General features: G+C 61.2%; 56 protein-coding genes, 5 tRNA genes and 2 pseudogenes (2 of these 63 only partly in view). 47 read left to right on the forward strand and 16 right to left on the reverse strand.

Going from position 1 to position 56333, the window contains the following annotated elements:
* From ACAty_RS02780 to ACAty_RS02810, 9 genes and pseudogenes are all read left to right on the forward strand, one after another.
* Window positions 1-94, forward strand: partial view of a hypothetical protein gene (locus ACAty_RS02780; protein WP_238323810.1) — the end only. 1136 nt of this gene lie to the left of the window's left edge; the window shows 94 of its 1230 coding nt (coding positions 1137-1230); its start codon lies beyond the left edge, outside the window; its stop codon occupies window positions 92-94.
* A gap of 122 nt (window positions 95-216) precedes the next feature.
* A complete protein-coding gene (locus ACAty_RS02785) occupies window positions 217-1272 on the forward strand; it encodes an IS5-like element ISAtc5 family transposase (protein ID WP_004870689.1) in 1056 nt (351 codons plus the stop codon).
* Window positions 1272-1421, forward strand: coding sequence for a hypothetical protein (locus ACAty_RS15755; protein WP_153801797.1), 150 nt, complete (start codon window positions 1272-1274; stop codon window positions 1419-1421). Before ACAty_RS02785 ends, ACAty_RS15755 begins: the two co-directional genes overlap by 1 nt.
* A 346-nt stretch (window positions 1422-1767) precedes the next feature.
* Window positions 1768-2703 carry a glycosyltransferase family 2 protein gene (locus tag ACAty_RS02790; protein WP_051620729.1) on the forward strand — a complete coding sequence of 312 codons (936 nt, stop codon included), beginning with the start codon at window positions 1768-1770 and terminating at the stop codon, window positions 2701-2703.
* Window positions 2694-4433: a hypothetical protein gene (locus tag ACAty_RS15760; RefSeq protein WP_141738408.1), complete on the forward strand. Its 1740-nt coding sequence runs from the start codon at window positions 2694-2696 to the stop codon at window positions 4431-4433. Before ACAty_RS02790 ends, ACAty_RS15760 begins: the two co-directional genes overlap by 10 nt.
* A gap of 83 nt (window positions 4434-4516) precedes the next feature.
* A pseudogene (locus tag ACAty_RS02795) lies at window positions 4517-4699 on the forward strand (IS5 family transposase); the annotation flags it as partial.
* An 87-nt stretch (window positions 4700-4786) separates the two neighbouring features.
* Window positions 4787-5107: an IS66 family insertion sequence element accessory protein TnpA gene (gene tnpA, locus ACAty_RS02800; protein ID WP_004870692.1), complete on the forward strand. Its 321-nt coding sequence runs from the start codon at window positions 4787-4789 to the stop codon at window positions 5105-5107.
* A 1-nt stretch (window position 5108) separates the two neighbouring features.
* The gene (tnpB, locus tag ACAty_RS02805; protein ID WP_004870693.1) at window positions 5109-5474 is read left to right on the forward strand and encodes an IS66 family insertion sequence element accessory protein TnpB; all 366 of its coding nucleotides are present in this window, start codon (window positions 5109-5111) and stop codon (window positions 5472-5474) included.
* Window positions 5475-5489: 15 nt separating this feature from the next.
* Window positions 5490-5936: an IS66 family transposase gene (locus ACAty_RS02810; RefSeq protein WP_004870694.1), complete on the forward strand. Its 447-nt coding sequence runs from the start codon at window positions 5490-5492 to the stop codon at window positions 5934-5936.
* A 35-nt stretch (window positions 5937-5971) separates the two neighbouring features.
* Here ACAty_RS02810 and ACAty_RS02815 read toward each other — a convergent pair whose 3' ends face one another.
* The 4 genes from ACAty_RS02815 to tnpA (ACAty_RS02830) are packed head-to-tail and all read right to left on the reverse strand — an operon-like array spanning window position 5972 to window position 8523.
* Window positions 5972-6283 (reverse strand): hypothetical protein, encoded by a 312-nt coding sequence (locus ACAty_RS02815; protein WP_004870695.1) that lies wholly within the window; start codon window positions 6281-6283, stop codon window positions 5972-5974.
* Window positions 6273-7835, reverse strand: a complete 1563-nt coding sequence (gene tnpC, locus ACAty_RS02820) for an IS66 family transposase (protein WP_038471577.1) — start codon at window positions 7833-7835, stop codon at window positions 6273-6275. Before tnpC (ACAty_RS02820) ends, ACAty_RS02815 begins: the two co-directional genes overlap by 11 nt.
* A gap of 8 nt (window positions 7836-7843) precedes the next feature.
* Window positions 7844-8251, reverse strand: a complete 408-nt coding sequence (gene tnpB / locus ACAty_RS02825) for an IS66 family insertion sequence element accessory protein TnpB (RefSeq protein WP_148262189.1) — start codon at window positions 8249-8251, stop codon at window positions 7844-7846.
* The gene (gene tnpA / locus ACAty_RS02830) at window positions 8227-8523 is read right to left on the reverse strand and encodes an IS66 family insertion sequence element accessory protein TnpA (RefSeq protein WP_004867952.1); all 297 of its coding nucleotides are present in this window, start codon (window positions 8521-8523) and stop codon (window positions 8227-8229) included. The genes tnpB (ACAty_RS02825) and tnpA (ACAty_RS02830) overlap by 25 nt, the downstream gene beginning before the upstream one ends.
* Before the next feature lie 82 nt (window positions 8524-8605).
* Between tnpA (ACAty_RS02830) and tnpC (ACAty_RS15160) the strand changes: the two are divergent.
* Window positions 8606-9752, forward strand: a pseudogene (tnpC, locus tag ACAty_RS15160) (IS66 family transposase); the annotation flags it as partial.
* A 69-nt stretch (window positions 9753-9821) separates the two neighbouring features.
* On the opposite strand, the gene ACAty_RS14820 reads toward tnpC (ACAty_RS15160), so the two are convergent.
* Complete coding sequence (locus tag ACAty_RS14820) at window positions 9822-10130, reverse strand: ABC transporter substrate-binding protein (RefSeq protein ID WP_051620733.1); 309 nt, start codon at window positions 10128-10130, stop codon at window positions 9822-9824.
* 336 nt (window positions 10131-10466) lie between these two features.
* Here ACAty_RS14820 and ACAty_RS02845 point away from each other — a divergent pair, with 336 nt between their 5' ends.
* The 4 genes from ACAty_RS02845 to ACAty_RS02860 all read left to right on the forward strand — a co-directional run bounded on the left by ACAty_RS02845 (window position 10467) and on the right by ACAty_RS02860 (window position 16843).
* On the forward strand, window positions 10467-11009 hold the full coding sequence (locus tag ACAty_RS02845; protein ID WP_238323811.1) for a hypothetical protein: 543 nt from the start codon (window positions 10467-10469) through the stop codon (window positions 11007-11009).
* Between the two features lie 883 nt (window positions 11010-11892).
* Entirely contained in the window at window positions 11893-13155 is a 1263-nt protein-coding gene (locus ACAty_RS02850) for an IS256 family transposase (protein ID WP_004868469.1), read from the forward strand.
* A 277-nt stretch (window positions 13156-13432) separates the two neighbouring features.
* Window positions 13433-14140 carry a PilZ domain-containing protein gene (locus ACAty_RS02855; RefSeq protein WP_004870698.1) on the forward strand — a complete coding sequence of 236 codons (708 nt, stop codon included), beginning with the start codon at window positions 13433-13435 and terminating at the stop codon, window positions 14138-14140.
* Window positions 14141-14185: 45 nt separating this feature from the next.
* Window positions 14186-16843, forward strand: a complete 2658-nt coding sequence (locus ACAty_RS02860; RefSeq protein ID WP_004870699.1) for an EAL domain-containing protein — start codon at window positions 14186-14188, stop codon at window positions 16841-16843.
* A 244-nt stretch (window positions 16844-17087) separates the two neighbouring features.
* Here ACAty_RS02860 and ACAty_RS02865 read toward each other — a convergent pair.
* The 5 genes from ACAty_RS02865 to ACAty_RS02885 all read right to left on the reverse strand — a co-directional run bounded on the left by ACAty_RS02865 (window position 17088) and on the right by ACAty_RS02885 (window position 20404).
* Window positions 17088-17164, reverse strand: a tRNA-Pro gene (locus tag ACAty_RS02865).
* Window positions 17165-17198: 34 nt separating this feature from the next.
* Entirely contained in the window at window positions 17199-17555 is a 357-nt protein-coding gene (locus tag ACAty_RS02870) for a YtxH domain-containing protein (protein WP_004870700.1), read from the reverse strand.
* 17 nt (window positions 17556-17572) lie between these two features.
* A complete protein-coding gene (locus ACAty_RS02875) occupies window positions 17573-19207 on the reverse strand; it encodes an alpha-D-glucose phosphate-specific phosphoglucomutase (protein ID WP_004870701.1) in 1635 nt (544 codons plus the stop codon).
* Window positions 19208-19215: 8 nt separating this feature from the next.
* Entirely contained in the window at window positions 19216-19503 is a 288-nt protein-coding gene (locus ACAty_RS02880; RefSeq protein ID WP_004870702.1) for a hypothetical protein, read from the reverse strand.
* A gap of 10 nt (window positions 19504-19513) precedes the next feature.
* Window positions 19514-20404 (reverse strand): diiron oxygenase, encoded by an 891-nt coding sequence (locus ACAty_RS02885; RefSeq protein WP_004870703.1) that lies wholly within the window; start codon window positions 20402-20404, stop codon window positions 19514-19516.
* Between the two features lie 166 nt (window positions 20405-20570).
* On the opposite strand from ACAty_RS02885, the gene ffh reads away from it, so the two are divergent.
* From ffh to xerD, 8 genes are all read left to right on the forward strand, one after another.
* The gene (ffh, locus tag ACAty_RS02890; RefSeq protein WP_004870704.1) at window positions 20571-21947 is read left to right on the forward strand and encodes a signal recognition particle protein; all 1377 of its coding nucleotides are present in this window, start codon (window positions 20571-20573) and stop codon (window positions 21945-21947) included.
* Between the two features lie 97 nt (window positions 21948-22044).
* Window positions 22045-22302 carry a 30S ribosomal protein S16 gene (gene rpsP / locus ACAty_RS02895; RefSeq protein WP_004870705.1) on the forward strand — a complete coding sequence of 86 codons (258 nt, stop codon included), beginning with the start codon at window positions 22045-22047 and terminating at the stop codon, window positions 22300-22302.
* Window positions 22289-22798: a ribosome maturation factor RimM gene (gene rimM, locus ACAty_RS02900; protein WP_004870706.1), complete on the forward strand. Its 510-nt coding sequence runs from the start codon at window positions 22289-22291 to the stop codon at window positions 22796-22798. Before rpsP ends, rimM begins: the two co-directional genes overlap by 14 nt.
* Window positions 22798-23523, forward strand: coding sequence for a tRNA (guanosine(37)-N1)-methyltransferase TrmD (trmD, locus tag ACAty_RS02905; RefSeq protein ID WP_004870707.1), 726 nt, complete (start codon window positions 22798-22800; stop codon window positions 23521-23523). The genes rimM and trmD overlap by 1 nt, the downstream gene beginning before the upstream one ends.
* Window positions 23524-23560: 37 nt before the next feature.
* A complete protein-coding gene (gene rplS / locus ACAty_RS02910; RefSeq protein WP_004870708.1) occupies window positions 23561-23905 on the forward strand; it encodes a 50S ribosomal protein L19 in 345 nt (114 codons plus the stop codon).
* Window positions 23905-25137 carry a hypothetical protein gene (locus ACAty_RS02915; RefSeq protein ID WP_014002383.1) on the forward strand — a complete coding sequence of 411 codons (1233 nt, stop codon included), beginning with the start codon at window positions 23905-23907 and terminating at the stop codon, window positions 25135-25137. Before rplS ends, ACAty_RS02915 begins: the two co-directional genes overlap by 1 nt.
* The gene (locus tag ACAty_RS02920) at window positions 25095-25619 is read left to right on the forward strand and encodes a methylated-DNA--[protein]-cysteine S-methyltransferase (RefSeq protein WP_004870710.1); all 525 of its coding nucleotides are present in this window, start codon (window positions 25095-25097) and stop codon (window positions 25617-25619) included. The genes ACAty_RS02915 and ACAty_RS02920 overlap by 43 nt, the downstream gene beginning before the upstream one ends.
* Complete coding sequence (gene xerD, locus ACAty_RS02925; RefSeq protein ID WP_004870711.1) at window positions 25616-26542, forward strand: site-specific tyrosine recombinase XerD; 927 nt, start codon at window positions 25616-25618, stop codon at window positions 26540-26542. Before ACAty_RS02920 ends, xerD begins: the two co-directional genes overlap by 4 nt.
* Before the next feature lie 70 nt (window positions 26543-26612).
* Here the strand turns inward: xerD and ACAty_RS02930 are convergent, their stop codons facing one another.
* The 3 genes from ACAty_RS02930 to ACAty_RS02940 all read right to left on the reverse strand — a co-directional run bounded on the left by ACAty_RS02930 (window position 26613) and on the right by ACAty_RS02940 (window position 29837).
* Complete coding sequence (locus ACAty_RS02930) at window positions 26613-28118, reverse strand: Do family serine endopeptidase (RefSeq protein ID WP_004870712.1); 1506 nt, start codon at window positions 28116-28118, stop codon at window positions 26613-26615.
* A gap of 186 nt (window positions 28119-28304) precedes the next feature.
* On the reverse strand, window positions 28305-29174 hold the full coding sequence (trxA, locus tag ACAty_RS02935; RefSeq protein WP_004870713.1) for a thioredoxin: 870 nt from the start codon (window positions 29172-29174) through the stop codon (window positions 28305-28307).
* A gap of 108 nt (window positions 29175-29282) precedes the next feature.
* On the reverse strand, window positions 29283-29837 hold the full coding sequence (locus ACAty_RS02940; protein ID WP_004870714.1) for a hypothetical protein: 555 nt from the start codon (window positions 29835-29837) through the stop codon (window positions 29283-29285).
* A gap of 172 nt (window positions 29838-30009) precedes the next feature.
* On the opposite strand from ACAty_RS02940, the gene ACAty_RS02945 reads away from it, so the two are divergent.
* From ACAty_RS02945 to ACAty_RS14825, 9 genes are all read left to right on the forward strand, one after another.
* Window positions 30010-30759 carry a hypothetical protein gene (locus tag ACAty_RS02945; RefSeq protein ID WP_004870715.1) on the forward strand — a complete coding sequence of 250 codons (750 nt, stop codon included), beginning with the start codon at window positions 30010-30012 and terminating at the stop codon, window positions 30757-30759.
* Between the two features lie 120 nt (window positions 30760-30879).
* Complete coding sequence (gene glyA, locus ACAty_RS02950) at window positions 30880-32124, forward strand: serine hydroxymethyltransferase (RefSeq protein WP_004870716.1); 1245 nt, start codon at window positions 30880-30882, stop codon at window positions 32122-32124.
* Window positions 32125-32126: 2 nt separating this feature from the next.
* Window positions 32127-32618, forward strand: a complete 492-nt coding sequence (gene nrdR, locus ACAty_RS02955; protein WP_038472552.1) for a transcriptional regulator NrdR — start codon at window positions 32127-32129, stop codon at window positions 32616-32618.
* On the forward strand, window positions 32590-33738 hold the full coding sequence (gene ribD / locus ACAty_RS02960; RefSeq protein ID WP_226824129.1) for a bifunctional diaminohydroxyphosphoribosylaminopyrimidine deaminase/5-amino-6-(5-phosphoribosylamino)uracil reductase RibD: 1149 nt from the start codon (window positions 32590-32592) through the stop codon (window positions 33736-33738). Before nrdR ends, ribD begins: the two co-directional genes overlap by 29 nt.
* Entirely contained in the window at window positions 33711-34367 is a 657-nt protein-coding gene (locus ACAty_RS02965) for a riboflavin synthase (protein ID WP_038471582.1), read from the forward strand. Before ribD ends, ACAty_RS02965 begins: the two co-directional genes overlap by 28 nt.
* The gene (gene ribB / locus ACAty_RS02970) at window positions 34364-35497 is read left to right on the forward strand and encodes a 3,4-dihydroxy-2-butanone-4-phosphate synthase (protein WP_004870720.1); all 1134 of its coding nucleotides are present in this window, start codon (window positions 34364-34366) and stop codon (window positions 35495-35497) included. Before ACAty_RS02965 ends, ribB begins: the two co-directional genes overlap by 4 nt.
* On the forward strand, window positions 35490-35957 hold the full coding sequence (gene ribH / locus ACAty_RS02975; RefSeq protein ID WP_004870721.1) for a 6,7-dimethyl-8-ribityllumazine synthase: 468 nt from the start codon (window positions 35490-35492) through the stop codon (window positions 35955-35957). The genes ribB and ribH overlap by 8 nt, the downstream gene beginning before the upstream one ends.
* A 3-nt stretch (window positions 35958-35960) precedes the next feature.
* Window positions 35961-36425, forward strand: coding sequence for a transcription antitermination factor NusB (nusB, locus tag ACAty_RS02980; protein ID WP_187288648.1), 465 nt, complete (start codon window positions 35961-35963; stop codon window positions 36423-36425).
* A 107-nt stretch (window positions 36426-36532) separates the two neighbouring features.
* Entirely contained in the window at window positions 36533-37096 is a 564-nt protein-coding gene (locus ACAty_RS14825; protein WP_103415105.1) for a tetratricopeptide repeat protein, read from the forward strand.
* A 20-nt stretch (window positions 37097-37116) separates the two neighbouring features.
* Here the strand turns inward: ACAty_RS14825 and ACAty_RS02990 are convergent, their stop codons facing one another.
* The 3 genes from ACAty_RS02990 to ACAty_RS03000 form a co-directional block, all read right to left on the reverse strand.
* Entirely contained in the window at window positions 37117-37443 is a 327-nt protein-coding gene (locus ACAty_RS02990) for a LapA family protein (RefSeq protein WP_226830182.1), read from the reverse strand.
* Between the two features lie 20 nt (window positions 37444-37463).
* A complete protein-coding gene (gene ubiB / locus ACAty_RS02995) occupies window positions 37464-39149 on the reverse strand; it encodes a 2-polyprenylphenol 6-hydroxylase (RefSeq protein WP_014002389.1) in 1686 nt (561 codons plus the stop codon).
* Between the two features lie 94 nt (window positions 39150-39243).
* Complete coding sequence (locus tag ACAty_RS03000; RefSeq protein ID WP_014002390.1) at window positions 39244-39894, reverse strand: OmpA family protein; 651 nt, start codon at window positions 39892-39894, stop codon at window positions 39244-39246.
* A 297-nt stretch (window positions 39895-40191) separates the two neighbouring features.
* On the opposite strand from ACAty_RS03000, the gene ACAty_RS03005 reads away from it, so the two are divergent.
* The 16 genes from ACAty_RS03005 to fusA form a co-directional block, all read left to right on the forward strand.
* Window positions 40192-40276, forward strand: a tRNA-Tyr gene (locus ACAty_RS03005).
* A 31-nt stretch (window positions 40277-40307) separates the two neighbouring features.
* Window positions 40308-40381 (forward strand) — tRNA-Gly (locus tag ACAty_RS03010).
* A gap of 7 nt (window positions 40382-40388) precedes the next feature.
* A tRNA-Thr gene (locus tag ACAty_RS03015) sits at window positions 40389-40464 on the forward strand.
* Between the two features lie 41 nt (window positions 40465-40505).
* Entirely contained in the window at window positions 40506-41696 is a 1191-nt protein-coding gene (gene tuf, locus ACAty_RS03020; protein WP_004867925.1) for an elongation factor Tu, read from the forward strand.
* 59 nt (window positions 41697-41755) lie between these two features.
* Window positions 41756-41831, forward strand: a tRNA-Trp gene (locus ACAty_RS03025).
* Between the two features lie 20 nt (window positions 41832-41851).
* The gene (gene secE, locus ACAty_RS03030; protein WP_004867923.1) at window positions 41852-42202 is read left to right on the forward strand and encodes a preprotein translocase subunit SecE; all 351 of its coding nucleotides are present in this window, start codon (window positions 41852-41854) and stop codon (window positions 42200-42202) included.
* Between the two features lie 5 nt (window positions 42203-42207).
* The gene (gene nusG / locus ACAty_RS03035) at window positions 42208-42735 is read left to right on the forward strand and encodes a transcription termination/antitermination protein NusG (RefSeq protein WP_004867921.1); all 528 of its coding nucleotides are present in this window, start codon (window positions 42208-42210) and stop codon (window positions 42733-42735) included.
* A gap of 51 nt (window positions 42736-42786) precedes the next feature.
* Window positions 42787-43215 carry a 50S ribosomal protein L11 gene (rplK, locus tag ACAty_RS03040; RefSeq protein ID WP_004867919.1) on the forward strand — a complete coding sequence of 143 codons (429 nt, stop codon included), beginning with the start codon at window positions 42787-42789 and terminating at the stop codon, window positions 43213-43215.
* A gap of 3 nt (window positions 43216-43218) precedes the next feature.
* A complete protein-coding gene (gene rplA, locus ACAty_RS03045; RefSeq protein WP_004867913.1) occupies window positions 43219-43908 on the forward strand; it encodes a 50S ribosomal protein L1 in 690 nt (229 codons plus the stop codon).
* 143 nt (window positions 43909-44051) lie between these two features.
* Entirely contained in the window at window positions 44052-44573 is a 522-nt protein-coding gene (gene rplJ, locus ACAty_RS03050; RefSeq protein WP_004867909.1) for a 50S ribosomal protein L10, read from the forward strand.
* Window positions 44574-44603: 30 nt separating this feature from the next.
* On the forward strand, window positions 44604-44993 hold the full coding sequence (gene rplL / locus ACAty_RS03055) for a 50S ribosomal protein L7/L12 (protein WP_004867905.1): 390 nt from the start codon (window positions 44604-44606) through the stop codon (window positions 44991-44993).
* 115 nt (window positions 44994-45108) lie between these two features.
* Complete coding sequence (gene rpoB / locus ACAty_RS03060; RefSeq protein ID WP_004867903.1) at window positions 45109-49197, forward strand: DNA-directed RNA polymerase subunit beta; 4089 nt, start codon at window positions 45109-45111, stop codon at window positions 49195-49197.
* A 29-nt stretch (window positions 49198-49226) separates the two neighbouring features.
* Window positions 49227-53375 (forward strand): DNA-directed RNA polymerase subunit beta', encoded by a 4149-nt coding sequence (gene rpoC, locus ACAty_RS03065; RefSeq protein ID WP_004867901.1) that lies wholly within the window; start codon window positions 49227-49229, stop codon window positions 53373-53375.
* Window positions 53376-53481: 106 nt separating this feature from the next.
* Window positions 53482-53853, forward strand: a complete 372-nt coding sequence (gene rpsL / locus ACAty_RS03070) for a 30S ribosomal protein S12 (RefSeq protein ID WP_004867899.1) — start codon at window positions 53482-53484, stop codon at window positions 53851-53853.
* Window positions 53854-53895: 42 nt separating this feature from the next.
* Window positions 53896-54366, forward strand: coding sequence for a 30S ribosomal protein S7 (rpsG, locus tag ACAty_RS03075; RefSeq protein ID WP_004867897.1), 471 nt, complete (start codon window positions 53896-53898; stop codon window positions 54364-54366).
* Window positions 54367-54398: 32 nt separating this feature from the next.
* Window positions 54399-56333, forward strand: the 5' portion of a protein-coding gene (gene fusA / locus ACAty_RS03080; protein ID WP_014002393.1) for an elongation factor G. 165 nt of this gene lie beyond the right edge of the window; 1935 of the gene's 2100 nt are visible here — the first part of the coding sequence; it begins with the start codon at window positions 54399-54401; its stop codon lies off the right edge, out of view.

Genomic DNA, 56333 nt, shown 5'->3' on the forward strand with positions numbered 1-56333 from the left:
CACCGTGCCCGAGCCCGCACAGATCTGGCAAGGCATCAATCCCCACTACCGAGACCTCATCCAGGAACGGGATAGGCAATTGGATGGCATATGACCGCTGTAAGGAAGCCGAATTCCGGCGCAGGGCCTCTGCCATAAGCCCGTCCGGTGCATTTAGGACGGTGATGAAAAAGTCGATGGTATAATGGGCAAAATGGCGCAGCGGGAGTTGGGAAGATGCGTGGAGCCAAGGTAGAGACCCAAGGGTTGTTCAGCTACGTTTCCCCGGAGCAACGGGTGCCCCAGGATCATCCGCTGAGAGCGATCCGGGCTATCGTGGATCGCTCCCTGGCGGAGATGGATAGCCACTTCAGCACGATGTACTCGACCTACGGTCGCCCCTCCATTCCCCCGGAGTTTCTCCTGCGGGCACTACTGCTGCAGGTGTTTTACAGCATCCGCTCGGAACGGCAGCTAATGGAGCAACTCAACTACAACCTGCTGTTCCGTTGGTTTGTCGGTTTGGGAATGGACGACGAGGTCTGGGTGCCCACGGTCTTCACCAAGAATCGGGATCGATTGCTGGATCACGGGACGGTGCGGGAATTCTTCCGCTCCGTACTGGAACAGGCCCGCGGCCAGAATCTGCTTTCCGAAGAGCATTTCTCCGTCGATGGCACCCTGCTGGAAGCTTGGGCTTCGCAGAAGTCCTTCCAGCCGAAAGATCCTGAGGACCGTAAGGGCGATGGCTCCGATTTCCGCGGCCAGTCGCGCAGTAACGAGACGCACGCATCGGTGACCGACCCCGATGCCCGGCTCTACAAAAAGGCGCCCGGCGAAGCTTCCCGCTTGGCCTATCTTGGGCATGTGCTCATGGACAATCGCCACGGACTCATTGCCGCCGAGCAGGTCACCACCGCCGACGGTACGGCGGAAGTCGAAGCAGCCGTCCAACTCGTGGACGATCTGGGCGGGAATCAGCGCATCACCCTCGGTGCCGACAAGGGCTATGACCGCCACGGCTTCGTCCAGAATCTCCGGGATCGGAATGTGACCCCGCATGTAGCGCGCAAGCGCAAAGGCTCGGCCATCGACGGGCGCACCACCCGCCACGCCGGTTACGCGATGAGCATCCACGTCCGGCGCCGGATCGAGTCCATCTTCGGTTGGATGAAGACGGTGGGAGGGATGCGGAAAACCCGATTCCGTGGCTTGGAACGGGTCGGTCTGCACTTTTCCTTGGTCACTGTCGCCTACAACCTGGTCCGCATGGCGCGACTGGGAGTGGCTTGATGGGATTCGTGCGTCCGGAATCCGTTCAAGGGCTACCCAAATCTGAGAAAAACAACAAAACAGCTGCGCCCGCGCCTGTTTCCCGGGGTCTTTTGACCGAATATCCCGATCAAAAGAGATTTTTCAATATTTTTTCAGCGACCTTTTAGGGCTACCCCCGAAGGTGTCGCGGTCGCGCTGATGGCGATTGCGGCAGAGCTTATGCGCCTGTAATATGATCGGGAGAAGTGGTTGGTTAAGACTGGAAGCGGTCGTTCGGATAGGTTGGAGCATATTCATGCTTGACGGGACGGGCTTGGAGGGACAGATCCATCGTTTGGTCTCGTGTGGGGGGATGGCATGAAGAGCGCCGTTAATACAATTGGTTATGGTTGAATTGGGAAATGGTGCATGGGACACAATGATGCATTCCGTCTGGTGTTTATCACTGTGGATACCAATGTGAGGCCGGTGATACCATCCGAACATTCATAAAAATCCGATCAAAGGCTGGAAGTGGCTGCAGACCATCCCGAGGTATCCCTGGTCGTACCCTGTCATAATGAATCAGGCAATGTCTCGGCTCTCTATGAGCGCGTCCTGGCCGTCATGGAGCAAACGGGGAAATCCTGGGAGCTGGTATGCGTTAACGACGGCAGTAGAGACGATACCTTGGATCGCCTCCTTGCTCTGCACAGCCAGGATACTCGGGTGGTGGTCATCGACCTATCCCGGAATTTTGGCAAAGAAGCCGCCTTAACCGCTGGACTAGATCATGCCCGGGGAGACTGCGCTATTCCACTTGATGCCGACCTCCAGGATCCACCAGAACTCATCCATGAGCTTCTCGAAAAGTGGCAAGAGGGCTACGACGTCGTCAACGCCGTGCGCCTATCGCGAAAGGGAGAGTCGTGGCTCAAGCGCGCAAGCGCCCACGCCTTCTACCGGTTCATCAATCGAATGAGCGACATACCGATACCCGAAGACACGGGAGATTTTCGGCTGCTTTCCCGCCCGGTGTTGGAAGCATTATCGCAACTCCCAGAGCGTCGCCGCTTCATGAAAGGACTGTTTGCCTGGGTCGGCTTCCGAACGACAGCCGTGTACTACCACAGAGAGCCCCGCCTGTCCGGAACCACCACCTGGAACTACTGGAAGCTGTGGAACTTTGCTGTGGAGGGGATCACATCCTTCAGCAAGGTGCCTCTGCAGCTTGCTGCACATATGGGTTTGATCGTGTCGGGTCTGGCATTCCTCTACGCGGTCTATCTCATCATCGGAACCCTGGTGTATGGAAACCCGGTCAAGGGCTATCCATCTATGATGGTAACGGTTCTATTCCTAGGTGGAGTGCAGCTGCTGGCACTAGGGGTAATGGGGGAGTATCTGGGCCGCATATACGAGGAAAGCAAGCTTCGTCCATTATATATAGTAAGGAGCATATGGGACTGAAAACTAAAACGCCATCCACGGGACGATACTTTATAAAGCGTTTGGCGCACTTCTCAGTGCTTACAGTGCTTACTCTACTTGCTCTTGTTACCAGCCTAGGGTCAGCTTTTCAGAATATACCGCTAGATTCAGACACGGCGGAAATGGCAATAATTGCCAATGGCGTTACTTCTCACGGGCTGTCTTGGCTCGCTCATTGGCAGTTTCCTCCAGATAACCAGATATTAAGCCTTCTGCCATTTGCTGTACCGTACTACTTGTTATTTGGCACATCACTTACAACCATCATACTACAAGGATGGTTAATTGTTGTCGCGAACGCATTAATGACCGCGCTTATTGTGCGAAATATTACAAAATCAACATCTTGGGGATCCGCTTCTTTTATTCTAGCATTAACAGCAAATCCACAACTATTGGGATCACCAGGTTTTTTGGCATTTCCAATCACTCATAACATTGTTTGGTTTTTTGGACTGCTTGGCTCCTATGGACTAATTAGATATATGAGTAGGCAGTCAGATAGTCTATCATTGGTTGTTATAGCTGTTTTTATAGGCACAGTCTCTGATCCATGGTTTACCGCAGCATTCACAATTCCTGCTTTTATAATTTCTTGGAAGTCGATGCAATGGTTCCGTATAGAACCGAGCCTACGCTCACTTATGATATCGGCAATTTTAATTCCTTTTGTTATTGGCGAAGCTGTCAGTACTATCCTTCATCACTTAGGCGTATTCTTGCCAAATGGAGATCTTGTTGCTCCCCCGGCCTTACTTGTAAGACATTTAATAATCCTCGGAAAAAGCCTATTATTAATGTTCTCTTTTACCCCTATCCCTAACGGTTTCCTTTATATACTTTGGATAATATATGTATTTGCAATGATAGTAGCGTTTATATTACTTAAATCAATACCTGTCGGAGATGATATAGAACGACTTTCTCTGCGTTTTTTTGTGTTATCGATATTAGTAATTATAATAGCGTTTATTTTTACAGGCTTTGCACAAGATATAGGAGCAGCCAGATTTCTCGTCAATGTGTATTATTCGGTAATTGTTATAATCTCAATACTTGTGCATAGATTATGGTCGAACATCATCAGTTGGAAAAGAGCGATCATTATCTTGCCGAGTATAGTTCTATTGTGTTACATCGTACTTACTGCCCACCTAATTGTAGATAATGGCATTTGTTACAATGTAAGTGCACGTGAGAAAAATGTTTATGCTCTCGAAAATTTTTTAGAAAGAAAAGGTCTATATTATGGATTCGGTCCTTATTTTCAAAACGTCAATACAATGTTACTAAATGTTGTCTCTGGCGGTCGCATTGTCGCTGTTCCGGTCTCCTGCGATATGGGATATGCTACTCCATTTTTTGGCGGCGGCGGAAACAGGCTTTGGCTATCTCAAAGTAAAGAGTTTTATCAAAGCGAATTTTTTGTTTTTGACAGCAAAGACATACGCTATAAAAGATGTGCAGAAAAAAACTTCGGAAATTATAACAAAATTTATCATCTCAACGACTGGACTATATTAGAATACCATAAAAACTTAGCGCCAACTTTATTGGAGAACGTAGAACGTAAGAACAAAAAATGGGTAGAATATAATATAAATAGAAACATGATCGGAATTATAAAAGTCTGCGATAAACTTAGAATGAATAATTGTTGGATAAAAAGCGCATATAGTTGGTCGTTAGCGCATGGTATCGGAAATTGAGGGTAAGGTAGGGAACCTCTGAATTAGCCTTCTGATACAATGGGCTGACCGAGTAGCGACGAGATACCACCATGCCCGGACAGATGACCCTTGCCGAAGAGCCCAGCCTGTCGCGGCGCCGCAGGCAGACCAAGCGAGAACGCTTTCTGGCCCAGATGGATACCGTGGTTCGCTGGGCCAGGCTTGTGGCCTTGATCGAGCCACACTACCCCAAGGGGGGCAGTGGCCGTGAGCCCATGCCCTTGGAGCGGATGCTGCGGATCCACTGTAAGCGCTCGCTATGCGGCGTTCTGTTTTTTGGTTAGACCTTTGGCCAAGCTACTGGCTCCAAGGAGTTGTCATGGGGCAGGATCATGGATCAAGGAAACGAGGCGCGTCTGCGCAGAGTAGCGCACTGGCAGGCAAAGGTGGACGAACAGGAGAACAGCGGTCTGTCGGTCCGGGAGTTTTGTGCTGAGCGGGGATTGGCTCCCTCACAGTTCTATTACTGGCGGCGGCGCTTGAGTGCGGTGGGGGTAGAGGGTCTCCCAGGCGAGGTGGATCCCGAAGTGGGTAAGACGCCAGCCTTCGTGGAACTGGACTTGGGAAGGCCAACCGCCGCACAGAAGGCTCTGCCTTTGGAGATTCGGCTGGATTTGGGAGGGGGCTGCACCCTGTCCATTCGCCGAGGCTGAGATGTTCTTCCCAGAGGGCCGGATCCGGGTCTTTCTCTGCCGGGTTCCGGTGGATATGCGCAAATCCTTCGACGGGCTCTCGGCTTTGGTGCGAAATACCCTGGCCCAGGACCCGTTGTCGGGGCATTGCTTCGTCTTCGTCAACCACCGGGCGACCCAGATCCGGGTGCTCTACTGGGACCGGACCGGCTACAGTCTTTGGGCCAAGCGCCTGGAACGCGGGCGATTTTGGGATTGGCGTAAGCCGCCGGCCTCGGAGATGGATTGGACCCATTTGAAGCTCTTGCTGGAAGGCATCGAGGTCGGGCGACAGCGGCGCCGATACCATCGCCAAGCCTCGGAAAAGCTTGCCGAAATATCGATATAATGCTATGATTCTGCAATGGAAACGGCAGAAATACCGATCCCCAAAACCTACCCCGAAGCCCTCGCTGCCTGGCAGCTGCAGCGAGCACTCAATGCCGCCATCCAGGAAGAACTCCAAGGGCTGCAGCAGCAACTGGACTGGCTCCGCCGCCAAGTTTTCGGCCAGAAAAGCGAGCGCCGGGTTCCTCCGCCTCCTGTGGAGCAGTTGAGCCTCGGCCAGGATTTTTCGGCTGATGAAGCGCCACAAGCTCCCCTGCGCAGCGTCGCCGCCCATACCCGCAGAGCCTCCAGGCACCCCGAAGATCGCGCCGAGAGCCTGCCCTTCTTCGACGAAGGCCGGGTACCGATAGAAACCATCCTCCTTCCGGCTCCCGAGGCCGAGGGCCTCGATCCGGGCTCCTACGAGGTCATCGACACCAAGGTCAGCTACCGTCTCGCCCAACGCCCCGGCAGCTATGTGTAACCGTCCAAACTAGACCGCTATTGTCCCAAGCGAGGTTATCTGAGTCGTTTTTTATCGGCGGTCGGCTGTTGGGGTTGGGTGGGTCTGGCGTCCTTTACCGGTGAGAGCAGATGGGGTGGGACATTCCAGCTCTGGCGGTTGTCGGTGACCACGGTGACGGTCTTGCGGTTATACTTGACCACCGTGCCCATCAAGCGTCCCCCCTGGTGGGCAAAGCTGACGCGCTGACCGGGATGGAAGCGCATCATCTCCAGGTGCGCCTGCATCGACTCGAGCATTTTCAGGCGCGCCACCACGCGCTGGTTGAGTTCCAGCAGTTCCTCGAAGCTCAGGCCGTCAATGTCCATGGGCATGGTCGAGATCCGAGCGCAGCGGGTTGTTGGCAAAGCGGTCTTTCCAGACCCGTGGGGTCAGTGCTTCCACATCTCGGGCCGGGTGCAGGGCGACCCGTTGCAGGACATCCACCAGGTAGGTGTAGGGATCGACGTGATGTAGTCGGCAGGTGGTCAGCAGGCTCTGGATGATGCCAACGTGCCTTGCCCCCACCTCGCTCCAGCAGAACAGCCAGTTCTTGCGCCCCATCGGGATGACCCGCAGGGCCCGCTCCAGATGATTGGTATCGATGGGCACCTCGGGATCGTTCAGGTAGACCTTGAGCTGAGCCTGGTGATTCTCGGCATAGACCAAGGCCTTGGCCAAAGGATCGCTGTTGAGCAGATCCATGCGTTGGCGTTGCTGGTGACACCAGCCGAAGAAGGCCTCGGCGATCGGGCCGGCATGGCGGCTGCGGTAGTCGCGCTTCGGTTCGCCTTCGAGTCCCTGTTCTCGAATCTGCTGTTCGACCCGGTACAGTGCGCCGATCCGGGTGAGGGCCTCCTGCGCCGCCGGGTCCTGGTCCTTGGCCCGCTCAAAGTAGCGCCGGGTGTGTGCCCAACACTGGGCCCGAGTCACCTGTGGTCGGGATTTGGCATAGCGGTCGTAGGCCGCATAACCATCACTGAGCAGCACGCCGGCAAAGCCCGCGAGCTGTTGCTCCACGTGGGCGCTGCCACGGCTCGTCGACCAGGTAAAGCACAACTCGTCGTCCTCTCCATGGATCGGCCAGTACCAGGTGGCCTGCAGCTGACCCGGCTTCTTGCGCCCCGCCTTGATCGGCGTCTCGTCCATCGCCAGCACACGGCTCTGCAGGATGTGCCGCCACTGAGCATCGTAGATGGGGCGCAGGAGCTCAATGGCCCGTTGGGTGTAGTTCGTCAGCGTACTGCGACTCAGGGTGATACCGGCGTCCTGGAGTCGCTGGTGTTGACGATAGAGCGGGAGGTGGTAGCAGAATTTGTCCACCAGGATGCCGGCCAGCAGGCTGACATCGGCGAGGCTACCCGCGAACACCGCGGCAGGGGCCGGCACTTCCCGCAGGCTGGAGGAGGCCTTGTGCCGCCATACCGGGCGGCGGTACTCGAGCACCACGTAGCTGCCGGGACGCTGGGCCAGACGGCGGGTGATCTGGTAATCGATCACCTCGTACTGATCGGCATCGGGGCCATGGAACTCGGGCGCGGAGAGTTCGATCACCTCGACGGGGACATCGGGGCCGAAGCGCAGACCGGCATCGGTCACATCGTCGGCGTTGCGCTGCTTTGGCTTGCGCCGCCGATAGCTGATCTCTTCGGTGGGCGTAGGATCGGCCGCCGGTGGGGCATCGCCCAGCAGAGTGCTGAGATCGAGCTGATTGGGATGTTCGAGGATCCGCTTCTCGGACTTGCGCCCGAACAGCTGCCGCTTGAACCAGTCGAGTTGCTGTTTGAGCGAGGCGATTTCGGCGCGAAGGGCCTGGATGACCGCGGTCGGATCTCCCCCAGGGGAGAAGGTATTTTTTGCTGTGCAGTCCGACAGTTGCATGCACGGCATTATACCTTTTCGGGTCTCCCGAGGCTACGGTTTCCGCCCTTTTTGAAGCGTTTGAAGCGGCGCAGCGAGGACAGATCGATGCCTTCGATGATCAGCTTCAGCTCCGTCCAGCTCAGCACCCGCCTGTCACCGCCCAGGCCATCGACGTGAAAGCGGCCCGCCTCCAGGCGCTTGCTCCACAGGCAGTAACCGCCCGGCTCGAAGTACAGCACCTTGAGTTGCGTGCGCCTGCGGTTGATGAACACGAACAATTGGCCGCTGGCCGGATCCTCGGCTAACTTCTGTCGCACCAGGGCGCTGAGCCCATCGAAGGACTTGCGCAGGTCCGCAGGCGGCGTATACAGCCATACCCGGAGGACGGCCGACCCGGGGACCAGCATGGTCAGCCTTGGCGTAGCCGCAGACACACCCCATTGCCCAGATCGAGCTCGATGTGCCAGCCACGCGCTGGCTCAGAGACCTCGGGTGCCAGCTCGAGCCAATCGTTCAATGAGCCGCCTCGGGCACTGGCGGGATCCTCGGCTAAGCCTGCACTATCGGCCCGCAGCTTGCGCTTCCAATAACCAAAGGTCGCCACGGCTACACCGGCTTGGGCACAGAATGCTCTTTGCGTCAGGCCGCTGACCCCTTGTTCGTCGATCAGTCGTTGCCAGTCGGCCCTGCTGTACCGCTGCTTCATATCGCGCTCCTGTATGTCAATGCAGGAACAGGTTATGGCGCGCAGGTCAGGCCGGGAAGTACGGTGCGGTTTGAACGGTTACAGCTATGTGGTCCTCAAGTACGTGCGGCCGGTGATCAAGCTCCGGGAAACAGAAACGCTCCATACGGCCCCGGCGCCCGTGGGCGTGCTCGAGGGGAGCCGGGCCGACGTCAGCTTGCTGGCCGGGGTCCTGGTGGACAAATTCCTGTATCACTTGCCCCTGTACCGGCAACACCAGCGGATGGTGGCCCAAGGCCTGCGGGTCAGCCGCTCCTGGCTCACCGATCTCGTGCAGCAGTCCATCCTACTCCTCTCCCCCATCTATACGGCCCAGTTCGAGAGCATCCGGCAGTCCCGCGTGCTGACCATGGACGAAACCCCCATCAAGGCCGGACGGTCTGGTAAGGGCACGATGCACCAAGGCTACTTTTGGCCGGTCCTGGGAGAGTGCCAGGAGATCTGCTTCCCCTATACCAAAACCCGGGGGACGATCCACATCCGCGAACTCCTGGGCCCCCTGGAGCCCGGCACGGTACTCCTGAGCGATGGCTATGCCGCCTACACCCGGTTCCAGAGGGAGACCGAGGGCCTAATCCACGCCCAGTGCTGGAGCCATGGCCGTAGAGAGTTCGTCCAGGCCGAAGCCCACGAACCCGAGCGGGTGGCCGACGCCCTGGAGCAGATCCGCACCTTCTACCGCATCGAAGAGGAAATCCGGGAGAAAAACCTGACGGGCGAGGCCAAGCGCGAGTACCGCTATCTCCATACTCGCCCCGTGTGGCCCAGTTCTTTGCCTGGGTGGAAGAGCAACTGCTCGATACGGCGCTGCTCCCCAGCAATCCCTTCACCAAGGCCTAGCCTATGTCCACAGTCGCAAGGGCTCACTCCAGGTCTTCCTGGAGGATCCGGAAGTGCCCATAGACACCAACGAGGTCGAAAAACAGATCCGGCCCATTGCTGTGGGAAGGCGAAATTGGATGTTCTGCTGGACCGAACTGGGGGCCGAGCATCTCGGCATCATCCAGAGTCTATTGAGCATCTGCCGACTCCAGGGAATCGATCCCTACGATTACCTTGTGGACGTCCTCCAGCGGGCCGGAACCCATCCCGCCAAAGACGTAGCCCAACTCACCCCTCGATTGTGGAAAGAACAATTCGCCGAGAACCCTCTGCGTTCGGATTTGTACCGCATCCGCGGCCAGCACTGAAGAACGCCGCGTAGCGATCGCTTACCGCATCTTCGCGACAAGCCGAGGGAACCCGCTGCTTAGCGACAATTATCTTGTCCTGGGCGTGACAAGGTAATTGACGCCGAGCAACCCGCCTTTCGCGAACTCCGCCGCGTACTTGTCGCGTTTGAGTGAGAGATCGCTGACGCCATCGGCGACTGCGTTGACGATTTGCCAGCTGTGATTCGGGTCGCGCATCAGCACGTAATCGATGGTGTGGCGCTTACCGCCCTCCGTCTGCAAGCGCGTCAGGACAGCGGCAGTCGTGGGGCCCAGCGATTGTACTCCAGTGATGCGAATTGCAGCTTTTCCGTTGTTGAAATGGCGCGTGTAGATTGTCGCGGTGTATTGGGTCAAAAGCTACTGAAAAGCCTGCTTCTGGAGCGGCTCCAGTTTGGTGTAATCGGGGCCGAGGGTGAGCCTGGCAATTTCGCGCACATCAAAATCCGTGCGGACGATGCGGCCCTAGTAGGGCAGGCGTTGTTGCCAGGACTGGGTGGATGGCTGGTGCAGGCTGTGGAGTAGGTTCTGGTCTTGGATGCTTTGCACCGACCGGACATCGCGCCACCGAGAGCGAGTCTGACGGTGAGAGCCCATGTGACTCACGGTTCTGGGGAACTTTCGCGACGGGACTTCGGTCTTTTTTAGCGCTGAAAACAGGCAAGCGAGGAGGCTACTATGGAGAATCTTTTGGTGAAAAGGAAAAAGCTCGTGCTGTCGCTCTCCGCCGCGCTGGTGGGGGTTGCATGCTTGGCCTATGGACCGCTTTCCCATGCGGCGGTGGGCGGGTCGGCGCAGCCGCAAGTGATCGTGCACACCTATCGGATCCCCAACGGTGTCGTTCGCGTCGAGAGTGTGACGTGGGGCACGCCCAATCCCGTCTCCGAGCAGGTCGTGCGCCTCACTCCCGCCCAGGCGCAGGCCCTCGCGTCCCAGAGCTTGCGGCAGGTGGCGGAACTGCAGGCGCAACCGCAGTGGCAAATGCGCTGGATGCAGCAGATGATGGAGACGGCCTTTGCTGAGCCCTTTGCCATGGTTACGCCACCGCCCATGACGGTGGGTTGGTCCCTTCTCAGTGTTCCCGTTGCTGCGGCCCCAGATATTCCACAGCGGGTGCAGCCGAATGTTGGCCCGCACAGCGCGCCACCCATTTCCGATGTGCCCGAACACCAGATGGTGCATTGTCGCTGGGCCCAGTCTGCACCCGTATCCCCTGCAAGCAAAACCCGTATCTGACGGGTCATGTCGCGGACCGCGAGGGCGGCCTCGCGGTCCGACGGCGTTTTCCCTATGTCCCAACGCTAACCTTTTGCCAGAAAAGGGCGATGTTTATTACGGTCTCCTCTGCCCGGCAGCAACGGCGACGTGGGTAGTCGGTGGCTGCTTGCTCCGTATGTCGAGCTCCACCTCTCCAACGCTTGCATGCAAATTGTCGGGCTTGCTTGATCATGACCAGAAATGTCTCCCAAAGCAAAAGTTATGGGGTCATTGGGAAATGGCTAATGGCAATTATTAATCTATCAAGTCGATGCCCTCACTGGAAAAGCGTTTTCCGGCAGCGCGGCGGCTGTTATGCCCGTTTTTAAATAGCTTCCCGATCGAGTGTTGGACGAACACAAGCGCAGAAACGCGGCGCGAGCGATAGCGATGTTGGCAGGGGGGCGGCAGAGCAGTTGCCTATTCGATCCGGGGAATCCGAGGGGTTTTTTCACGATTTTCGGTGCGTCAATGGGCGGGTGTCCCGCGAGCAGCGACCGATTATTGGAATGGTCTGCCACGCCCAACGCTGCTGGCCTGCAGGTGACTTCCCACCGCCAATGACCGATACGCCTGTATTACCTGTCTCACGACCATTTGACATTGATGCATAGGCCAAGACCAGAAGGTGTCCCATGGAAGGATCAACTTAGCCTAGCGCGCGTCCGGGCCGGGAGGTCGGCGATTCGACTTTTGTGCCACCGCTACGGTTTCGTTTTGTTTACACCAAGGTGTATGTACCGGCTACAGAGCTATGCTCGAATCTGGTGTACGGGAGGTCTACAACTAGCTTGAGGAGGGTGGCGCACTGTTGCTAGAAAAGGGTTTCTGGATCCGATTCGCAACGAATGAGGAGTGCGCCATGCAAGAGAGTACTGGTTTCGACGGAGGAATGGGAGAGTTGGGCCTGAACATCGAGGGCTTATTGCGGCGGTCCGCGCGCCAGCTGATCCAACAGGCCATCGAGGGCGAGGTGCAGGTGCTGCTGGAGGAGTATGCCGCGGTACGCATGGTCGATGGTCGCCGGGCCGTCGTGCGGAATGGATATCTGCCGGAGCGGGAGATCCTGACAGCGGTCGGCCCCGTGCCTGTACAGGTCCCCAAGGTGCGAGACCGCTCCGGTTCGGGCGTGGTCTTCCGTTCTTCCCTGGTACCGCCCTACGTGCGCAAGTCGCGGACCGTGGCCGCAGCGCTCCCCTGGTTGTACCTGCACGGGGTATCGTCGGGACGGATGCACGAGGCGCTGTCTGTTCTCCTGGGCGAGGAGGCCAAGGGGCTTTCTCCGGCCGTGCTGGGACGCTTGAAAGTCGAATGGGCGCAAGAGCATGCCCAATGGCAGCGCCGGTCTCTACAGGGAAAACGCTACGCCTATTGGTGGGCCGACGGGGTCTATACCCAGCTGCGGGCGGAGGACGATCCCCGGATGTGTCTCTTGGTCATTATTGGCGTGACGGCCGAGGGCAAGAAGGAGGTCGTGGCGGTCACCGACGGTTTACGGGAGTCCAAAGCCTCCTGGCTAGAGATCCTGCGGGACTTGCGCGACCGCGGGCTGCAGGAGGCGCCACTACTGGCCATAGGAGATGGGGCGATGGGTTTCTGGGCCGCCCTGGACGAGATTTACCCACAAACCCGTCATCAGCGCTGTTGGGTGCACAAGACGGCCAACATCCTCAACGAGCTACCGAAGCGCCTTCAGGGGAAAGCCAAGGCCGCCCTGCAGGCGATCTGGATGGCCGACACCCGTGAAGCTGCGGAGAAAGCCTGGCAAGCCTTCGTGCGGGACTACCAGGCCAAATATCCCAGAGCGGTCGCAAAGCTCGAGAAGGACCGGGACGTGCTGCTGACCTTCTTCGACTTCCCGGCAGAGCACTGGCGGCATATCCGCAGCAGCAACGCCATCGAATCGACCTTCGCCACCGTACGGCAACGCAGCAGCCGCACTAAAAACTGTGTCTCTCGAGCCACTTTCCTTGGCCTGAGCTACAAGCTCATCCAGCAGGCAGAGAGACACTGGCGCGGGATTCAGCATCCGGAAAGACTGCGCGAGCTCTTTGCCGGGGTGACATTTGTCGATGGGATGCCTGCCAACGAAACCCGGCTGGATCCTCAACAGGACGCCGCCTGAATCGTGTTAGCAAATGCTCATACACCAATCTTGACCATAGCTCTGTACCGGCTGCCCATGTGTCCATCCGACTATGGTGTATAAGATTTATCGCACGTTCTGACGTTACTATTATGAAATGCGACTTGCTCTCTGCTAGACTAAAGCATATGGTTATCCTACCTAATCGATCGGTTCTTGGTCCTAGACCTTTCTGCACAGGGGTATATCAGGCAAACGAATGAGTTTGACTCAGGATGATTCAAATCTCGGCATGCTACTACCGTTCCGCTCGGAGATGGACCTGGCCTCGTATCTTCAGCTGTTGATGCCCGAGTTCCAGCCCGCCGTCGGATTTGCCGAGAGTCGGATATGCGATGGGCGAAGAGGCGCCGCCGTCATCCTCTCGACCGACCCCAACGATGGCGGTCACCCCTACGTTTTCGAGGGCTGCGATGCGACCTCACAGAATCTTTTGTTCACGCCGGCACGCCCCAATTTTCTGGGGGACGAGCTCTACCGGCGCGCCTTGCTCGTCATAGAACAGGATGGCCGCATCAGCATGGGACTGTCGAGCTTTCTGTACCGTCACCAGGGACAGACCCACTTCAGCCCACCCGGCTTGGTCTACCAGCGCAACACGCGCAAGGACAAAAGAATCCTCATCGAAGGAGATATCCTGATTCGGCGTCGGGATGGGCGAACCGTTCTGGCTAGACTAAACGACTTTAGCCCCTCGGGAGCCAGTTTCTACACGGATGAGCCTTTCGCTGTGGGAGAGACCTTCCTGGCCGAGTTTGAGGTTCTGGATTGCGGTATCTGTGAGACCGTAGTAACGACCGCACGGCGTGAGGATTCACCCCTTGGCGTTCCATATCGCCACCTCGTCGGCGTCAAGATGCAGCTCACGGCTGCTCAACGCAAGAAGGCGGAACAACTGTATCTGTGCAAGAAAGCCGAGTCCATGAAACGGGTCGTCGATTCTGCGACGTCTCGTCATGGTTAGCTGCCGCCCAGATATACACAAGCACATTAGCAAGAGAGCTTCCCCGTGACATCTGGCGCCAACGAATCCACCAGTAGCCCGCCCGATTTTCTCGGGCTGCAGAGTTCGGATTTTCAGCTTATCGAACGCTACCTGGGCTGCCTGGAAGCGGATGCGCCCGCGTTAGCCCGCGCCTTTTACGACTATTTGCTCGCGTACCCTGTCACTGCTGCCGTTTTCCGGGACTTCTCCCGCATTCGCCTGGATGCCCTGCTCCAGAAGCAGGCAGAGCACATCCGCGGGCTTTTGGTCAGTCACCTGGACGAGTCCTGGCAGGAGACCATGCGCGGAATCGGGGCCCTGCACTACTATCGTGGCATAGAGCCCGCCTGGGTCGCCGGCGCCTATATCCTCTACTGGCGCCACTGGCAACAGGTGCTACAGAAGCAAGTCCCGGTAAAGGAGAGGGATCCTCTACGGGATGCCCTGTTCCGCCTGCTGATCGGCGATCTCATGCTTCAGCTCGACGGCTATGCCCGGGCCTCCCGTGAGAACGATGCCGAGCGACTGGCCTTGTTCGATGTCCTGCTGGGTGTTCTCGCTACTCCCCGCGGTGGGAAGTCCCCACGGCCAGAGGGGTTGTTGCAGCAGATTTGCGAGGCTTTACCGCACAAAAGTAGCAACGTGCGCCTGGCCGGTTATGTGGTAGGCGAAGCCGTTGGCGAGGTATTGATTCCAGAATGCTTGGCCGGGCTCCCATTGCCGACACTGCAGATTCCAAAGGTTGCCGGAGATCCCTGCTGGGAGGCATGGGAGAGCGGACGGACGATCATTTTTCCCGCGGACGATCCGCAGGCGCCGGAGTGGATTCGAGCTCTGCGCGATCGTGTTGGGGAAATCGGCTGCTTTCCGTTCAGGGCCGAAGACCTGCGCGGCGTAGGTCTGATTGGCGTGGGCGAGAAGGGCTATTTCCAGCGTGTGGGATCGGCTTATTTCGATGCCTTCAGCCACTTGGGGAAAATGGTACTCTCCCTGCGTAATCAGGCCTTGCGCGACCCCCTTACCACCCTGCCCAACCGTGCCCTTTTCCTGGATCGTTTGGATATTGCCCGTAACCAGGCACTGCGGCATGAGCGGCTATTGGGAGTAGCGCTCCTCGATCTCGATGGATTCAAGCAAGTAAACGATCGTTTGGGCCATGGCGCCGGCGATCAGTTGCTGCAAGCCTTGGTGCAACGGCTGCAGGCGCAGCTGCGGGCTGGGGATACCCTTGCGCGCATGGGTGGCGACGAGTTTGGCCTGCTGCTGCCGGGTCTGGAACGCGTCGACGATCTCGAAGTCGTCTGCGAGCGCCTGCTGGCCGCCATTCGGGAACCCATTAAAATTCAGGGTGAAGCCGTCCACATTTCCGGAAGCCTCGGTGTCACCCTCTTTCCTCTGGACGACGGCGATGCCGACACGCTCATCCGACACGCCGATATGGCGCTCTATGCCGCCAAGGAGGCGGGAAGAGACCGGTGCAAACTGCACACCCTGGCCATGGACGAGTCCGTACAGGCAGAAGCAGGGAAGCGCATCTTGGTGGAGCAGGCTTTGCGGGAGGATCGCTTGGTCCTGCACTATCAACCTATTGTGGCCAGCGTCGCTGGAGTGGTGGGCGTGGAGGCCCTCCTGCGCTTGCGCCACCCCGAAAAAGGGCTGCTTACGCCGGCAGCATTTTTCTCCTCCCTGGACAACCCCCTCCTGGCGCGTCCCATTGGCCGCTTCGTTCTGGATAGCGCGTTGCGGCAGGCAGCTATCTGGCAGAGGGAGGGCTTGGCCCTGCGCATAGCCGTGAATATCAGTGCCCGCCACCTGCTCGATGCCCGTTTCCTGGAAGATTTGCAGGAAGCCTTGGCCAATCACGCGAGCGTGCCGCCGGAACAGTTGGAGATCGAGATCACCGAATCGGCGCCCTTGCTCGATCTTGCGGAAACCCAAAAACTCCTGAACGCGTGCCAGGCCCTTGGGGTACGCGTCGCCCTCGACGACTTCGGTACCGGCAATGCCTCCCTGACCTACCTGCAGCAGCTTCCTGCCCATTCCATCAAGATCGACCAGGGTTTCGTGCGCGATATGCTCGATGATCCCAAGGATCTTGCCATTGTCGCAGCGGTGATCACCGCGAGCCGGATGTTGGGCCTGGAGACGATCGCCGAGGGAGTGGAAAGGGCGGAGCTCGCGGCCCTGCTGGCCAAGATGGGTTGCAGCCACCTGCAAGGATACCTCTTCGCCAAGCCGCTCCCGGCGGAAGCCATCCCCGCCTGGGTTGCCGGTTTTCGGGCCATTCCCCTCAGCAGGGACGCCTTACCTACCATGGATGTCCTGCCGCCGATCTTGGAGGGGCATATCCTGCGCGTGCAGGAGTTCCTCCGTGCCCTGCGCCAGGAACGTCCACTCCCCGCCCACGTCATAGAAGCGAATGCCGAGGAGTATTGCCACATCGGGCGATGGCTGAGGGGAGAGGGCGCGCTCCTCTTTGGCGAATCACCGGATTTCGTGGGTCTCCTTGCCCGCCACGAACGCATCCATCGGTTCGCCCGCGCGGCCAAGTCCCTTTTCGATGCTGGGGACGTGGAGAAGGCCATGCATCAAGGAGAACTCCTGGATCTGGAGAATCGCTCGCTGATGCGCGAGTTATTGGTCCTGATAAAGCAACGGGAATACGATTTCACGGAAGACTGAGGTCCTCCGTGGGAGAGGTGGTCCCCCATTCTGGACAGCCTGCTGGATCGATCAAGCTCTGGGCAATTCTCTGGCGGGTCTGTCTGCCTGTTTCGCTGGTACGGTCATGATCCGTGGTGGGTCACGCCCCCGACTGCCTAGTCGCTGAACATGGCTTATGTCCTGCCCGTGTCCGAGGGGAACTCGTAGAGCTTGACGGGTATAGTTCAGGCGCTGTCGCCGTCATCTGTGTGATGGGTTTTATTGGTCGGGGAGACAGGATTCGAACCTGCGACATCCTGCTCCCAAAGCAGGCGCGCTACCAGGCTGCGCCACTCCCCGATGTCCGCAAGCATAGCGGCCAGGGGTTGGTGGGTCAATCCAGGCGGGCGAGCTTGCGGCGCAGACGGTCCAGTTCGTTGCGCGCCATGGCTATGCCATCGTTGAGGCGCGCGCGCTCCTTTTCGGATAGTTCCTTGCCCTTCTCCACCAGCTCCTCGCTGTAGATGGCGATGGTATCCAGCAACTCTTCCACACGGGCGTTCATGCGCTCGCGCGAGGCGGCCATGCGATCCCAGGCGCGGTTGGCCTGCCGGCGCAATTGCTCACGGGTACGCTCGCCCGCCTGCGGGGCAAAGAGCAGGGCGACGGCGGCTCCCGCGAGCGCTCCGGCAAAGAGGGCCGTCCCCAGTGCGCCGTATCCCAGACCGCGATCTTCCTCGTCGTATTCCATGGTGGTTCCTCCGTGGTTCAGGTGATGACCGTAGGCTGTGTACGACCCGATAGCGCCTCCAGACGGCAAAGCTCCCGTCCCAGCCGGATGAGATCCTGCAGCACGCGCTGCGGATTCTGCAGCTGTCGCTGGACATCCGCTACCGGCGTCTCATGGTAGATGCGCAGGGTGGCTCCCGAGGTTCCCGTTCCCGACAGGCGGAAGATCAGACGGGAACCATCGTCGAACAGGATGCGTATCCCCTGATGCAAGCTGTGGCTGCCATCCACAGGATCAGTATAGGCGAAATCGTCGGCCAGACGAACCTCCCGGCCGGCGAGCTTCTGGCCGGAGAGCACGGGTAGCTGGTGGGTGACCGCTGCCATCAGGTCGGCGCCCACCTCCGCCGGCAGATCCTCGTAGTCGTGTCGGGTGTAGTAATGGCGGCCATGGTCACGCCAGTGCTGGGTAAGGATCTCTGCCACGCCTTGGCCGCGGGCAGCGAGGATGGAGAGCCAGGCCAGCACTGCCCACAGCCCGTCCTTTTCGCGTACGTGATTGGAGCCGGTGCCGAAGCTTTCCTCGCCGCAGAAGGTGATGGCGCCGGCGTCCAGCAGGTTGCCGAAAAACTTCCAGCCCGTCGGCGTTTCGTAGTGGGGAATACCCAGGCGCTGGGCGACGGCATCCACCGCCTGACTGGTGGGCATGGAGCGGGCGACACCGCTCAAGCCCTGGCGATAGGCGGGGATGCAGGTCGCCCCCGCGGCCAGGACGGCCAGGGAGTCGCTGGGAGTGACAAAGATGCCGCGGCCAAGGATCATGTTCCGATCGCCATCGCCATCCGAAGCCGCGCCAAAATCCAGCTCCTCGCCCGTGAGCAGGGCATCAGCCAGTTCCTTGGCATAGACCAGATTGGGGTCGGGGTGCGCACCGCCGAAATCCGGCAGCGGCTCGCCGTGCACGACCGTCCCCGCCGGTGCTCCCAGACGCCTTTCCAGAATCTCGTGGGCGTAGGGTCCGGTGATGGCGTGCAGGGCATCGAAGCGCATGCGGAAAGGGCCGCGCAGCAGGCGCGAGAGTGCGTCGAAGTCAAAGAGGCTCTCCATGAGCTCGGCATAATTCTGGACGGGGTCGATGACCTCCACCACCATCTCACCACAGTGGCTGCTGCCCAGGCTGCCGAGATCCACTTCCGGGACCCCCGTGACGATGTAGTAGCGATCGATACGCTTGCTGCGTGCCCAGATGGCCTCGGTCACCGACTCCGGTGCCGGACCGCCGTTGCTGACATTGTACTTGATGCCAAAGTCGTGATCCGGCCCGCCCGGATTGTGGGAAGCCGACAGTATGATGCCGCCGTGGGCCAGGTTGCGACGGATCAGTGCCGACACCGCCGGGGTGGAGAGCAGACCATCCCTTCCCACCAGCACCCGGCCCCAGCCATTGGCCGCCGCCATGCGCAGGATGATCTGAATGGCCTCGCGATTGTAGTAGCGGCCATCGCCACCCAGGACCAGGGTCTTGCCCTGGCGATCGGGCAGCACATCGAAAATGGCCTGAACGAAGTTTTCCAGGTAGTGCGCCTGCTGAAAAACGGTCACCTTCTTGCGCAGGCCAGAGGTGCCCGGACGCTGATCCGGAAAAGGCGTGGTCGGGACGGTGGCGATGGGCACGGTGCGCCTCAGTTATCCAAAGGGATGTCGAGAATGGTGGTCTGCCGGGTGGCATCGGTGCGCACCCACAGCGTGTATCCGCCGATCTGCCAGGTGGTGACGATGGTGGCGCCGCTATCGATGGCCTGACGGCTGGCTGCGGCGAGGTCCTCGTCCATGCTCTCCTCCCAGTCGCCGGTGGCATGGCGGCGGAGGATCTCCTGAGGGTCCACGTTGCCGGCCTCCAGAATGGCCCAGGCATCGGGGGAGGCAAGGATCTGGCCCATGGGAAAAAGCAGGGTCTTGGAAGCACTCATTTGGAAAGACTCATAGGGAAAAGCCTTGGCTGCGGAGAAAATCTCGACTGGGGGCCGCGCATTCGTCCATGAGCCGTCGCCGATGGGGATTGTGGCGCACGCGGCGGGCAAGCAGCACTGGCTCGGCGAGACCTGCGGCAGCGTAGACATTGGCGGAGGGGAAAAAGCAGGTGTGCAGGAATTGGTGGATCACCCGCCGCAGCAGCGGACTCAGGAGACGCTTTTGCCAGGCGCTTAGACGTCGACTGCGCTCCTGGATCGTGGCGCGGGCGAAGGCCATGTGCCGGGCCTCCTCGCGCATGTGGATCTGGGTGATGGCGAGTACCGCTGCAGGCAGTTCCTTGTCCGCAAAAATCCGCCGGTTGAGGCGGTCGGGGATGTTTTCCCCCACCAGGATGGTGGCCCAGAAAGCCGCCGACCCCTCGGGAGCGAAGCGCGCGAAGGCACTCGCCAGGCGCGGCCGGTCCCGGGCGCTGGACATGAAGGGAATCTGTGCACGCCTTTGCAGTTCCAGAAACATCAAGCTGTGGCCGATCTCCTCACGCATCTCGTGGAGCTGATAGCGGTAGGCGGCGGGGTCGCGATACATCTCTGCCAGACGATTGCGTCCAAGACGCTCGATGAACAGCGCCTCGAGCCACAGGCCCAGTTCACAGAAAGCCACGAATTCTGCTTGCGAGAGTCGGATACGTTCCTCGACGCTCAGGGCATCGAACTCCGGCAAGCCATAAAGGGAAAGGAGCGACTCGGGGAGCCAGGGCGCATCGAAGCGCAGGCTGTCCCAGGCAACGGCCGAAACCGGATCACGATAGTGGCTGCTGTGCGCGTTCAGACGCAAAAGCAAGGCCTCGTGGTGGTGGCGAATGACAGCAGACGACGGTAGCGACTCTGGACGGTTCATGATCGCATTCTGCCACGTTGCAAGGGGGTCTCCAAGGGCGCTCTCCGGCGTTACGCGGGCCATGGACAAAGCGGGGCGGGCCAGCGCCGGTGAAGTGCATACCCGTCTCCGCGGGTTTTGCGCCCCGGCCCCGGCTGGCGCACAATATGGGGTATCAGGGGGTTCCATGTTCGACAATCTCACCCAGAAGCTCAGCCAAAGCTTTCGCAACCTGCGTGGTCAGGGGCGGCTCAGCGAGGACAACATCCGCGATGCCCTGCGCGACGTGCGCATGGCCTTGCTCGAGGCCGACGTAGCCCTGCCGGTGGTCAAGGACTTCATTCAGGCGGTGCGCGAGCGGGCGCTGGGTGAGGAGGTCACCCGCAGCCTCACGCCGGGGCAGGTCTTCATCAAGATCGTCCACGATGAACTGGTGGCGCTCATGGGTGCCACCAACGATCGCTTGGATCTGCAGGTACGGCCACCGGCCGTCATCCTCCTGGCCGGTCTGCAAGGTTCGGGCAAGACCACTACGGCGGCAAAACTTGCCCTGTGGCTGACGGAGCGGGAGAAGAAAAGGGTCTTGTTGGTCAGCACGGACGTCTACCGTCCGGCGGCCATGGACCAGCTGCGCAATCTGGGCCGCGACATCGGCGTCGAGGTCTTTCCCAGTGACCCCAGCCAGGCTCCGCTCACGATCGCGCGGGACGCCCTGGCCGAGGCGCAGCGCAAGGTCATGGACGTGCTCATCGTCGACACCGCCGGTCGTCTCCATGTGGACGAGGAGATGATGCGCGAGGCCAAGGATCTCGCCGCCGTCGTCCAGCCGGCGGAGCTCCTTTTCGTGGTGGATGCCATGACGGGACAGGACGCCGTCAACACCGCCAAGGCCTTCGACGCCGCCTTGCCGTTGACGGGGGTCATCCTCACCAAGGCGGACGGAGACGCGCGCGGCGGTGCGGCCCTATCCATCCGCGCCGTCACCGGTAAGCCCATCAAGTTCATCGGTGTGGGCGAAAAGGTGCGCAAGGGTCTGGAGCCTTTCCATCCCGATCGCATGGCGTCCCGCATTCTCGGCATGGGCGATATCGTCAGCCTGGTGGAGCAGGTGCAGCAGGACGTCGACCAGGAGCAGGCCCAGCGCATGACGGAAAAGCTGCGCAAGGGCAAGGGCTTCGACCTGGAGGATTTTCGGGAGCAGCTGCGTCAACTGGAGCGCATGGGTGGCATGGCCAGTCTGATGGACAAGCTTCCGGGCATGGGTGAACTGTCGGCCGAGGCGCAGAGCGCCCTCGCCGACCAGAAACCCATGCGCCGGCTGGAGGCCATCATCAACTCCATGACGCCGCAGGAGCGCCGTCACCCCGAGATCATCAAGGCCTCGCGCCGCCGCCGCATTGCCGCCGGCTCCGGCACCACGGTGACCGAGGTCAACCGTCTCCTCAAGCAGTTCGAGATGATGCAGAAGATGTTCAAGAAGATGGGTAAAGGCGGCAAGGGCTTGGGGCGTCTTCTGGGTATGAATCCCCGGAACCTTTTGAAAGGTGGTCTGCCCTTTTCTTGAGGGGGCGTCTGAAGTCTTTCAATGGCCGACATTTTTGGTTACGATACGCGCCTTTCCCGGCACGCATGCGTGCCTGTAGGGTGTTCAAGGAGAATCTATGGTAGTCATTCGTATGGCAAGGGGCGGCGCCAAGAAGCGGCCTTTCTACCACATCGTGGTGGCCGACAGCCGCTCCCGCCGGGATGGGCGCTTCATCGAGCGCTTGGGTTTCTACAATCCCATCGCCAACCCGTCGGAGCTGCGCATCGACAAGGAACGAGCAGCGTATTGGTTGGCCCAGGGTGCCCAGCCCTCGGATACCGTGGCGCGCTTCCTCAAGCAGGAAGGCGTGAGCAGGGCAGGTGCCACAGCCTGAAGATGCCTGGACCGTCCTCGGACGGATCTCGGGGGTGTACGGCGTCCGCGGTTGGGTCAAGGTCTTCTCCTTCACCCAAAGTCGCGAAGGTATCCTCGACTATCCACTCTGGCATCTGGGAAGTGCGCGCAGGCCCGTCCGGGTGCTGGAGGGCCGCCTTCAGGCCGGTGGCGTAGTCGCTCATCTGGAAGGGATCGATGACCGCGATACGGCCGCGGCTTTGGTCGGACAGGATATAACGGTGCCGGTGTCGGCCCTGCCGGCCCTGCCCGACGGGGAGTTTTACTGGTTTCAGTTGCAGGGCCTTGCGGTGGTCAATCTGGACGATGAACGATTGGGCACCGTGGCCGGACTTCTGGAGACCGGCGCCAACGATGTGCTGGTGGTGCACGATGCGCAAGGGACGGAAATCCTCATCCCCTGGGATGCACACGCAGCCGCCGGAGTCGACTTGGAACAGGGCCGGATTACCGTGGATTGGCAGCGGGACTGGTGATGCGCTTTGATGTCATCAGCATCTTTCCACAGCTCATCGAGCAGTACCTGCAAGAGGGCGTGGTCGGTCGCGGTCTGGCTCAGGGACATTTCCGCCTGGGGCTGTGGAATCCTAGGGATTTCAGCACCCTGGCTCATCGTCGGGTAGACGATCGCCCCTTCGGTGGGGGGCCGGGCATGGTGATGATGGCGCCTCCCCTGTTGGCGGCCATTGCTGCCGCCCGGGAAGCCAACCCTGGAGCGCCGGTGATTTACCTGTCGCCCCAGGGAAAAGTATTGAACCAGGGCGCGCTGCAGCGCTTTGCGGGCTGCGATGGCTTGATCTTGCTGGCCGGACGTTACGAGGGCATAGACGAGCGGGTCATGTCGGCGGTGGATGAAGAGTGGTCCATCGGCGATTACGTGCTCGCCGGTGGGGAACTCCCAGCCCTGGTGCTCATGGAGGGGGTGGCGCGACTCTTGCCTGGAGTCCTCGGGCATCCGGATTCCGCCGGGGAAGACAGCTTCGCGCACAGTGGCCTGCTGGACTGCCCTCACTACACGCGGCCGGAGCGAGTCGGTACGCAGGAGGTACCCGCCGTGTTGTTGTCCGGGGACCATCGCCGTATCGCCCGCTGGCGTCTGCGGCAGGCGCTGCGGCGCAGTTTGGAGCGCCGCCCGGATCTAATGCAGGCCCGGGGGCTGAGCGCCGAGGAACGCGCCCTGTTGGAGCAAGAGGAAAACTGAAACAAGCTGGTGGGTCGGGTTTTTTGAGGAGTGGGTCATGAACGTCATCGATGCAATCAACCAGGAAGAAATGGGTGCGGATTTGCCGGCTTTTGGTGCCGGTGACACCGTTGCCGTACACGTCAAGGTCAAGGAAGGCGACCGCGAACGCGTTCAGATATTCGAGGGTATCTGCATTGCCCGGCGCAACCGCGGCCTGCATTCGGCCTTCACGGTGCGCAAGATCTCCAACGGCGAGGGTGTGGAGCGGGTTTTCCCTGCCCAGTCGCCGGCGTTGGTCAAGGTAGAGGTGAAGCGGCGCGGCGATGTTCGCCGTGCCAAGCTCTACTACCTGCGCAACCTGTCGGGTAAGGCCGCTCGGATCAAGGAAAAGCTGGGCTGATGTCGAGCCCGGAACCGGAGCCCAGCTCGGGGTTCCGGACCTGGTCCTGCGCTTCGCCGGCGGAGCAGGATGCCTGCTGGGCTGATCCCACGGCGGCCGGCACCCTTCGCCGCGCGTTATGGCACACGATTCTCGGGCGTTGGCAGGAGAGTTTGGGCGATGCGGCGGCTCTGGAGGGTCTCATCGAGCAGCTCAACTGGCTGCAGGTGGCCTCCTCCATGCCTGGATCCTGGGTATTTCCCTGGCTGACTCGCTGGCTGAATCCGGCCGCGACGGTACCTGCTCGCGCGGAGCAGATCATCGCTCAGCACCACGCCGATCCCGCCCTGCCCCTGGATATGGAAGGGGAAGAACTGGGGCGCCGACTTGCCGCGCGTGAACCCGGGCCGCTGTTATCCCTTTTGCTGAGTATGGCTGAGGACGAGCGGGCGCGGGAGCTGGTCGTGGCGGGTATCGGCCTGACCGTGGCCGCCGACGCTGAAGGGTGTGGACTGCGCTGCCGTCTGGCAGCAGCGTGGGCGGTACAGGCACCCACCCTGGACGCCGCCGATTTTGCCGCTTCCGCCTGGCTTCTGGTGCGTAGCCACTGGTCTTTGCCGGCCTCCTGCACGGTAGTGGTCCCCGAGAGCCTTTCTCCGGGCAAGCAGGCCGAGGAGAAGCCCCTGCTGGTGAGCCTGCGTGAGCGCGATCTCCCAGCCTACATGCAGCACCTGCGGGCCATGGGCGACCAGCCTCTGGCCGCCCTGCGCCAGCTCTTCCTGAGCACTGGCCTTGCCATCCTCGAGTGCGCGGAGGATGCCCGGCGGCGCGACCTTGTCCGACTCTATCTGTGGATGGGGAGCAGTCTGCAACTGCCCCACCGCAGTCGCCACCAAAGCCGGCGGCTGCTGTTCAGTGTTGCCGCCGCACTCTTTCGTCAGGCGGGCTGGCAGAGCATCCATACGGCACCCAGTGTTCAGGAACTACAGAGTTACGGTGAGGCGGTGCGGGCTGGGAGGGCCGCTGTGCCCACCCATCCCTGGCAAAGCAGCATCGCAGCGACTCTGGACGGGCAGCCAGAACACGCGGCAGACTGGTGGCGTGCAGCGGCTCTGCAGTATGCTGGGGATACGGCGGAAGAGCGGCCGCATTTTTTCGCCCTTTGGCACACGGCCAAAACGGCGGATAGCTTGGGGGGAGGTCCTTTGGCGTGGATACATCCGCTGGTGTTCCAGGCGCTGAACCGAGTCTGATCTGCCGGTATTGGCAGCCCGAGTGGGGCGGAATCGAGGCCCAGTTCCGCGATGGCAACCTGATCCGATTGGCCTTTGCTGAGGCACCTGCAGCCGTGTTCCCAGGGATGCCGCCCACGGCACCTTTCCCGGCACCCCTTCAAGCGCTTTTGCAGAGCTACTTTTCCGGCATGGCCATGGCGACGGAGGACGCCCTGCGCGTCGTCCCTATCCGCCTTCACGGTACTCCCTTTCAAGAGCGCGTCTGGGCCGCCCTGACGGAGATCCCCCACGGCCAGACCCGCAGCTACGGGCAGCTGGCGCGCGCCTTGGGCAGCGCGCCTCGAGCCGTGGGCCAAGCCTGCAAGGCTAACCCCATTGCCATCCTGGTCCCCTGTCATCGTGTGCTTGCCGCTGCGGGGCTGGGCGGTTATGCGGGCGCCCGCGACGGTCCGGCCCTGGCCCGCAAGGCGGCCCTGCTGCATCTGGAGGGCGCCATTTGATTGCTACTGCGACGCCCGGGAGAGCGGCGCGAGATCCCGTAGACGAGGATTTAGCGCGCTTTCTCGATCACCTTTGGCTGGAGGGCAATCTGGCTGCCAACAGCCTCGAGGCCTACAGTCGCGATCTGCGCCTACTGGCCACGTATCTGGCGGCCTCCCAGCGGCGTCTGCGCGATGCCGATGCCGCCGATCTGTCCCTCTTTCTTGCCCAGCGCCTGCAGGGAGGCGCGGCTCTGCGTAGCGTTGCCCGGCAACTTTCCAGCCTGCGACGCTTCTACGCCTTTGCGCAGCGGGAAGGCTGGCGCGGTGACGACCCCAGCGCGTCGTTGCAGCATCTGCACATCGGTCGGCACCTGCCCGCCGTACCCAGCGAAGGGGAGGTGGATGCCCTGCTTGCGGCACCCGATCGCCGTACCGTACTCGGTCTTCGCGATGCGGCCATGTTGGAGACCCTCTACGCCACCGGTTTGCGGGTGTCGGAACTGGTGGGCCTGCTCTGCTCACAGCTGGATCTCGAGGCTGGCGTCGTCCTGACCCTAGGTAAAGGCAGCAAAGAGCGGCTGATTCCCGTGGGCGAGGTGGCTCTGGAGACCCTCCACCGCTACCTGCGGGAGGCCCGCGGTGCCTTGCTCGGGCACAAACAAAGTCCTGCCCTTTTCCTGACGGTCCGTGGCGAAGCCATGAGCCGCCAGAGGTTCTGGCAGACCATCAAGGCCCATGCGACGAAGGCAGGGATTCGCAGCGCCTTCTCGCCGCACAGCCTGCGTCACGCTTTTGCCACCCACCTCCTGGATCACGGCGCCGATCTGCGCAGTGTCCAGCTCATGCTCGGTCACGCGCAACTGAACACCACAGAAATCTACACCCACATTGCGCAGGCGCGTCTGCAAAACCTGCACCGACAGCATCACCCCCGCGGCTGACGCCGTGCGGTCAGTTTACCCGGCCCACCGCCTGCCGTAGGCGCGCAGAGAGGCTGGACCCGGGCGCCCCTCAGTGCCTGGGCAGGGTCACCACCACATAGATGCTGGAAGGTCCTTGGCGCACCAGAACCGGGATGGGGGTATCCGCCGGCAGATGGCGAACGATATCCGCCAATTGCTGGGGTGAGGTGATATCCTGCTGGGCGATCTGCTGGAGGATCATGCCGGGGCGAATGCCCGCCTCGGCAGCGGCACCCTCGCCCACATCCGCGATCACCACGCCATGGTGGATCTTCAGGCGGTCCATGAGCGCGGTGTCCAGTGCCTGCACGTCCACGCCCAGCCGCGGAATCTTCAGGGCAGTGGGCTTGGCCGCCTTGGTGCTAGTGGTTTCACGGGTTTTTTCCGGTTTCGGCAGAGCGCCGACGGTCACCTGGAGGGTTTCGGGCTTGCCATCGCGGAGAATACCGAGCGGAGCGGTGCTGCCCGGTTTGCTGGATCCTACCAGCAGTGGTAGCTGCCCCACGTTGTAGACGGGCTTGCCAGCGAAGGTAACGATCACGTCACCCGGGCGCAGACCAGCGTGGGCGGCGGGTCCATCGGGCAGGACCGAGGCGACCAGGGCGCCCACCGGTTCCTTGAGGTGGAGGGCTTCGGCCATCTGCGGCGTCACGCTCTGCACTTCGACTCCCAGGTAGCCAAACTCGATGGGTTTGTGTTCCTTCAGATCACGCACCACCTGCATGACGGTATTGATGGGGATGGAAAAGGACAGCCCCATGTAACCGCCGCTATTGGTGTAGATCTGGTCGTTGATGCCGATGACTTGCCCGGCCATGTTGAACAGCGGGCCGCCGGAATTCCCCGGATTGATGGGCACGTCGCTCTGGATGAACGGTATGTACTCGTCATCGGGCAAGGGGCGGTTGGTCGCGCTCACGACACCCTGGGTCACGGTGTTGAAAAAGCCGAAGGGGGCACCGACGGCCAGCAGCCATTGCCCCACCTTCAGGTCATCGGAATTGCCCAGAGGGGCGGTGGGTAGGTCTTGGGCGTCGATCTTCAGCAGGGCGGTGTCGTAGCGCACCGAAAGTCCCACCAGCTTGGCCGGGTAGGCGTGGTGATTGGTTAAGGTGACGACGATGTGCTGTGCGCCGCGGACGACGTGGGCGGCGGTGACGATGTAGCCATCGGCGCTCAGAATGAAGCCGGAGCCCAGGGACCGGATCTTCTCTTGCGGGCTCGCGCCGTGTCCCCCTTGGGATCCGCCGAAGTGTTTGAAGAAGCGATAGAAAGGAGAGTCCGGTGGGAACGGGTTATGTTCCTCGGGAATGGCCTTGCTGCTGGTGCTGCTGATGTTGACCACCGTCGGCCCATAGCGGTCGATGATCGGGGTGAAATCCGGGAGATTCACCAGCGGTCGCGCGGGTCCTGCCTGCGCGGGAACGGACAGTGCGGCAGCCGTGGCCGTGGGCGTCGCCTCCGCGCAACCACTGAGACCCAGGGTCAGTGTGAGCAGGGCAGATCCCATGGCCTTGGGCAGGGAACGGTGGTTTTGCGGGGCGTGTCGGCTCACGGATGGAATCTCCTTGAAATTGGCCTTAGCAGTTGGCCTCGTGGTTGGACCTGGGTATCAGGCCATGGGGTGGTGTCCTGCGCAGGGCTCGCGACGGGCGACGCCTGCCGGTGCGCTGCGGGCGATCCCGGACAGCGGAGCGCGTTCTGGCGGGCAACCGGGATCACGAAAGCTGCAGCCTTTCATTCAGTATAAGGTTCTGGCCAGGCGAGAGCGATACTTTTCCACCACGGGATGGCGTCCGCCCAGAATGGTAAAGATCTGCAGCATGGTCCGCCGTCCAAGATCGTCGCCATAGTGACGATGCGCGCGCACCAACTCCAGCAGCTCATCCATGGCCGGTTCTTCCTGTCCCTGCAGAAGCAGCCGCAGCGCGTGCAGGTAGAGCGCCTCGGCACGGTCATCGCCCTTCGCCTCACGCAGGCGTCGCTCTAGTTCCGCCGTCGGCGGCGCGCTCTGGATGGTTTGGGAGAATTCCTGCAGGGCTTTCAGGGCCTGCACCTCATCTTCCAGCTGAAAGGCTGGGCTCATGGCAGCGATGTCCGCGGCGACCTCGTCCCAACGTCCCTGGGCACTGTGTAGCCGGGCCAGGGCCAGGCGTGCTGCATCGTTTCGCGGATTGGTCGCGAGCGCTTCCTCGAGGAGTTTCGCTGCCTCATCGTCACGGCCGGCCTCCAGGGCCGCCAGCGCCGCCCGGCGCAGGTCATCGCCCGGAGGAGGGACGATTCCTTCCAGGAATTTGCGCACCGCCGACTCGGGCAGAGCGCCGGTGAATTCATCGACGACCTTGCCGTCGCGGAAAGCCTTGACGGCCGGAATGCCGCGTACCTGATAGCGCCGCGACAGTTCCGGATTCTCGTCGGAGTTGACCTTGGCGAGGAGGAATGCTCCCGCCATTTCTTCCGCCAGTTTCTCGAGGACCGGTCCAAGGGCGCGGCAGGGTCCGCACCAGGGTGCCCAGAAGTCCACGACTACCGGCCGCTGCTGCGATTCTGCCAGGACCGCAGCAGCAAAGTTATCCTCACGAACATCGATGACCGAAACCTGCGTCGTCATATGCACTCCCTGAAAACTCTGTCGCACTGCTAGACTGAACCGGTCATGGTAGGATCTTCGTCGCCGATTCTCAATGCCAGGGGCAGAGTGCGCGCCCGGGGGACACCGTCACTGCGGTCGCAGTTTTGCCAGCTCATCGAGAATGCCTTGCAACAGCTGGCGGGCGCTGGTGCTCATGCCGCGTGCCAGTCGCGTAAAGTCCTCCTGCCCTCGGGAAAGTGGTCCCAGAGCGGCGCCGATGCGGGCCATGTCGCCCCCGGCGCGTTCCATTTGGCTCGCCATCTGACCTAACCAGACCAGGGCCTGGGTATCGCCCTGACGCGCGGCGTATATCACGCTGGCGATACCTGGGGCGGCGAGGCTGGGATCGGCGCCCTGGTCCAAGGGGGGAAGGCTGTGGGCGTCCTGAAGCCCGCTGAGGACGCTCTCGGTGATGACCCGGTCTTCTTCGTCCAGGCCCTCCAGTAGGGCGACGTCGCGTTGACCCGAGAGAATGCGGCGCAGGACCTGCACCAGTTCGTTCCAACCGTTGTTGGCCGCCGTCTGCAGGTGCGGCTCCAGGGTTTTCCGTTCGACGGGGTTTTGGCAGGCGGCCACCACCATGTGGATCAGGCGGGCGTGGGCGCGGCGGATCTGTTCGCGACGCTCGGGCAGGTTCGGCATTCGTTCTCCGCGGGGCTTGGACATCCTCGGCGCCATGACCGAACCGTACAGCACGGTACGAGTGGCCCGACATGGCGCGGAGCAGCTTTGAGTTTGTAGCCCGGCTTCTCTAGAATGTCAAAGATTCGTCCGCTCGGAGGGTGGCGCGGTGGGGTGGCAGTGGGTGAGCAGAATGGCATCCTGGGTGGAGGGGGGTGCCGCCATCGTGGCGGCGCGTCCCCGTGCCTGGGCGCTCTTTGCCCTGTCCGCCCTGGCCCTGGCGGCCATTCCCTTTCCCAGTTGGCTGATGGATGCCGTGGCCCCCATCGGTCTACTCTTTGGACTGCGCCTTGCCGGCCGCTGTGAAGGGGAGGAGTACAGCGCAGCACAACTGCGCCACGCCTTGGAGGTGGCGGTACTCTGGGGCATGCTCCTGGCGGTTTTTGGGATGCTCTTCAGCTTTGGACAAGACACGGTCATGCTCGCTGCCCTACTCGCGGGCGTCGACGGGCATTGGCAGATGCCGGTCTCTGGCGGCTTGCTGGACTGGTGGTTCGGTCTTGGTGAGCGCCTCTCGGATCTGGCCTTGATGCCGTATTTCTGGTTCTCCCCGGCCTTCTTCGGTGTGGCCCTGGCGCTGCACAAAGGACATGGCTGGATCGAATCGGAGGTAGAGACCACGCTCGCACTCATTTTTCGCCCTGAGGTGCGCGATCCGCTCATTGCCCTATGGGCCACCGTGCTTCTGAGCAATCTCTTTCTGCCGGAGTTTTCCCAGGTGTGGTTGGGGCTTCTGGTGTGGGTGCTTGGGCCACCCATCGTTTTCGTTGCTTACCAGGATATCTTTGCCAACAAGCGCAAGCCGCCGCGCAAGCGCCAGACGGTGCGCAAGACCTCCGCGTTTGCGCAGCCGGTCCTGCGTCCGGTAAGGGCCAAGGGTTGAGCCAGACGACTCCGAGACCGGTTATGAATAGAATTCACGGCGAGGCGTAAAAATGCGCCCTTGTTCCACTGCAGGCCATGGGCTAGTGTGGACGCCAAAATCCGTTGCCAAGGAGCTTTCATGTTTTCCAAGACCCTGAACCTGTCCCAGTTCGATCCCCAGCTGTGGGAGGCGATGCAGCACGAGTCCCAGCGCCAGGAGGATCACGTCGAACTCATCGCCTCGGAAAACTACGCGAGTCCACTGGTCATGGCCGCACAGGGCTCCGTCCTCACCAACAAATACGCGGAAGGATATCCGGGCAAGCGCTATTACGGTGGCTGCGAGTATGTGGACATTGCCGAGCAACTGGCCATCGACCGCGCCCGTGCCCTGTTCGGTGCCGAGCACGCCAACGTGCAGCCGCACTCCGGCTCCCAGGCCAACCAGGCGGTCTTCTTTTCGGTCTTGAAGCCTGGCGACAAGATCATGGGCATGAGCCTTGCCCACGGTGGCCATCTGACCCACGGTGCCAAGGTCAATCTCTCGGGCAAGCTTTTCGAGGTGGTGGCCTATGGGGTTCGGGAAGAGGACGGACGCATCGATTACGATGCCCTTGCCGAGCAGGCCGAGCGGGAGCGTCCACGCATGATCATCGCCGGCGCCAGCGCGTATTCGCGGATCATCGACTTTGCGCGGATCGGTGAGATCGCCCGTAGTGTCGGCGCCTACTTCCTGGTGGACATGGCCCACATTGCCGGCCTCGTCGCGGCGGGCCTGCACCCAAGCCCCTTACCCCACGCGGATTTCGTCACCACCACCACCCACAAGACCTTGCGCGGTCCCCGGGGCGGTCTGATCCTCTGCAAGGAAGAGTACGCCAAGAAGGTCAACTCACTGATTTTTCCTGGTATTCAGGGTGGGCCCCTGATGCACGTCATCGCTGCCAAGGCCGTTGCCTTCCTCGAGGCGCAGCGGCCCGAGTTCCGCGCGTATCAACAGCGCGTCATTGCCAATGCCCAGCGGCTCAGCGCCGTACTGGCCCAACGCGGCTATGGAGCAGTTTCCGGAGGTACGGACAATCACCTCTTCTTGCTCAATCTGGGTGAGCGGATCACCGGCAAGGATGCCGAGGCGGCCCTGGGTGCGGCGCACATCACCGTGAATAAGAATGCCGTACCCTTCGACAGTCGACCGCCGGCGGTAACCAGCGGTATCCGCATCGGTACCCCCGCTGCGACCACGCGTGGCTTTGATCTGGGAGAGATGGACGTGCTCGGAGCGGCCATTGCCGATGTGCTGGATTGCGCCGAGGACGACAAGGTCATCGCCGAGGTGCGGGAGCGTATCGTTGCCCTGTGCCGGCGTTTTCCGGTGTACGGCTGACGGTGCACTGCCCCTTTTGCGGTTTTGCCGACACCCGGGTAGTGGACTCGCGGCTGGCGGATGACGGCGAAGCGGTCAAGCGGCGGCGGGAGTGCCCAGCCTGTGGGCAGCGCTTTACCACCTACGAGCGGGCGGAACTGGGCTACCCCATGGTGGTCAAGGCCGATGGCCGCCGCGAGGCGTTCAACGCCGAGAAGCTGCAGCGCGGTCTCACCCGCGCCCTGAGCAAGCGGCCCGTGGCCACGGAGCGGGTGGACGCGGCCCTGCGCGACATCGAGCGGCAGATCCGCGCCAGCGGCGAGCGGGAGATTGCCGCCCGTACCATCGGCGAGTTGGTGATGCGGGCCCTGGCTGAGTTGGATCCCGTGGCCTATGTGCGCTTCGCCTCGGTCTACCACCGCTTTGAGGATGTCGATGCCTTCAGTGCGGAAATCGCCCGGCTGAAGGCCAAAGACGACAAGGCAGATGCCGGCGAACTCCCCCGCGAGTCCTGACGCCGCCTACATGGCTGAGGCCCTGACGCTGGCGCGACGGGGCCTGTACTCGACCCATCCCAACCCGCGGGTGGGTGCCGTGGTGGTTCGTGATGGGCAAATCGTCGGGCGCGGCGCCCATCTGCGCGCAGGCGATGCCCACGCCGAAGTCTTTGCCTTGGCGCAGGCTGGTGAAAGGGCTCGTGGGGCGACACTCTACGTGACTCTTGAGCCCTGCTGCCATCATGGGCGTACGCCGCCCTGCACCGATGCGATCCTGACCGCCGGTGTGGCCCGCGTGGTCATCGCCATCGCGGATCCCAACCCGCGCGTACGTGGTGGCGGCATCGCCCTGTTGCAGCAACAGGGGCTGCAGGTCGAACTGGGTTGTCTCGCCGAGGAGGCGACCGCCCTCAACATCGGCTTTGTCCGTCGCATGCGCAGCGGACGCCCCTGGATCCGCCTGAAACAGGCTCAGAGTCTCGATGGCTGTGTTGCCTTGGCCAGTGGTGAGAGCCAGTGGCTGACCGGGTCGGCGGCGCGTGCCGATGTACAGCGCGAGCGCGCCGCAGCCAGTGCCATCGTCGTCGGTGTCGGTACGGTGCTCGCGGATAATCCACGCCTGGCGCCGCGCGTGGACTTCCCCCTCTGCCGCTTTCCGCACAAGATTATCCTCGACAGCCATTTGCGCACGCCCGCGGACGCCGCTCTCTTCGATACGCCCGGCGAGATCTGGATCTTTCATGGGCAAGACGCCGATCCGGAACGTCGCATCCGCCTGATCCAGCGAGGCGCACACCTGCAGGGTCTGCCGATGGGGCCAAAAGGCGTGGGCCTGGACTTGGCCGCACTGTGGACGGCGCTGGCGCAGCGGGAATGCAACGAGGTGCTGGTGGAGGCGGGCCCAGAGCTTGCCACTAGTCTCCTGCGCGGCGGCTGGGTGGACGAGTGGCTACTCTATCTCGCCCCCAAGATTCTCGGGGAAGGGGCACAGCCTGCCGCTCGCCTTGGTCCCTACGCCCAGCTCGACGCAGTCCCCAGCTGGCGGCTGTGGCGGGCAGAGACTATCGCTGGGGATGTCAAATTGCAGCTCCTTTCTGCGGAGGGACAGTCGTGTTTACAGGAATCGTTCAAGCCCTAGGGCATCTGCGGCAAAGGCAGGCCCGGGGTGGGGATTACCGCATGGTTTTCGATGCCGGGACTCTGGATCTTGGCGATGTCGCCCTGGGCGATAGCATCGCCGTTTCCGGTGTCTGTCTCACGGTGGTGGCGTTGAGCCCTCCGACCTTCGCCGTGGATGTGTCGCGGGAGACCCTGGAGCGCAGCATTCTGGCTGATCTCGGCGTGGGTTCCGCCGTCAACCTCGAGAAGGCGCTGCGCCTGTCCGACCGCCTGGGTGGGCATCTGGTGGCCGGCCACGTCGATGGTGTCGGTACGGTGCGTGAGGCACAGCCCTCTGGGCGCTCCATCGTTTTCCGCATCGCCGCGCCAGCGGAACTGCGTCGCTATATTGCCGCCAAGGGCAGTATCTGTGTCGATGGCATCAGCCTTACGGTCAATGCCCTGGAGGGCGAGACCTTTTCCCTCAATCTCATCCCGCACACCCTGGAGCAGACCACCGCGCGGGAGTGGCGAGGAGGACAGCGGGTCAATCTGGAGGTGGATCTGTTGGCGCGCTACCTCGAGCAGCTCATGGTCAGGACACCGGCGGACGGTGTAGAATCGCGCATTACGCCGCAGTGGTTGGCCGCCAAGGGATTTCCGCAATGAGTGAAGCCAAGATCAGTCCGACGGAAGAGATCATTGCCGACATCGCCGCCGGGCGCATGGTGATCCTGATGGACGACGAAGGCCGGGAAAACGAGGGTGACCTCATCATGGCCGCCGAGTTCGTCACTGCCGATGCCATCAATTTCATGGTGCGGGAGGCCCGGGGACTGGTCTGTCTCCCCCTCACGCGGGAGCGCTGCCAGCAATTGCGTCTGCCGCAGATGGTCAGCCACAACACCACCCACCTGGGCACCGCCTTTACCGTATCCATCGAGGCCGCCCGTGGCGTCACCACCGGTATCTCCGCCGCCGATCGCGCCACCACCATCCTTGCGGCCATTGCCGATGATGCTGGCCCGGAAGATATCGTCACCCCTGGGCACATCTTTCCGCTGGCGGCGGAGCCTGGCGGCGTCCTGGTGCGCGCAGGCCATACCGAGGCGGCGGTGGACCTGGCTACTCTGGCGGGATGCAAACCGGCTGGCGTCATCTGTGAGATCCTCAACGAGAATGGCGAGATGGCGCGCCTGCCCGATCTCTTGCCCTACGCCGCTCAGCATGGTCTCAAGATTGGCACCATTGCCGACCTCATCCGCTACCGGCTGGAGCGTGAGCACATCGTTCAGCGCGAGGCCAGCGGTCCTTGGTCCTCCCCCTACGGACAGTTCACCCTGCACCTCTACCGCGACCGGATCCGCCGCGAGACGCATTTTGCCCTGGTGCACGGTGATCTGGCGCAAAGCCCGGGACCAGTCTTGGTTCGCGTACAGGTGGGCAAGACCCTCACCGATCTTTTCACGGGGTCGGAAGGGCCCGTCGCGCGTGCCATGGAACGTCTGGCGCGGGAACCTGCCGGTGTGCTCGTCTACCTCGACCATCGCGAGGATGGTGACGAGCTGAAGGCGCAGGTGGAGGCGCTTCCCAGCCACCCCAAGGGACCGGGTCAGGCCGGTGATTCCGGGCGTATCCTGCGCACCTTCGGGTTGGGAGCGCAGATCCTCGGTGATCTCGGTGTGCACCGAGCCGTCGTCCTCAGCGACAGTCAGTTCCAGTATCGCGGCATCGGCGGTTTTGGTCTCGAGATTGTTGGTCAGTTACCATTTCTGGAGCAGGGTACAGCCCATGATTGAACGTATCGAAGGACATTGGCGCGTGGACGCCCAGCACCGCTTCGTCTTGCTGGTCAGTCGCTTCAACGCTTTCATCACGCAGCAGCTGGAACAGGGCGCCATCGATGCCCTGCGCCGGCACGGGGTTCGGGACGAGCAGATTCAGGTGGTCTATGCTCCCGGCGCCTACGAGATTCCCTTGGTTGCAAAGAAGCTCGCCAGCAGTGGACGTTACGCCGCGGTCATCTGCCTCGGAGCGGTAATCCGCGGAGGTACGCCCCATTTCGATTATGTTGCCGGCGAAGCGGCCAAGGGCATTGCCCAGGTATCCATGGAAACTGGTGTCCCGGTCATCTTCGGCGTGCTCACCACCGACAGTGTCGAGCAGGCCATCGAGCGGGCTGGGACCAAGGCGGGCAACAAGGGCTTCGATGCCGCGCTCAGCGCCCTGGAGATGGTCCATCTCCTGACGCAGATCTGAATCGTGGCAGCCAGCAGACGACGATTGGCGCGCGAGGCCTTGCTGCAGGCGCTATATCAATGGCAGCTGAATCCCGCGCCCTGTGGCGAGATTGCTCGCCAATTTCTGGAGGACGATGAGAGACTGGTCGGTGCCGATCAGCGGTTTTTCGAGGACATCTGGGGGCGCCTTTGTCCGGTCATGGAAACCCTGGACCAAGCCATTGCGTCCGTCATTCTCGATCGCCGCTGGCAGGATGAGGTCAGCGAAGTGGAACGCGCGATCTTGCGCCTGGGTGCCTTTGAACTCCGGGAAGAGCGGCAGACACCCTATCGCGTGATCATCAACGAAGCCGTGGAACTCAGCAAGGCCTTCGGCGCCGAGCAGGGACACCGCTTCATCAACGGCGTACTCGATCGCCTCGCGCACCAGTGGCGCCAGGCCGAGCTGGAGAACCCCGATGGGGACGCCTCCCCGAAGCGCAAATAAGTTCTGGCAAAGTCTTAAGCACTTGTTGTAAGCTACTGTGGCTCAAGGTAATTGCTGTCACATGGAGGGTCGAACACATGGGCGTTTCCCAGCATCGTAAGAGGTGGATGCATCGTTGTCTCGGTTTGGGTGCCGGCGTGCTGCTGGCGGCGGCCAGCAGCACGGCCTGGGCGCAGGTGCCCGTGGCCAGGGGAGAGGTCGAGGACAATGCCAGTACCCAGCCGGCCAACCTCACCACGGCCAAGCTCGAGAACAGTATCGGTACGCGCTGCGCCCTGGGCGAAGGCGTTCCTCAGGATTATGCCCTCGCCGCACAGTGGTTCCGTAAGGCGGCGGAGCACGGCTATGGCAAGGCGGAATACAATCTGGGCATGCAGTACTACTTCGGTCAAGGCGTTCCCCAGGATTATGCCCAGGCCGCCTACTGGTGGGAGCGTGCGGCCAACCAGAATATCTCCGCCGCACAGTACAACCTTGGAAACCTCTACTTCATGGGTCAGGGCGTAGCCCGCGACTACCAGAAGGCGAGCTACTGGTGGCAGAAGGCCGCTGCCAACGGCAATGCCGACGCCACCCGCAACCTCGCGGTCCTCGCGCGGATGGAGCCTGCCGTGCTCCACCCTGGTCCCGTTGCCGGACCCGTCGCTGCCAGCGTGGCGCCCCAAGGTTGAGGCAAGGCAAAGGCTGGGCGTCAGTGCTCGGTACTGACGTGCCCGGCCTGGGCTCTTGCGCTCTCGGCGCGCTCGATTTCCAGTTGGGCGCGTTTTCCGCGCTCCGCCGCAAGATCCGCCTCCACCTCGGCGATGCGCTTCTCGTGGCGGCGGATGCGCCAGCGATGCCGCAGGTAGGTGGGTAGATAAAAGATCAGGGCCGCCACGAAGCCCGCCAAAAAACCGATGAGCAGGACCACGCCCAGGGATTGCTGAAACTCCCAGCTGAGAAAGGTCACCTTGGCTGGAGCGTTGTTCTCCACAGCGAAAAGCACCGCCAGGGCGCCGATGATGAAAGACAGAATCATCCACATGGTTGCCTCCCTCCCTAGATTTTCCCGCGAAAGAATACACGACGAAGCCACCAGGCGCCCAGGGCAAAAAGCACTGGCAGGCCGATCAGCCACGACCACACCGGTAAGCCCAGCACATCGCGATAGAGCTCGTGTTCCAGGGTGGCGACTATGGCAAGACCGATGAACAGGAAAGCCGAACTGGTGCTGATGGCCAGGCGGCGCAGGCCACTACGCAACTCTTGGCGGATACCGGCAAGGTCTGGATTTTCCACCCGCAAGGGCAACTGCCCTTGATGTGCCTGACGCAACAGACCGTGCAGGAGTGCTGGCATCTCCGGCATCACCAGACCCCATTGGGGAAACTGCTGCCGCAGGGCATTCCACCAGGCCTGGGGCCCCCGTTGACGATTGAGCCAATCGCGCAACAAGGGTGTCGCAATCTCCCAAATGTTCAGGGAAGGATTGAAATCCCGAGCGATGCCTTCGACATTGACCAGGGTCTTCTGCAGCAGCAGCAGTTGCGGCTGGGTCTGCATCTGGAAGGTACGCGTGGTCTGAAAGAGGCGCAGTAGCAGTTGGGCTACCGAAATCTCGTTCAGCGGTTTTTCAAAGATGGGCTCCGCCAACGCCCGTATCGCCGCCTCAAAATCCTGGATATTGGTATCTGGGGGAACCCACCCCGCCTCCACGTGCGCCTCTGCCACCCGGCGATAGTCGCGATTGAAGAATGCCACCATGTTCTCGGCCAGGTAATGTTGGCTTGCCTCGTCAAGGCTGCCCATGATGCCGAAATCCACGGCGATGAAGCGACCGTTGTTGGGGTCGACAAAAATATTGCCCGGATGCATGTCGGCGTGAAAATACGAATCCCGGAACACCTGGCGAAAAAAAATCTCCGCTGCCCGCCGCGATAGTTGGTCGAAGTCTATGCCGGTGGCCCGCAGGGCTTCCCGATGGCCGATGGGGATACCGTAGATGCGCTCCATGACCAGGACCTCGGAGCTGCAGTAATCCCAATATATCTCCGGCACATACAGAAGTTCCGGCTCCCCCTGGAAGTTGCGTCGCAGTTGGCTTGCGTTGGCCGCTTCGCGCAAAAGATCGAGTTCGCCGCGCAGGGTCTTGGCGTACTCTGCGACCACGGCGCGCACGCGTAGCCGCCTGCCCTCCTGGGAGTAGCGCTCGGCAAAATCTGCGAGGGAGGCGAGGATGCCCAGGTCCTGTTCGATGACCCGGCGCAGGCCCGGTCGGCGAATCTTGATGGCGACGGCGCGTCCGTCCAGCAATTCACCAAAGTGCACCTGAGCGATGGAAGCTGCTGCCGCAGGCTCGGCCTCGATGCTTTTGAAGACCTTGGTGAGCTCCACGCCCAGGCTGGTTTCTATCCGTCTGTGCGCCTCGGCCGAGGAAAAGGGCGGCACGGCATCCTGCAGGCGCGCGAGTTCCTGAGTGATGGCATCTGGCAGCAGGTCCCTTCGGGTCGACAGCATCTGTCCCAACTTGATGAAGGTGGGACCGAGATTCTCCAATGCCATGCGCAGACGTACCGGAAAATCCCCCTCCGGTTTTGGCATGATCCACAGCAGGGGATTGAGCTTGAGAATGGCCTGATAGGGTTTCAGGAGTGGCAGAAAATAGAGGACTTCGTCCAGACGATAACGGACCAGCACCCGGGTGATGACCAGGATTCGCAAAAAACGCAGGTAGGATTGGCGCATGACGCGATTCTAGCACGGAAAGCGGCGACAACGATGCGCAGGCGCAAATGAAAACGGGCCCAAAAGGGCCCGTTTCTACCGTTGCGTCGAACCGTTACTGCTGTACGGTCTTCTCCACCTTGATGCTGGAGTTGATCTCGACGCGCTGGTTCAGGAAGCGTCCCTCGGGGGTCGCGTTGCTCGCCACCGGGTCGTTGTAGGAGTGTCCCTTCAGGACCATCCGATCGCGCGGCACGCCATGGCGCTCCAGATACTGAGCGACACTTTCGGCACGAAGCTTGGAGAGCTTCAGGTTGTACGCGTAGGTGCCGACCTTACTGCAATAGCCGTTCACGTCCAGGACGGCATCCGGATGCTGCTTGGCGAAATCGGCCACCTGGTCCAGGACCTTGATGTCCCGATCCAGAAGCTTATAGGAATTGAACTTAAAATTGATACCGGTGATGGTGATGGGCTTGCTCACCAGGACGGTCTTTTCCACCGGCGCGATGGGCGCTGGGGCGGGCGCAGGTGCGGGAGCCGGTGCCGGAGTCGGTTTGGCAGCCACCTTGGGAGCGCAGTAGGCTGGCGTCGCTCCGTCCGTTACTGGACGACCGCCGCGTACACACTGCCCCGTGCCCGTCACCACCGGTTGACCCTGTCCGTTGATGGCGTATCCTTCGTAGGCGTTTTCCGCCAGCGCTGCGGTGCTCACGAGCCCGGCAGCAAGCCCTGCAATCAGTGCCACTCTCTTGTTCTTGATCATAATTTAACCCTCCTCTTGTCAAGCCGCTGCCCCGTTTGCTCAGCGGAGAACGTAAACAACTCGAGAAGAATGTTGTAAACGGGCAACGATGTCAAGGCGCGGTCTGCCAAATCCCCTTGCGCGGCTGTCGCCCCGTATGGCATGTTGTCGCAATATGGTCATCGGCGAGGCCCCACCGGTGTGCCCATCGCCCTCGTCACCCGAGCGTCCGCCGGCGGAATTCATCGGTACCGTCGTCTGCGGGCTAGTTCCACTTGACACTGTTCGGGCCCGCGCCCATAATTCGCCGCTACCGTGGGAGGGGTTCCCGAGCGGTCAAAGGGATCAGACTGTAAATCTGACGGCTCTGCCTTCGGAGGTTCGAATCCTCCCCCCTCCACCATAACGCTTTGCAGTGCCTCGGCTTCGGTCGTGCGGGTGTAGTTCAATGGTAGAACCTCAGCCTTCCAAGCTGATGGTGTGGGTTCGATTCCCATCACCCGCTCCAAGTACAGGCCCACATAGCTCAGTCGGCAGAGCACTTCCTTGGTAAGGAAGAGGTCACCGGTTCGAATCCGGTTGTGGGCTCCATTTTCGTTGATCTTGGGTCTTGCTTTTTTGGAGAAAGTCTGATGTCCAAAGGAAAGTTTGAGCGGACGAAGCCGCATGTGAATGTGGGGACGATTGGTCATGTGGACCATGGGAAGACCACGTTGACGGCGGCGCTGACGAAGGTGTTGTCGGCGAAGTTTGGTGGTGAGGCGCGGGCCTATGACCAGATTGATAATGCGCCGGAGGAGCGGGCGCGTGGGATTACCATTGCGACCTCGCACGTGGAGTACGAGACGGAGAACCGGCACTACGCGCACGTGGATTGTCCTGGGCATGCGGACTATGTGAAGAACATGATCACGGGTGCGGCGCAGATGGACGGTGCGATTCTGGTGGTTTCTGCGGCGGACGGGCCGATGCCGCAGACGCGGGAGCACATTTTGCTGGCGCGTCAGGTGGGTGTGCCGTACATCGTGGTCTTTATGAACAAGGCCGACATGGTGGACGATGCCGAGCTCCTGGAGTTGGTGGAGATGGAGGTGCGGGAGCTCCTGTCCAAGTACGATTTCCCTGGGGACGACATTCCGGTGGTGATCGGCTCGGCCCTGAAGGCTTTGGAAGGGGATCAGAGCGACATTGGTGAGCCGGCCATATTCAAGCTGGCGGCGGCGATGGACAGTTACATTCCCATGCCGGAGCGGCCTATCGACAAGACCTTTTTGATGCCCATCGAGGACGTGTTCAGTATTTCTGGGCGTGGTACGGTGGTGACCGGGCGTATTGAGCGCGGCATCGTCAAGGTGGGCGATGAGATTGAGATCGTGGGGCTGCGGCCGACGAGCAAGACCACGGTGACGGGTGTGGAGATGTTCCGCAAGATTCTGGACCAGGGTCAGGCGGGCGACAACGTCGGGGTGTTGTTGCGGGGTACCAAGAAGGACGAGGTGGAGCGTGGGCAGGTGCTGGCCAAGCCGGGCAGTATCAAGCCGCACACCCGTTTTGAGGCGGAGGTGTATGTGCTGTCCAAGGAAGAGGGTGGTCGGCACACGCCGTTTTTCAATGGGTATCGGCCGCAGTTTTACTTTCGGACGACGGACGTGACGGGGGCGGTGGAGTTGCCCGAGGGTGTGGAGATGGTGATGCCTGGGGACAACATCCAGTTCAAGGTGACCCTGATTGCGCCCATTGCCATGGAAGAGGGGCTGCGCTTTGCGGTGCGTGAGGGCGGTCGAACCGTCGGCGCCGGCGTCGTGTCCAAGGTGGTGGAGTAGTTTCAGCAACGGAGTAAAGCGTTGGAAAGCGGCGGCACGCTCCGCCGTTTGCCGTCTGCAGGGCAGTAGCTCAATTGGTAGAGCAGCGGTCTCCAAAACCGCAGGTTGGGGGTTCGAGCCCCTCCTGCCCTGCCATTTTTAAAGGTGCAGCGTTCATGTCGGAGCAAGTGAAACTCTATTCCGCGGCAATCCTGGCCGCCTTGGGGGTGTTCGCCTACTTCCTGATCCCGCTGCATCTGGGTGCGCTGTATCCCAGTCTGGCCCTGATTGTCGCCTTGGCCCTCGCGCTTCTGGTATTTGCCACCAGCGCTGTCGCCAAGGCGCTCGTTTTGTTTTTCCGCGAAGCCTACGTTGAACTGCTCAAGGTGGTCTGGCCGACGCGCAGGGAAGTGTTGCGCAGTACGGGCGTCATCTTGCTGCTGATCATCGTCATAGCCATCTTCTTGTGGCTCGTGGATATAGCCTTGCTGGCGATTGTGCGCTTTGCCTTGGGGGGCGTGGGATAATGACGATGCGATGGTATGTGGTGCACGCCTTTTCCAGCTTTGAGAAAAAGGTGCAGGCAGAGATCCGCGAGCGGGCGAAGCGGGAAGGGCTGGAGGATCAGTTTGGCGAAATTCTCGTCCCCGTCGAAGAGGTGGTGGAGATGCGCAATGGTCAGAAGACCAGTTCCCAGCGCATGTTCTACCCCGGCTACGTGCTCGTGCAGATGGAGATGAACGATCAGACCTGGCACCTCGTGAAACACACTCCCCGGGTCACGGGCTTTGTCGGTGGGTCCGTGGGTAAGCCGCACCCCCTGAGCGAGGCCGAAGCCAACGCCATTCTTGATCGCATCAAGGAGGGGGTCGAGAAGCCGCGTCCCAAGTTCAGCTTTGATGCCGGTGAGCAAGTCCGGGTCATCGACGGGCCCTTCAAGGACTTCAACGGTGTGGTCGAGGAGGTCAACTACGAAAAGAGCAAGTTGCGCGTCTCGGTCACGATTTTCGGACGTTCCACGCCAGTGGAGCTGGACTTTGGTCAGGTAGAGAAGATCTGATCGTTTGTTGCGAGGGAGCCTCTTCGGCGTTTGCACCTCATGGAGAGTTGAATGGCAAAAAAGATTACCGGTTACATCAAGTTGCAGGTGAAGGCGACCCAAGCCAATCCAAGCCCGCCCATCGGTCCTGCTCTGGGTCAGCGCGGTCTGAACATCATGGAGTTCTGTAAGGCCTTCAACGCGCAGACACAGGGCATCGAGCCGGGTTTGCCCCTGCCCGTGATCATCACCGTTTACGCCGACAAGAGCTTCACCTTTGAGGTCAAGACCCCGCCAGCGCCGGTTCTGCTCCTGAAGGCGGCAGGCCTTGCCAAAGGCAGTGGACGTCCAAACACCAACAAGGTGGGTAAGGTCACCGAAGCGCAGGTCGAGGAGATTGCCAAGACCAAGATGCCGGACCTCAATACCCAGGATCTGGAGTCGGCCAAGCGCAGTATTCGTGGCACTGCCCGCAGTATGGGCCTGACGGTGGAGGGTTAGCCCATGGCCAAGGTATCGAAGCGAGAGGCCGCCCTGCAGCAGTTGGTGGATCGGAGCAAGCGTTATGCGGTGGACGAGGCGCTGGCCCTGGTGAAGCAGGGGGCGACGGCGAAGTTCGACGAGTCCGTGGATGTGGCCGTGGGTCTGGGAATCGATCCGCGTAAGTCCGATCAGGTGGTGCGCGGTGCGGTGGTATTGCCCAAAGGCACCGGCAAGACCATGCGGGTAGCGGTTTTTGCCACCGGGGACAAGGCTACCGAGGCCCGGGAAGCTGGTGCGGATCTCGTCGGCATGGAGGATCTGGCCGAGCAGGTCAAGGCTGGGCAGATGGATTTCGATGTGGTCATTGCGACTCCCGACGCCATGCGCGTCGTGGGTGGCCTTGGGCCGGTGCTTGGACCACGCGGACTGATGCCCAACCCTAAGGTGGGTACGGTGACGGCGGATGTCCGTACCGCCGTTCAGAATGCCAAGGGCGGCCAGGTACGTTATCGTGCCGACAAGGGTGGTATCATTCACAGTAGCATCGGCAAGGCCTCCTTCAGCGTCGAAGATCTGCGGGAGAACCTGCTGGCGCTCATGGACAGCCTGAAGAAAGCCAAGCCCGCCACCAGTAAGGGAATCTACATTCGTAAGATCAGTGTTTCGCCCACCATGGGTCCCGGTGTACCCGTGGATCCGTCCGGGCTTTAAGGTTTCGTCCGCAGTGACGAAAAGTCGGCGCAAGCCGGCGTTCAAAGACCGCAGGGGGCTTCGGCCTTAAACATCCCACCCTGCGCAGGCGACGGCGCGCCAGAAATTTTGGCCGCCTCTGTCCACATGGAGGTAGCAGTTCAATGAGTCTCAAGCTCGCAGAAAAGGAACAGGTGGTCGCTGCACTGCAAGCGAAGCTCGAGGGTATGCAAGCTACCGTGGTTGCGGAGTATCGGGGTCTGACCGTGGCGCAGATGACGGAATTGCGTGCGGCCGGGCGTAAACAGGGGGTATTGATTCAGGTGGTGAAGAACTCACTCCTGCGCCGCGCCCTGAAAGACAGCCCCTTCCTGGTGATGGATCCTCTGCTCAAGGGCCCTCTGGTCTTTGCGGCCAGTGCGGATCCGGTGGCCATGGCCAAGCTCTTCACGGACTTTGCCAAGCGCAACGACAAGCTGATCATCACCGGTGGCGCCCTGGGTTCACAGCTCATGGATGCCCAGGCTCTGGCGCAGCTCAGCAAGATGCCCTCCCGCGAGGAGTTGTTGGCCAAGCTCATGGGTACCATGCAGGCCCCCATCTCCACCTTCGTGCGCACACTCAACGAGGTTCCCGGGCGCTTCGTCCGTACCCTCGCGGCAGTGCGCGATCAGAAAGCAGCGTAATTCATTCATATTTTCATAGGAGTATAGATCATGGCGTTGTCCAAAGCCGAAATCCTGGATGCCATTGCTGGCATGACCGTTCTCGAGCTCTCCGAGCTCATCAAGGATATGGAGGAGAAGTTTGGGGTGTCTGCCGCCGCGGTGGCGGTGGCTGCGGGTCCTGCCGCCGCCGGCGGCGGTGGTGAGGCCGCTGCAGCGGCTGAGGAACAGACGGAATTCGACGTCATCCTCACCTCTGCCGGCGCCAACAAGGTCAATACCATCAAGGTGGTGCGCGCCATCACCAATCTCGGGCTGAAGGAAGCCAAGGATCTGGTGGATGGTGCTCCGAAACCGGTCAAGGAAGGTATCTCCAAGGCCGAGGCCGAGAGCATCAAGGCGCAGCTGGTTGAAGCTGGTGCCCAGGCAGAAATCAAGTAATCGTAGTATTTTAGGTGCCTTGGCTGGCGACGCTGGACGTTGCCAGCCCCTTATTATTGGCGGTGGTCATCGCCATTGTCGGATCTCTTCTTAGCGAGCGTCGCGCGGAGCACTCATGGCCTATTCTTTTACTGAAAAGAAACGGATTCGTAAAGACTTTGGCAAGAGCCAGAGCATTCTGCAGGTGCCCTATCTGTTGGCTACCCAGATGGATTCGTATCGGGATTTTCTGCAAGCCGACGTGCCGGCGGCTGCGCGCAAGGAGGTCGGACTGCAAGAGGTTTTCCGTTCGCTCTTCCCCATGGAGAGCTACTCTGGCAATGCCAGTCTGGACTTTGTGTCCTATCGCCTGGAAAAACCGGTGTTTGATGTGGTGGAGTGCCGTCAGCGGGGCCTGACCTACTGTGCGGGCCTGCGCGTGCGGCTGCGCCTGGCACTCTACGAGAAGGACGACAGCACTGGTGCCAAGCGCATCAAGGACGTCAAGGAACAGGACGTCTACATGGGCGAACTTCCCCTCATGACCGACCACGGTGCCTTTGTCATCAACGGCACGGAACGGGTCATCGTGTCGCAGTTGCACCGTTCTCCCGGCGTTTTCTTCGACCACGATCGCGGTAAGACCCACTCTTCGGGCAAGCTGCTCTTCAACGCGCGGATCATCCCCTATCGCGGTTCCTGGCTCGACTTTGAGTTTGATCCCAAGGATCACATCTATGCCCGTATCGACCGGCGGCGTAAGTTGCCGGCCACCACGCTGCTGCGCGCCTTGGGCTATAGCACCGAAGACATTCTGGCGATGTTCTTCGAGACGGACACCTTCCGCATCGACGGCAAGCGTATCTTCTATCACCTGATCCCCCAGCGTTTGCAGGGCGAGACGGCGGTTTTCGATATCGTCCATCCCAAGACCGGTGAAGTGGTGGTGGCGGCGGGCAAGCGCGTGACAGCGCGTCATGTGCGGCAGTTGAGCGAGCTGGGTGGGGAGCAGGAGGTCGAGGTTCCCGAGGCCTTTCTCCTCGGCAAGGTGCTGGCCCAGGATCTGGTGGATGAGGCCACCGGTGAGGTCATCGTGGCGGCCAACGAGGCTCTGGATGCAGAAATCCTCGCGCGGCTCTACGCTCTGCCAGCCCGTAGCCTGCGCACACTCTATACCAACGAGCTGGATCGCGGCGCCTACATCTCCGAAACCTTGCGCATCGATACCGCGCGCGACGCCCACGAGGCGCAGCTCGAGATCTACCGGTTGATGCGTCCCGGTGAACCGCCCTCCAAGGACGCTGCCCAGAATCTCTTCCAGGGGCTTTTCTTCAGCCCCGATCGCTACGATCTCTCCGCCGTTGGCCGGATGAAGTTCAACCGGCGGGTGGGACGGGAAGAGATCACCGGCCCCGGGGTGCTGAGCAACGAGGACATCATCGACGTACTCAAGGTTCTGGTGGCCCTGCGCAACGGTCAGGGCGACATCGACGACATCGATCACCTGGGTAACCGTCGTGTGCGTTCCGTGGGTGAACTGATGGAGAATCAGTTTCGGCTGGGTCTGGTGCGCGTCGAAAGGGCGGTGAAGGACCGCCTGGCCCTGGCCGAGAGTGAGGGCTTGACGCCCCAGGATCTCATCAACGCCAAGCCCATCGCGGCGGTGGTCAACGAGTTCTTTGGCTCCAGTCAGCTGTCCCAGTTCATGGACCAGACCAATCCCCTGTCGGAGGTGACCCATAAGCGCCGCGTATCGGCCCTGGGACCAGGCGGTCTCACCCGCGAGCGTGCCGGGTTCGAAGTGCGCGACGTGCATCCCACCCACTATGGGCGCATATGTCCCATCGAAACGCCGGAAGGGCCCAACATCGGCCTGATCAACAGCCTTTCCTGCTACGCCCGGACCAATGCCTACGGCTTCCTGGAGACGCCCTACCGGCGGGTGATCGCAGGCCGGGCGACGGACGAGGTGGTATATCTGTCGGCCATCGATGAGGGCAACTACGTCATTGCCCAGGCCAACAGCACCCTGGACGACGACAACCGCTTGGTGGATGAGTTGGTCTCCTGCCGCCATCGCAACGAAACCGTTCTGGCCAATCCCGATCAGGTCCAGTTCATGGACATCTCGCCGCGTCAGATCGTGTCGGTGGCGGCGAGCCTCATCCCCTTTCTGGAGCACGACGACGCTAACCGCGCGCTCATGGGTTCCAACATGCAGCGTCAAGCGGTACCCACCGTGCGCTCCCAGGCACCCTTGGTGGGAACGGGGATGGAGCGGGTGGTGGCCATCGATTCCGGTGCCGCCATCAAGGCGGTACGGGGTGGGGTGGTGGACAGCGTCGACGGTGCGCGTATCGTAGTCCGGGTCAATGACGAGGAAACGCTCCCGGGCGAGCCTGGTGTCGACATCTACAACCTGGTGAAGTATGCCCGCTCCAACCAGAACACCACCCTCAATCAGCGCCCCATCGTCAAGGTGGGGGATGTGGTGGCCCGTGGTGACGTGCTCGCCGACGGTCCCAGTACGGAAATGGGAGAGCTGGCTCTGGGGCAGAACATCCTGGTGGCGTTCATGCCCTGGAATGGCTATAACTTCGAGGATTCCATCCTGATTTCCGAGCGGGTGGTGGCGGAGGATCGCTACACCACCATTCACATCGAGGAATTCTCCGTCTTTGCCCGCGATACGAAGCTCGGACCCGAGGAGATCACCCGCGACATCCCCAACGTCGCCGAGGGCGCGCTGCGGCATCTGGACGAGTCCGGCATTGTCGTCATCGGTGCCGAGCTCGCGCCCGGAGATATCCTCGTGGGTAAGGTCACGCCCAAAGGGGAGACCCAACTGACCCCCGAGGAAAAACTCCTGCGCGCCATTTTCGGTGAGAAGGCCTCGGACGTGAAGGACAACTCCATGCGCATGCCGGCGGGGATGTACGGTACCGTCATCGATGTCCAGGTGTTCACCCGCGACGGCATCGAAAAGGATGCCCGGGCCAAGGCCATCGAAGAAGAGCAGTTGCGTAAGATCCGCAAGGACGTCCACGACGAGTACCGGATCTTCGAGCAGGATAGTTTTCAGCGCATCGAGCGTCTGCTCCTGAACAAGGTGGCGGAGGGCGGTCCCAACGGCCTTGCGGCGGGCGCCAAGATCACCAAGGCCTACCTCAAGGACTTGCCTCGCAGTCAGTGGTTCGACATCCGTCTGCGCAGCGAGGAGAGCAATGCGGCCCTGGAGCAGATCCGGGCGCAGCTGGAGCAGCAACGGGAGCGTCTGGATGCGGTGCTGGAAGAGAAGCGGCGCAAGTTGACCCAGGGGGATGACCTGAGCCCCGGTGTGCTGAAGATGGTCAAGGTGCACGTGGCGGTGAAGCGTCAGCTCCAGCCCGGTGACAAGATGGCCGGGCGCCACGGCAACAAGGGCGTGGTATCCAAGATCGTGCCCGTGGAGGACATGCCCTATCTTGCCGATGGTACGCCAGTAGACATCGTCCTCAATCCTCTGGGCGTACCTTCCCGCATGAACGTCGGGCAGATTCTCGAGACGCACCTGGGCTGGGCCGCCAAGGGTCTGGGCCGGCGCATCGAGGAAATGCTGGAAAACCAGCGGCAGGTGAGCGAGATCCGCGCCTTCCTGAAGGAGATCTACAACCGCGCCGGCAAGAAGGAAGACCTCGATCAGCTCAACGACGAGGACATCCTCGAGCTCGCGCGTAATCTGCGCGGCGGTGTGCCCATGGCTACCCCCGTTTTCGACGGCGCTTCGGAAGAGGAAATCCGCGACATGCTGGAGCTTGCCGGGCTGCCGCGCAGTGGCCAGGTCACGCTCTACGATGGCCGCAGTGGTGAGGCGTTCGATCGACCGGTTACCGTCGGCTACATGTACATGCTGAAGCTTCACCACCTGGTAGACGACAAGATGCATGCCCGCTCCACCGGTCCCTATAGCCTGGTCACCCAGCAGCCGCTGGGCGGCAAGGCGCAGTTTGGTGGCCAGCGGTTTGGCGAGATGGAGGTCTGGGCCCTGGAGGCCTACGGTGCGGCCTACACCCTGCAGGAGATGCTCACGGTCAAGTCCGACGACGTGTCCGGACGCAGTAAGATGTACGAGTCCATCGTCAAGGGCGATTTCCGCATGGATGCCGGCATGCCCGAGTCCTTCAATGTGCTCTTGAAGGAGCTGCGGTCGCTTGCCATCGACATCGAACTGGAACAGTCCAACTAAAGGTCCACAGGCGGACAAGGAAGGGTGCCTTGAAAGATTTACTGAAGCTGTTCAAGCAGAACGATCGCCAGGAAGAATTCGACGCCATCCGTATCGGTATCGCGTCGCCGGATAAGATCCGGTCCTGGTCCTACGGCGAGGTGAAAAAGCCCGAGACCATCAACTACCGTACCTTCAAGCCCGAGCGGGAAGGCTTGTTCTGCGCCAAGATCTTCGGTCCCATCAAGGACTACGAATGTCTGTGCGGCAAGTACAAGCGTCTCAAGCACCGCGGAGTGGTCTGCGAGAAGTGCGGCGTCGAGGTGACCCAGGCGCGGGTGCGGCGCGAGCGCATGGGGCACATCGAACTGGCCAGCCCCGTCGCCCATATCTGGTTCCTGAAGTCTCTCCCCAGCCGCATGGGCATGATTCTGGACATGGCCCTGCGGGATATCGAGCGCGTCCTCTACTTCGAAGCCTACGTGGTGGTGGACCCGGGTCTGACGCCCTTGGATCGCGGTACCATCCTCAGTGAAGATCAATATCTGGACGCCCTTGAAGAGCATGGCGATGAGTTCGTCGCAAAGATGGGTGCCGAGGGTATCCGCGATCTGTTGCGCGCCATTCCGCTCAAGGAAGAGATCGAGAAGACCCGCACGGAGCTGCAGGAGAGCAATTCCGACACCAAGACCAAGAAGCTGGCCAAGCGCTTGAAGATCCTCGAGGCCTTCGAGACCTCCGGCAATCGTCCCGAGTGGATGATCATGGAGGTATTGCCGGTGCTGCCACCGGATCTGCGGCCCTTGGTACCCCTGGACGGTGGCCGTTTTGCGACCTCCGATCTCAACGATCTCTACCGTCGGGTCATCAATCGGAACAACCGCCTCAAGCGTTTGCTGGAGCTCAAGGCCCCGGACATCATTGTCCGTAATGAAAAGCGCATGCTCCAGGAGGCCGTGGACGCCCTGCTCGACAATGGCCGCCGCGGTCGGGCCATCGCTGGTCCCAACAAGCGGCCCCTGAAGTCTCTGGCGGATATGATCAAGGGCAAGCAGGGGCGTTTCCGTCAGAATCTGCTGGGCAAGCGGGTGGATTATTCCGGACGCTCGGTGATCGTGGTGGGGCCAGAGTTGCGCCTACACCAGTGCGGACTACCCAAGAAAATGGCGCTGGAGCTCTTCAAGCCCTTCATTTTCAACAAGCTGGAAGAGCGGGGGCTCGCCACCACCATCAAGGCGGCCAAACGCTTGGTGGAACAGGAGAAACCCGAGGTCTGGGATATCCTGGAAGAGGTCATCCGCGAGCATCCGGTCATGCTCAACCGGGCACCGACCCTGCACCGTCTGGGCATCCAGGCCTTCGAGCCGGTCCTCATCGAAGGCAAGGCCATCCAGCTGCATCCCTTGGTCTGTGCAGCCTACAACGCCGACTTCGACGGCGACCAGATGGCGGTGCACGTGCCCCTGTCGCTGGAAGCGCAGCTAGAGGCCCGGACCCTCATGATGTCCACCAACAACATCCTGAGCCCCGCCAACGGGGAGCCCATCATCGTACCCTCCCAAGACATCGTTCTGGGTCTATACTACGTCAGCCAGGAGCGCGCGGGCGCGCCGGGTACCGGGAGCGTCTTTGCGGACACTGCCGAGGTGCGCCGTGCCTACGATACGGGACAGGTGGGATTGCATGCGCGCATCACCATGCGTTTTCGCGGTGAACGGGTAGAGACGACGGTGGGCCGGGCGCTGCTGGCCGATATCCTGCCCGAGGGCCTGCCCTTCAGCATCATCAATCGCGTCCTGAAAAAGAAGGTCATCGCCGAACTCATCAATACCTGTTACCGCACTCTGGGCGTGAAGGATACGGTGATCTTTGCCGATCAGCTCATGTACACCGGCTATCGCATGGCCACCCGCGGTGGTATCTCCTTTGGCGCCGGCGACATGGTGACGCCGCCGGAAAAGGAAACGATCCTCGCCCGGGCCGAAGAGGAGGTCAAAACCATTCAGGAGCAGTACACCTCGGGCCTGGTCACCGAGGGGGAGCGCTACAACAAGGTGGTGGACATCTGGTCGCGGGCGACCGACGAGGTGGCCAAGGCCATGATGGATCTGGTGAGCAAGGAAAAGGTGGTGCTTGCCGATGGCAAGGAGGTCCAGCAAGACTCCTTCAACTCCATCTTCATGATGGCCGACTCCGGCGCCCGTGGTTCGGCGGCGCAGATTCGCCAGCTCGCCGGCATGCGCGGCCTGATGGCCAAGCCCGACGGCTCCATCATCGAGACGCCCATCACCGCGAACTTCCGCGAGGGATTGAACGTCCTGCAGTACTTCATCTCCACCCACGGCGCGCGCAAGGGTCTGGCAGATACGGCCCTGAAGACAGCCAATTCCGGTTATCTCACCCGCCGTCTGGTGGATGTCACCCAGGACTTGGTCGTGGTGGAGCACGACTGTGGCACGGAAGATGGCCTGCCCATGATGCCCCTGGTGGAGGGCGGTGAAGTCATCGAGGCTCTGCGCGATCGCGTCCTCGGCCGGGTCACGGCGGAGGATATCCAGCACCCCAATAGCGGTGAGGTGGTCATCCCCCGCAACACCCTCTTGACGGAGAAGTTGCTGTCTACCTTGGACGAGCTGGGTATCGACTCCCTCAAGGTGCGTTCGCCGCTCACCTGCAAGTCGCGCCACGGCGTGTGCGCCCTGTGCTACGGCCGCGATCTGGCCCGCGGGCATCTGGTGAACATCGGTGAAGCAGTGGGCGTCATCGCGGCGCAGTCCATCGGTGAGCCGGGCACACAGCTGACCATGCGCACCTTCCACATCGGTGGTGCCGCCAGTCGGGCCGTGTCCCAGAGCAGTATCGACATCAAGCAGGGCGGCGCCATTCGCTATCAGCCCAACCTGCGCTTGGTAACCCACCCCAGCGGGCGACACGTGGTGGTTGCCCGCAATGGCGAGATCACCGTCACCGACGATCAGGGTCGAGAAAAGGAGCGTTACAAGGTCCCCTATGGCGCCACCATCCTGGTGGACGACGGTGCCACCGTCACGGCGGGCAAGCGTATTGCCGAGTGGGACCCCCACACGCGACCCATCGTCAGCGAAATCGGTGGACGGGCGGTGCTCAAGGATGTGGTGGAGGGTGTCAGCGTACAGGTGCAGAGCGACGATATCACGGGCCTCTCCACCTGGATGGTGCTGGACGCCAAGCAGCGACCTGCTGCCGGTCGTGACCTGCGGCCCATGATCACCCTGCAAGACGAGCAGGGGCAGGACCTGAAGCTCCCCGGTACGGATCTGCCGGCGCGGTACTTCCTGCCGGCCCGGGCGGTGTTGGCGGTGCAGGAAGGCTCCGCGGTACAGCCCGGCGATATTCTTGCCCGTTTGCCTGTGGGTACCAGTAAAACCCGCGACATCACCGGCGGTCTGCCGCGCGTGGCGGAACTCTTCGAGGCGCGCCGGCCCAAGGACTTTGCCATCGTCGCCGAACACGACGGTATCGTCAGTTTCGGCAAGGATACCAAGGGCAAGCAGCGCCTTATCATCACCGACGAGCACAATGAGCAGCACGAATACCTCATCCCCAAGGGCCGTCACGTCACGGTTCACGATGGCGAGCGGGTCAGTCCCGGCGAGCCCCTGGTCGAAGGTCAGCCGGTTCCCCACGATATCCTGCGGGTACTGGGGGTCCAGGCTCTGGCCAATTACATCGTCGATGAGGTCCAGGACGTCTACCGCCTACAGGGTGTGCGCATCAACGACAAGCACATCGAGGTGATCTTGCGGCAGATGCTGCGCAAGGTGGAGATCACCTACGCTGGTGACACCAGCTTCATCCCGGGAGACCAGGTGGATCGTGCCCGTGTGGAAGAGGAAAACGCAGCAGCGGAAGCGGCGGGAAAGGAACCTGCGCGCTTCACCCCCATGCTGCTGGGTATCACCAAGGCGAGTCTGTCCACCGAGTCCTTCATCTCGGCGGCGAGCTTCCAGGAGACCACCCGGGTGCTCACGGAAGCGGCAGTGGCCGGCAAGGTGGACGACCTGCGCGGTCTCAAGGAGAACGTCATCGTCGGTCGTCTCATTCCTGCTGGCACCGGCCTCGCGTATCACGAACACCGGCGCCGTCGCAATCGCGGTCTGCCGATCATGGCAGAGGGCGAAAGCGAGCCCGCAGAAAGCACGGTGGCGGAACTGCGTTAAGCCGTTTTTCGCCAAGACTTTTCTTGACACCTCAGGCGCGCATCACTAAAATGCGCGCTCTCTCTGGCGGCGCTTCGTGGCCGCTTTCTGACTTTGGAGATGGTAGATGCCCACACTGAACCAACTGGTGCGCAAACCGCGCAAGGCGCCGACGGCCAAAAGCAAGGTGCCCGCCCTGGAGGCCAACCCCCAGAAGCGCGGCGTCTGTACCCGTGTCTACACCACCACCCCGAAAAAGCCCAACTCGGCTTTGCGTAAGGTGGCGCGCGTGCGTCTTACCAATGGCTTCGAAGTCAGCAGCTACATTCCGGGTGAGGGGCACAACCTGCAGGAGCACTCGGTGGTCCTCATTCGCGGTGGTCGCGTCAAGGATCTTCCTGGCGTACGCTACCACATCGTCCGTGGCACCCTGGATACTGCGGGCGTCAAGAATCGTAAACAGGCCCGTTCCAAGTACGGCGCCAAACGGCCCAAGTAAAGGCCGGTCGTAGCCTATCCGCATCGAGGAGTTTCGAGAGTCATGCCAAGACGTCGTGAAGTGCCCAAGCGTACGGTCCTGCCGGATCCAAAATACAAGGAAGAGCTCATCGCCAAGTTTGCCAACGTCATGATGCGCGATGGTAAGAAGAGCACCGCCGAGAAGATCGTCTACGGCGCCCTCGAGATCGTCGGTGAAAAGGCCAAAACCGATCCCATGGAAGTCTTTCGCAAGGCCATCGACAACGTGCGCCCCGTGGTCGAGGTGAAGAGCCGACGGGTGGGTGGTGCAACCTATCAGGTGCCGGTAGAGGTGCGCTCCGATCGGCGTATGGCCTTGGCGATGCGCTGGCTGCGGGATTCGGCGCGTAAGCGCAACGAAAAATCCATGGGCAACCGTTTGGCAGCGGAAATCCTGGAGGCTGCCGAAAATCGCGGTAACGCCGTGCGCAAGCGCGAAGAGACGCACCGGATGGCCGAGGCGAACAAGGCGTTCGCCCACTTCCGCTGGTAATTTCCACCGCTCTCAACGACAAGGACCCAACCGTGGCGCGCACAACCCCCATCGACCGCTATCGCAACATCGGCATCATGGCCCACATCGATGCCGGCAAGACGACCACAACCGAGCGCATCCTGTTCTACACCGGTGTCTCGCACAAGTTGGGCGAGGTGCACGAGGGCACTGCGACCATGGACTGGATGGCGCAGGAGCAGGAGCGCGGCATCACCATCACCTCCGCAGCAACCACCTGCTTCTGGAAAGGCATGGACGGTTCCCGTCCTGAGCACCGCATCAACATCATCGACACGCCGGGCCACGTGGACTTCACCATCGAGGTGGAACGCTCCCTGCGCGTTCTCGATGGTGCCATGGCGGTGTTTTGTGCGGTGGGTGGTGTCCAACCGCAGTCCGAGACGGTATGGCGTCAGGCCAACAAGTACGGTGTTCCCCGCATTGCTTTCGTCAACAAGATGGATCGCCAGGGCGCCAATTTCCAGCGGGTGGTGGAGCAGATTCGTGCCCGCCTGCGCGGCAATGCCCTGCCCATCCAGTTGCCAATCGGTGCGGAAGACCAGTTCCACGGCGTCATCGACCTCATGAAGATGAAGGCCATCATCTGGGACGATGCTACCCAGGGTATGCGTTTTACGGAAGAAGAGATTCCCGCCGAGTTGAAGGAGGCCGCAGAGGCAGCCCATCAGTCCATGGTGGAGGCTATCTGCGACACCGACGAGACCCTGATGATGAAATATCTCGAGGGCGAGACGGTGACGGTGGAAGAGCTCAAGGCCGCCCTGCGGCGAGCCACCATTGCCAGCGAGCTCGTCCCCGTGCTCTGCGGCAGCGCCTTCAAGAACCGTGGGGTGCAGGCGGCCTTGGACGCGGTCTTGGACTATCTACCGTCCCCCAAAGATATCCCACCGGTGAAGGGTGTGGATCCCAACGACGGGGCGCAGGTAGAGCGGTCGGCCGACGATGACCAGCCGTTCTCGGCCCTGGCCTTCAAGATCATGACCGATCCCTTCGTCGGCCAGCTCACCTTTTTCCGGGTCTACTCCGGCGTCCTGCAGGCCGGTTCCACGGTGTCCAATCCCGGTCGTGGGCAGCGGGAGCGTATCGGCCGCGTCCTGCAGATGCACGCCAATGAGCGGCGCGAGATCAAGGAAGTCTATGCCGGTGATATCGCCGCTGCCGTGGGCCTCAAGACCGCCTTCACCGGGGATACCCTCTGCGACATGAACAAGCCCATCCTGCTGGAACAGATGGAGTTCCCGGAACCGGTGATCCACGTCGCCGTCGAGCCCAAGACCAAGGCCGATCAAGAAAAAATGGGTATCGCCCTCGGCAAGCTCGCCCAGGAGGATCCCTCCTTCCGTGTGCGCACCGATCCTGAATCGGGTCAGACCATCATTTCCGGTATGGGCGAACTCCACCTGGAAATCATCGTCGACCGCATGAAGCGGGAGTTCAATGTGGAGGCGACGGTCGGTGCACCGCAGGTGGCCTATCGGGAGACCATCCGTAAGGCTGTGGAGTCGGAAGGAAAGTTCGTGCGTCAGTCCGGTGGCCGGGGTCAATATGGCCATGTGTGGCTGCGCCTCGAGCCTTTGGAGCCTGGCAGTGGCTTCGTTTTCGAGAATGCCGTGGTAGGCGGTGTCGTTCCCAAGGAATATATCGGGCCAACGCAGAAAGGCGTTGAAGAGGCTTTGGAAAATGGTATAATCGCGGGCTTTCCGGTGGTCGATGTGAAGGCGACCATCTTCGACGGATCCTACCATGAGGTCGACTCCTCGGAAGCAGCCTTCAAGATCGCCGGCTCCATGGCCTTCAAGGCGGGTGCAGCCAAAGCCAACCCGGTACTGCTCGAACCCATCTTCGGGGTAGAGGTGGTCACCCCCGAAGAGTACATGGGCGACATCATCGGCGACATCAATAGTCGCCGCGGCGTCATGCAGGGCATGGAAGACGAGGCGGGC

The organism is Acidithiobacillus caldus ATCC 51756 (assembly GCF_000175575.2).
Lineage (GTDB): Bacteria > Pseudomonadota > Gammaproteobacteria > Acidithiobacillales > Acidithiobacillaceae > Acidithiobacillus_A > Acidithiobacillus_A caldus.

Excerpts from the sequence above, each read along its gene's own strand:
- ACAty_RS02785 (WP_004870689.1), top strand. The coding sequence starts at position 217 with ATGCGTGGAGCCAAGGTAGAGACCCAAGGGTTGTTCAGCTACGTTTCC.
- ACAty_RS15755 (WP_153801797.1), top strand. The coding sequence starts at position 1,272 with ATGGGATTCGTGCGTCCGGAATCCGTTCAAGGGCTACCCAAATCTGAG.
- ACAty_RS15760 (WP_141738408.1), top strand. The coding sequence starts at position 2,694 with ATGGGACTGAAAACTAAAACGCCATCCACGGGACGATACTTTATAAAG.
- tnpA (WP_004870692.1), top strand. The coding sequence starts at position 4,787 with ATGGATCAAGGAAACGAGGCGCGTCTGCGCAGAGTAGCGCACTGGCAG.
- tnpB (WP_004870693.1), top strand. The coding sequence starts at position 5,109 with ATGTTCTTCCCAGAGGGCCGGATCCGGGTCTTTCTCTGCCGGGTTCCG.
- ACAty_RS02810 (WP_004870694.1), top strand. The coding sequence starts at position 5,490 with ATGGAAACGGCAGAAATACCGATCCCCAAAACCTACCCCGAAGCCCTC.
- ACAty_RS02815 (WP_004870695.1), bottom strand. The coding sequence starts at position 6,283 with ATGGACATTGACGGCCTGAGCTTCGAGGAACTGCTGGAACTCAACCAG.
- tnpC (WP_038471577.1), bottom strand. The coding sequence starts at position 7,835 with ATGCAACTGTCGGACTGCACAGCAAAAAATACCTTCTCCCCTGGGGGA.
- tnpA (WP_004867952.1), bottom strand. The coding sequence starts at position 8,523 with ATGAAGCAGCGGTACAGCAGGGCCGACTGGCAACGACTGATCGACGAA.
- ACAty_RS02850 (WP_004868469.1), top strand. The coding sequence starts at position 11,893 with ATGCAAGAGAGTACTGGTTTCGACGGAGGAATGGGAGAGTTGGGCCTG.
- ACAty_RS02855 (WP_004870698.1), top strand. The coding sequence starts at position 13,433 with ATGGACCTGGCCTCGTATCTTCAGCTGTTGATGCCCGAGTTCCAGCCC.
- ACAty_RS02870 (WP_004870700.1), bottom strand. The coding sequence starts at position 17,555 with ATGGAATACGACGAGGAAGATCGCGGTCTGGGATACGGCGCACTGGGG.
- ACAty_RS02880 (WP_004870702.1), bottom strand. The coding sequence starts at position 19,503 with ATGAGTGCTTCCAAGACCCTGCTTTTTCCCATGGGCCAGATCCTTGCC.
- ACAty_RS02885 (WP_004870703.1), bottom strand. The coding sequence starts at position 20,404 with ATGAACCGTCCAGAGTCGCTACCGTCGTCTGCTGTCATTCGCCACCAC.
- ffh (WP_004870704.1), top strand. The coding sequence starts at position 20,571 with ATGTTCGACAATCTCACCCAGAAGCTCAGCCAAAGCTTTCGCAACCTG.
- rpsP (WP_004870705.1), top strand. The coding sequence starts at position 22,045 with ATGGTAGTCATTCGTATGGCAAGGGGCGGCGCCAAGAAGCGGCCTTTC.
- trmD (WP_004870707.1), top strand. The coding sequence starts at position 22,798 with ATGCGCTTTGATGTCATCAGCATCTTTCCACAGCTCATCGAGCAGTAC.
- rplS (WP_004870708.1), top strand. The coding sequence starts at position 23,561 with ATGAACGTCATCGATGCAATCAACCAGGAAGAAATGGGTGCGGATTTG.
- ACAty_RS02915 (WP_014002383.1), top strand. The coding sequence starts at position 23,905 with ATGTCGAGCCCGGAACCGGAGCCCAGCTCGGGGTTCCGGACCTGGTCC.
- trxA (WP_004870713.1), bottom strand. The coding sequence starts at position 29,174 with ATGACGACGCAGGTTTCGGTCATCGATGTTCGTGAGGATAACTTTGCT.
- ACAty_RS02940 (WP_004870714.1), bottom strand. The coding sequence starts at position 29,837 with ATGCCGAACCTGCCCGAGCGTCGCGAACAGATCCGCCGCGCCCACGCC.
- ACAty_RS02945 (WP_004870715.1), top strand. The coding sequence starts at position 30,010 with ATGGCATCCTGGGTGGAGGGGGGTGCCGCCATCGTGGCGGCGCGTCCC.
- glyA (WP_004870716.1), top strand. The coding sequence starts at position 30,880 with ATGTTTTCCAAGACCCTGAACCTGTCCCAGTTCGATCCCCAGCTGTGG.
- ribD (WP_226824129.1), top strand. The coding sequence starts at position 32,590 with ATGCCGGCGAACTCCCCCGCGAGTCCTGACGCCGCCTACATGGCTGAG.
- ribB (WP_004870720.1), top strand. The coding sequence starts at position 34,364 with ATGAGTGAAGCCAAGATCAGTCCGACGGAAGAGATCATTGCCGACATC.
- ribH (WP_004870721.1), top strand. The coding sequence starts at position 35,490 with ATGATTGAACGTATCGAAGGACATTGGCGCGTGGACGCCCAGCACCGC.
- ACAty_RS14825 (WP_103415105.1), top strand. The coding sequence starts at position 36,533 with ATGCATCGTTGTCTCGGTTTGGGTGCCGGCGTGCTGCTGGCGGCGGCC.
- ACAty_RS02990 (WP_226830182.1), bottom strand. The coding sequence starts at position 37,443 with ATGATTCTGTCTTTCATCATCGGCGCCCTGGCGGTGCTTTTCGCTGTG.
- ubiB (WP_014002389.1), bottom strand. The coding sequence starts at position 39,149 with ATGCGCCAATCCTACCTGCGTTTTTTGCGAATCCTGGTCATCACCCGG.
- ACAty_RS03000 (WP_014002390.1), bottom strand. The coding sequence starts at position 39,894 with ATGATCAAGAACAAGAGAGTGGCACTGATTGCAGGGCTTGCTGCCGGG.
- tuf (WP_004867925.1), top strand. The coding sequence starts at position 40,506 with ATGTCCAAAGGAAAGTTTGAGCGGACGAAGCCGCATGTGAATGTGGGG.
- secE (WP_004867923.1), top strand. The coding sequence starts at position 41,852 with ATGTCGGAGCAAGTGAAACTCTATTCCGCGGCAATCCTGGCCGCCTTG.
- nusG (WP_004867921.1), top strand. The coding sequence starts at position 42,208 with ATGCGATGGTATGTGGTGCACGCCTTTTCCAGCTTTGAGAAAAAGGTG.
- rplK (WP_004867919.1), top strand. The coding sequence starts at position 42,787 with ATGGCAAAAAAGATTACCGGTTACATCAAGTTGCAGGTGAAGGCGACC.
- rplA (WP_004867913.1), top strand. The coding sequence starts at position 43,219 with ATGGCCAAGGTATCGAAGCGAGAGGCCGCCCTGCAGCAGTTGGTGGAT.
- rplJ (WP_004867909.1), top strand. The coding sequence starts at position 44,052 with ATGAGTCTCAAGCTCGCAGAAAAGGAACAGGTGGTCGCTGCACTGCAA.
- rplL (WP_004867905.1), top strand. The coding sequence starts at position 44,604 with ATGGCGTTGTCCAAAGCCGAAATCCTGGATGCCATTGCTGGCATGACC.
- rpoB (WP_004867903.1), top strand. The coding sequence starts at position 45,109 with ATGGCCTATTCTTTTACTGAAAAGAAACGGATTCGTAAAGACTTTGGC.
- rpsL (WP_004867899.1), top strand. The coding sequence starts at position 53,482 with ATGCCCACACTGAACCAACTGGTGCGCAAACCGCGCAAGGCGCCGACG.
- rpsG (WP_004867897.1), top strand. The coding sequence starts at position 53,896 with ATGCCAAGACGTCGTGAAGTGCCCAAGCGTACGGTCCTGCCGGATCCA.